Annotated in this window: 50 protein-coding genes, 1 pseudogene and 1 riboswitch (2 of these 52 only partly in view); of the genes and pseudogenes, 25 read left to right on the top strand and 26 right to left on the bottom strand. The window is 66.6% G+C overall.

Annotated elements, in window-relative coordinates; translation table 11 throughout:
- The 3 genes from htrA to sigE form a co-directional block, all read right to left on the bottom strand.
- Positions 1–1,239 carry the 5' portion of a serine protease HtrA gene (gene htrA, locus H7K34_RS05980; RefSeq protein WP_264060879.1) on the bottom strand. It extends 276 nt beyond the left edge of the window, so 1,239 of the gene's 1,515 nt are visible here — the first part of the coding sequence; the start codon lies at positions 1,237–1,239; its stop codon lies beyond the left edge, outside the window.
- 158 nt (positions 1,240–1,397) lie between these two features.
- Positions 1,398–1,793, bottom strand: coding sequence for an anti-sigma E factor RseA (gene rseA, locus H7K34_RS05975; protein ID WP_108921721.1), 396 nt, complete (start codon positions 1,791–1,793; stop codon positions 1,398–1,400).
- A 119-nt stretch (positions 1,794–1,912) separates the two neighbouring features.
- The gene (gene sigE / locus H7K34_RS05970) at positions 1,913–2,668 is read right to left on the bottom strand and encodes an RNA polymerase sigma factor SigE (protein ID WP_264060878.1); all 756 of its coding nucleotides are present in this window, start codon (positions 2,666–2,668) and stop codon (positions 1,913–1,915) included.
- A 202-nt stretch (positions 2,669–2,870) separates the two neighbouring features.
- Between sigE and H7K34_RS05965 the strand changes: the two genes are divergently transcribed.
- The 5 genes from H7K34_RS05965 (at position 2,871) to H7K34_RS05945 (ending at position 7,528) form a co-directional block, all read left to right on the top strand.
- Positions 2,871–3,539: an O-methyltransferase gene (locus H7K34_RS05965; protein WP_108921746.1), complete on the top strand. Its 669-nt coding sequence runs from the start codon at positions 2,871–2,873 to the stop codon at positions 3,537–3,539.
- A 141-nt stretch (positions 3,540–3,680) separates the two neighbouring features.
- Positions 3,681–4,319, top strand: a complete 639-nt coding sequence (locus H7K34_RS05960) for a TetR/AcrR family transcriptional regulator (RefSeq protein ID WP_264060877.1) — start codon at positions 3,681–3,683, stop codon at positions 4,317–4,319.
- Positions 4,309–5,226 carry an ABC transporter ATP-binding protein gene (locus H7K34_RS05955; protein WP_264060876.1) on the top strand — a complete coding sequence of 306 codons (918 nt, stop codon included), beginning with the start codon at positions 4,309–4,311 and terminating at the stop codon, positions 5,224–5,226. The genes H7K34_RS05960 and H7K34_RS05955 overlap by 11 nt, the downstream gene beginning before the upstream one ends.
- Positions 5,226–6,857, top strand: coding sequence for an ABC transporter permease (locus tag H7K34_RS05950; protein ID WP_264060875.1), 1,632 nt, complete (start codon positions 5,226–5,228; stop codon positions 6,855–6,857). The genes H7K34_RS05955 and H7K34_RS05950 overlap by 1 nt, the downstream gene beginning before the upstream one ends.
- The gene (locus H7K34_RS05945; protein WP_264060873.1) at positions 6,854–7,528 is read left to right on the top strand and encodes a methyltransferase family protein; all 675 of its coding nucleotides are present in this window, start codon (positions 6,854–6,856) and stop codon (positions 7,526–7,528) included. Before H7K34_RS05950 ends, H7K34_RS05945 begins: the two co-directional genes overlap by 4 nt.
- Positions 7,529–7,533: 5 nt before the next feature.
- On the opposite strand, the gene glgC is transcribed toward H7K34_RS05945, so the two are convergent.
- Entirely contained in the window at positions 7,534–8,748 is a 1,215-nt protein-coding gene (glgC, locus tag H7K34_RS05940) for a glucose-1-phosphate adenylyltransferase (RefSeq protein ID WP_108921715.1), read from the bottom strand.
- 212 nt (positions 8,749–8,960) lie between these two features.
- On the opposite strand from glgC, the gene glgA reads away from it, so the two are divergent.
- The gene (gene glgA / locus H7K34_RS05935) at positions 8,961–10,124 is read left to right on the top strand and encodes a glycogen synthase (protein WP_264060872.1); all 1,164 of its coding nucleotides are present in this window, start codon (positions 8,961–8,963) and stop codon (positions 10,122–10,124) included.
- A gap of 26 nt (positions 10,125–10,150) precedes the next feature.
- Here the strand turns inward: glgA and H7K34_RS05930 are convergent, their stop codons facing one another.
- From H7K34_RS05930 to H7K34_RS05900, 7 genes and pseudogenes are all read right to left on the bottom strand, one after another.
- Entirely contained in the window at positions 10,151–10,318 is a 168-nt protein-coding gene (locus H7K34_RS05930; RefSeq protein WP_003406247.1) for a DUF3117 domain-containing protein, read from the bottom strand.
- Between the two features lie 213 nt (positions 10,319–10,531).
- Positions 10,532–11,110 (bottom strand): DNA-3-methyladenine glycosylase I, encoded by a 579-nt coding sequence (locus H7K34_RS05925; RefSeq protein ID WP_264060871.1) that lies wholly within the window; start codon positions 11,108–11,110, stop codon positions 10,532–10,534.
- On the bottom strand, positions 11,107–11,469 hold the full coding sequence (locus tag H7K34_RS05920; RefSeq protein ID WP_264060870.1) for a DivIVA domain-containing protein: 363 nt from the start codon (positions 11,467–11,469) through the stop codon (positions 11,107–11,109). Before H7K34_RS05920 ends, H7K34_RS05925 begins: the two co-directional genes overlap by 4 nt.
- Positions 11,470–11,516: 47 nt before the next feature.
- Entirely contained in the window at positions 11,517–12,500 is a 984-nt protein-coding gene (locus tag H7K34_RS05915) for a glucosyl-3-phosphoglycerate synthase (RefSeq protein ID WP_264060869.1), read from the bottom strand.
- Positions 12,497–13,372 carry a dihydropteroate synthase gene (gene folP, locus H7K34_RS05910; protein WP_372510692.1) on the bottom strand — a complete coding sequence of 292 codons (876 nt, stop codon included), beginning with the start codon at positions 13,370–13,372 and terminating at the stop codon, positions 12,497–12,499. Before folP ends, H7K34_RS05915 begins: the two co-directional genes overlap by 4 nt.
- A 90-nt stretch (positions 13,373–13,462) precedes the next feature.
- Positions 13,463–15,247: pseudogene (gene fadD6, locus H7K34_RS05905) on the bottom strand (long-chain-acyl-CoA synthetase FadD6).
- 33 nt (positions 15,248–15,280) lie between these two features.
- On the bottom strand, positions 15,281–15,844 hold the full coding sequence (locus H7K34_RS05900; protein WP_264060868.1) for a TIGR00730 family Rossman fold protein: 564 nt from the start codon (positions 15,842–15,844) through the stop codon (positions 15,281–15,283).
- A 100-nt stretch (positions 15,845–15,944) separates the two neighbouring features.
- Here H7K34_RS05900 and H7K34_RS05895 point away from each other — a divergent pair, with 100 nt between their 5' ends.
- On the top strand, positions 15,945–18,071 hold the full coding sequence (locus tag H7K34_RS05895) for a tetratricopeptide repeat protein (protein ID WP_264060867.1): 2,127 nt from the start codon (positions 15,945–15,947) through the stop codon (positions 18,069–18,071).
- Here H7K34_RS05895 and dapE read toward each other — a convergent pair.
- Complete coding sequence (gene dapE, locus H7K34_RS05890) at positions 18,068–19,144, bottom strand: succinyl-diaminopimelate desuccinylase (protein WP_264060866.1); 1,077 nt, start codon at positions 19,142–19,144, stop codon at positions 18,068–18,070. The genes H7K34_RS05895 and dapE overlap by 4 nt on opposite strands.
- A gap of 117 nt (positions 19,145–19,261) precedes the next feature.
- Between dapE and dapD the strand changes: the two genes are divergently transcribed.
- Positions 19,262–20,215, top strand: coding sequence for a 2,3,4,5-tetrahydropyridine-2,6-dicarboxylate N-succinyltransferase (dapD, locus tag H7K34_RS05885; RefSeq protein ID WP_264060983.1), 954 nt, complete (start codon positions 19,262–19,264; stop codon positions 20,213–20,215).
- 8 nt (positions 20,216–20,223) lie between these two features.
- On the opposite strand, the gene H7K34_RS05880 is transcribed toward dapD, so the two are convergent.
- From H7K34_RS05880 to H7K34_RS05860, 5 genes are all read right to left on the bottom strand, one after another.
- Positions 20,224–21,480: an MFS transporter gene (locus H7K34_RS05880; RefSeq protein ID WP_264060982.1), complete on the bottom strand. Its 1,257-nt coding sequence runs from the start codon at positions 21,478–21,480 to the stop codon at positions 20,224–20,226.
- Between the two features lie 271 nt (positions 21,481–21,751).
- Positions 21,752–23,173 (bottom strand): acyl-CoA synthetase, encoded by a 1,422-nt coding sequence (locus H7K34_RS05875; RefSeq protein WP_264060865.1) that lies wholly within the window; start codon positions 23,171–23,173, stop codon positions 21,752–21,754.
- A 36-nt stretch (positions 23,174–23,209) separates the two neighbouring features.
- Positions 23,210–24,118, bottom strand: a complete 909-nt coding sequence (locus H7K34_RS05870; protein ID WP_264060862.1) for an alpha/beta fold hydrolase — start codon at positions 24,116–24,118, stop codon at positions 23,210–23,212.
- 56 nt (positions 24,119–24,174) lie between these two features.
- Entirely contained in the window at positions 24,175–26,397 is a 2,223-nt protein-coding gene (locus H7K34_RS05865) for a CaiB/BaiF CoA transferase family protein (RefSeq protein WP_264060861.1), read from the bottom strand.
- The gene (locus H7K34_RS05860; RefSeq protein ID WP_264060859.1) at positions 26,394–27,863 is read right to left on the bottom strand and encodes an aldehyde dehydrogenase family protein; all 1,470 of its coding nucleotides are present in this window, start codon (positions 27,861–27,863) and stop codon (positions 26,394–26,396) included. Before H7K34_RS05860 ends, H7K34_RS05865 begins: the two co-directional genes overlap by 4 nt.
- Before the next feature lie 207 nt (positions 27,864–28,070).
- Between H7K34_RS05860 and H7K34_RS05855 the strand changes: the two genes are divergently transcribed.
- The 8 genes from H7K34_RS05855 to H7K34_RS05820 are packed head-to-tail and all read left to right on the top strand — an operon-like array spanning position 28,071 to position 34,793.
- Complete coding sequence (locus tag H7K34_RS05855; RefSeq protein WP_264060857.1) at positions 28,071–29,258, top strand: cytochrome P450; 1,188 nt, start codon at positions 28,071–28,073, stop codon at positions 29,256–29,258.
- A gap of 3 nt (positions 29,259–29,261) precedes the next feature.
- Positions 29,262–30,467, top strand: a complete 1,206-nt coding sequence (locus tag H7K34_RS05850) for an acyl-CoA dehydrogenase family protein (RefSeq protein WP_264060853.1) — start codon at positions 29,262–29,264, stop codon at positions 30,465–30,467.
- Positions 30,464–31,015: a MaoC family dehydratase gene (locus H7K34_RS05845; RefSeq protein ID WP_264060851.1), complete on the top strand. Its 552-nt coding sequence runs from the start codon at positions 30,464–30,466 to the stop codon at positions 31,013–31,015. Before H7K34_RS05850 ends, H7K34_RS05845 begins: the two co-directional genes overlap by 4 nt.
- A complete protein-coding gene (locus H7K34_RS05840) occupies positions 31,012–31,410 on the top strand; it encodes a Zn-ribbon domain-containing OB-fold protein (RefSeq protein ID WP_264060850.1) in 399 nt (132 codons plus the stop codon). Before H7K34_RS05845 ends, H7K34_RS05840 begins: the two co-directional genes overlap by 4 nt.
- Positions 31,411–31,420: 10 nt before the next feature.
- On the top strand, positions 31,421–32,527 hold the full coding sequence (locus H7K34_RS05835) for an acyl-CoA dehydrogenase family protein (RefSeq protein ID WP_264060848.1): 1,107 nt from the start codon (positions 31,421–31,423) through the stop codon (positions 32,525–32,527).
- Positions 32,524–32,991 carry a MaoC family dehydratase gene (locus tag H7K34_RS05830; protein WP_264060846.1) on the top strand — a complete coding sequence of 156 codons (468 nt, stop codon included), beginning with the start codon at positions 32,524–32,526 and terminating at the stop codon, positions 32,989–32,991. Before H7K34_RS05835 ends, H7K34_RS05830 begins: the two co-directional genes overlap by 4 nt.
- Complete coding sequence (locus tag H7K34_RS05825; protein WP_264060845.1) at positions 32,988–34,154, top strand: lipid-transfer protein; 1,167 nt, start codon at positions 32,988–32,990, stop codon at positions 34,152–34,154. The genes H7K34_RS05830 and H7K34_RS05825 overlap by 4 nt, the downstream gene beginning before the upstream one ends.
- A gap of 24 nt (positions 34,155–34,178) precedes the next feature.
- On the top strand, positions 34,179–34,793 hold the full coding sequence (locus H7K34_RS05820; protein WP_264060843.1) for a TetR/AcrR family transcriptional regulator: 615 nt from the start codon (positions 34,179–34,181) through the stop codon (positions 34,791–34,793).
- 125 nt (positions 34,794–34,918) lie between these two features.
- Here the strand turns inward: H7K34_RS05820 and H7K34_RS05815 are convergent, their stop codons facing one another.
- Positions 34,919–35,881 carry a proline dehydrogenase family protein gene (locus H7K34_RS05815; protein ID WP_264060842.1) on the bottom strand — a complete coding sequence of 321 codons (963 nt, stop codon included), beginning with the start codon at positions 35,879–35,881 and terminating at the stop codon, positions 34,919–34,921.
- Positions 35,881–37,512, bottom strand: coding sequence for an L-glutamate gamma-semialdehyde dehydrogenase (pruA, locus tag H7K34_RS05810; RefSeq protein ID WP_264060840.1), 1,632 nt, complete (start codon positions 37,510–37,512; stop codon positions 35,881–35,883). The genes H7K34_RS05815 and pruA overlap by 1 nt, the downstream gene beginning before the upstream one ends.
- An 83-nt stretch (positions 37,513–37,595) precedes the next feature.
- Between pruA and H7K34_RS05805 the strand changes: the two genes are divergently transcribed.
- The 3 genes from H7K34_RS05805 (at position 37,596) to H7K34_RS05795 (ending at position 41,787) form a co-directional block, all read left to right on the top strand.
- Positions 37,596–39,194 carry a PucR family transcriptional regulator gene (locus H7K34_RS05805; RefSeq protein WP_264060839.1) on the top strand — a complete coding sequence of 533 codons (1,599 nt, stop codon included), beginning with the start codon at positions 37,596–37,598 and terminating at the stop codon, positions 39,192–39,194.
- Positions 39,195–39,235: 41 nt separating this feature from the next.
- A riboswitch (cobalamin riboswitch) is annotated at positions 39,236–39,416 on the top strand.
- 129 nt (positions 39,417–39,545) lie between these two features.
- On the top strand, positions 39,546–41,186 hold the full coding sequence (locus tag H7K34_RS05800) for a PPE family protein (protein ID WP_264060838.1): 1,641 nt from the start codon (positions 39,546–39,548) through the stop codon (positions 41,184–41,186).
- A gap of 142 nt (positions 41,187–41,328) precedes the next feature.
- Positions 41,329–41,787 carry a hypothetical protein gene (locus tag H7K34_RS05795; protein ID WP_264060835.1) on the top strand — a complete coding sequence of 153 codons (459 nt, stop codon included), beginning with the start codon at positions 41,329–41,331 and terminating at the stop codon, positions 41,785–41,787.
- Between the two features lie 57 nt (positions 41,788–41,844).
- Here H7K34_RS05795 and H7K34_RS05790 read toward each other — a convergent pair whose 3' ends face one another.
- Complete coding sequence (locus H7K34_RS05790; protein WP_264060834.1) at positions 41,845–42,684, bottom strand: SDR family NAD(P)-dependent oxidoreductase; 840 nt, start codon at positions 42,682–42,684, stop codon at positions 41,845–41,847.
- Between the two features lie 123 nt (positions 42,685–42,807).
- Between H7K34_RS05790 and stf0 the strand changes: the two genes are divergently transcribed.
- The 5 genes from stf0 to H7K34_RS05765 all read left to right on the top strand — a co-directional run bounded on the left by stf0 (position 42,808) and on the right by H7K34_RS05765 (position 48,562).
- A complete protein-coding gene (stf0, locus tag H7K34_RS05785) occupies positions 42,808–43,611 on the top strand; it encodes a trehalose 2-sulfotransferase (RefSeq protein ID WP_264060833.1) in 804 nt (267 codons plus the stop codon).
- Positions 43,608–44,522, top strand: a complete 915-nt coding sequence (cysD, locus tag H7K34_RS05780; RefSeq protein WP_264060831.1) for a sulfate adenylyltransferase subunit CysD — start codon at positions 43,608–43,610, stop codon at positions 44,520–44,522. Before stf0 ends, cysD begins: the two co-directional genes overlap by 4 nt.
- Positions 44,522–46,441: an adenylyl-sulfate kinase gene (cysC, locus tag H7K34_RS05775; RefSeq protein ID WP_264060830.1), complete on the top strand. Its 1,920-nt coding sequence runs from the start codon at positions 44,522–44,524 to the stop codon at positions 46,439–46,441. The genes cysD and cysC overlap by 1 nt, the downstream gene beginning before the upstream one ends.
- 176 nt (positions 46,442–46,617) lie before the next feature.
- Complete coding sequence (locus H7K34_RS05770) at positions 46,618–47,736, top strand: YeiH family protein (protein WP_264060828.1); 1,119 nt, start codon at positions 46,618–46,620, stop codon at positions 47,734–47,736.
- 133 nt (positions 47,737–47,869) lie between these two features.
- On the top strand, positions 47,870–48,562 hold the full coding sequence (locus tag H7K34_RS05765) for a GAP family protein (RefSeq protein WP_264060827.1): 693 nt from the start codon (positions 47,870–47,872) through the stop codon (positions 48,560–48,562).
- On the opposite strand, the gene H7K34_RS05760 is transcribed toward H7K34_RS05765, so the two are convergent.
- From H7K34_RS05760 to fdxA, 4 genes are all read right to left on the bottom strand, one after another.
- Positions 48,559–49,824 (bottom strand): alpha/beta hydrolase, encoded by a 1,266-nt coding sequence (locus H7K34_RS05760; RefSeq protein ID WP_264060826.1) that lies wholly within the window; start codon positions 49,822–49,824, stop codon positions 48,559–48,561. The two genes, H7K34_RS05765 and H7K34_RS05760, sit on opposite strands and share 4 nt — an antisense overlap.
- Positions 49,825–49,872: 48 nt before the next feature.
- Complete coding sequence (locus H7K34_RS05755) at positions 49,873–52,233, bottom strand: amino acid permease (RefSeq protein ID WP_264060825.1); 2,361 nt, start codon at positions 52,231–52,233, stop codon at positions 49,873–49,875.
- A gap of 96 nt (positions 52,234–52,329) precedes the next feature.
- Positions 52,330–53,430, bottom strand: a complete 1,101-nt coding sequence (gene dapC, locus H7K34_RS05750) for a succinyldiaminopimelate transaminase (RefSeq protein WP_264060823.1) — start codon at positions 53,428–53,430, stop codon at positions 52,330–52,332.
- A 42-nt stretch (positions 53,431–53,472) separates the two neighbouring features.
- A complete protein-coding gene (gene fdxA, locus H7K34_RS05745) occupies positions 53,473–53,799 on the bottom strand; it encodes a ferredoxin (RefSeq protein WP_066814753.1) in 327 nt (108 codons plus the stop codon).
- A gap of 438 nt (positions 53,800–54,237) precedes the next feature.
- Here fdxA and H7K34_RS05740 point away from each other — a divergent pair, with 438 nt between their 5' ends.
- Positions 54,238–54,570, top strand: coding sequence for a hemophore-related protein (locus H7K34_RS05740; protein ID WP_108924603.1), 333 nt, complete (start codon positions 54,238–54,240; stop codon positions 54,568–54,570).
- A gap of 99 nt (positions 54,571–54,669) precedes the next feature.
- Here H7K34_RS05740 and H7K34_RS05735 read toward each other — a convergent pair whose 3' ends face one another.
- Together H7K34_RS05735 and H7K34_RS05730 are read right to left on the bottom strand one after the other, a co-directional pair.
- Entirely contained in the window at positions 54,670–57,240 is a 2,571-nt protein-coding gene (locus tag H7K34_RS05735) for a bifunctional FO biosynthesis protein CofGH (protein ID WP_264060980.1), read from the bottom strand.
- A 109-nt stretch (positions 57,241–57,349) separates the two neighbouring features.
- Positions 57,350–57,671, bottom strand: the 3' portion of a protein-coding gene (locus tag H7K34_RS05730; RefSeq protein ID WP_264060822.1) for a hypothetical protein. The gene runs 143 nt beyond the window's last position; only the last 322 of its 465 coding nucleotides appear in the window; the start codon falls outside the window, past its right edge — the gene reads right to left on this strand; its stop codon occupies positions 57,350–57,352.

The raw sequence follows: 57,671 nt of genomic DNA, 5'->3' as shown, positions 1-57,671 counted from the left end.
GATCTTTCCGTCTTTGATCAGCGTCTGCGCCACCGACTTGACCTCGTTGACCGGGATCGCGAAACCTAGCCCACTTGCACTGTCGGACAACGACTTTCCTGCGGTGTCGATGCCGATCACCTGAGAATCCATGTCGATCAACGGACCACCGGAGTTGCCGTGGTTGATCGAGGCGTCCGTCTGCAGGGCGTCGATGACGGTGTCGGTGTCGGACCCCTCCCCCGACAGCGGGACCGGGCGGTGCAGCGCGCTGATGATGCCGTGCGTCACGGTGCTGCGCAGGCCCAGCGGCGCACCCGCCGCGATCACCTCGTCGCCGACGCGCACCTTGTCGGAGTCGCCGAGCCGCGCCACGCTCAGGTTGTCGACGTTGTCGACCTTGAGCACGGCCAGGTCGGTCTTGGGGTCGCGGCCAACCAGGTTGGCGGGCACTTCCTTACCGTCGTTGAACACCACGGTCGTCTTGAACTGACTGGGGTTGTTTGCGGCCTCGGAGATCACGTGGTTGTTGGTGACGATGTAGCCGCGGCCGTCGATGACGACGCCGGAACCCTGCATGCCTTCCTGGTCACTCTTCGATTCGATGGTCACCACCGAATTGGCAGTCGCGGCAGCCACTTTGGCGAAGCGGCCGGCCGGTTCTTCGGTATTGCCGTTGGTCGACAGCGTCACCTTCGAGGTGGTGAACGCGTCGACGACCTCGGCCGTCTTGCGACCGATCAGCCCGCCGATGGCACCGACGGCCAGCGCGATGGCGAGCAGTACCGCCAGCGCGCGGTAGGAGACCTTGCTGCCGAACAGGACGTCGCGCACACCGAGCTTGCCGCCATATCCCGACGGAGCGTGCGACGCGGCCCGGGCGACGGCCGGAGTCCCCAGCGCCGCCGCGGCACCGGGGTCCCGCCACGGGTCGTCGGGCTCGTCTTCGTCGAAGCCGTTCTGCTCGGCGGCCAGCGCGCTGGCGTCGACGGGATGGCGCTGCAGTGACTCGCCGCCGCCGACCGGCTTGCTGAACGCCTCTTCTAACACCGGGTCGCGGCGTTGATCGTGCGGACTGAACTCGGTCTGTTCCTGGTACTTCGAGGGACGCACTCGCTCGGCGACAAAGGATCCCTGCAGCCCGTCCGGGCGGCTGAACGCTTGACGCGAGGCGGGGTCGACCGGTGGCCGGGAAATCGGGCGCGGCGCCAGGCGGTTGCCTCCGTTGTTGCCGCTGTCGTTGCCTTGGTCGGAGGTCACGTTACCCCTTTTGAATCCTCTACTTGAATGCTCGAAACAGGCCTCGCACAGGGCCCCGGTCCAGGGCAAGCACCAGGCACGGCGTTATTCGTGTCCACCCTAGTATCCACGGTTGCTGATCGGCCGCCCTGAACGCACGAACTGGGGCACCCCGGGTGCTACCGGCGCTTGCGCTGGTCGCGGATATTGCGCTCAGCGAAACCGTCGGGTGCCTGCGATGGCGTGTCGTCGGGCGGGTAGTGCGGAATCTCCGACAGCATTCCGAGCAGTGTGCTGGGGATGCGGATCGGATGGGAGTCACGCAGCGCGCTGCGCGCCCGGCTCTGATCCTCGACTTCGGCCGCGCATTGCGGGCACAGCGAGAGGTGGTGGGCAGCCCGCAAGTGCGCGTTCATCCGAAGCTCACCGTCTACAAACGCGGCGATCGCCTCGACGGACAGATGTTCGGTCGAACCGAATTGGCGGGGAGCGCCGACCGGGGCATCACTTTGGGAGGCGAACTGCGCGGGGAGCCAGGAGAACGCACGACGGAACACATGTCCCCGGTCGGCCATCACCAGTTCCTTTCGCTGCCACGTACCCCTCGAATGTAGCGCGACAACGTGCCGAGCACCGCTATGCATCCCGCGAAATCGCATGATTATCGGCCCGTGAGCCGCGGTGCAAAACCGGCCTAAGCCGATTTGGCGTGAACTTCCGGCTCGGAGTGTGCGGCCAGGTAGTCGCGCAGCGCCTGACGTCCGCGGTGTATCCGGCTGCGGACGGTGCCCAGCTTGACGCCCAGCGTGGCGCCGATCTCCTCGTAGGACAGGCCTTCGATGTCGCACAGCACCACCGCGGCACGAAACTCCGGCGGCAGCGAATCGAGCGCGGCCTGCAGGTCGGGCCCCAGGCGCGCGTCGTGGTAGATCTGCTCGGGGTTGGGCTCGTCGGCCGGCACCCGGTCGTAGTCGTCCGGCAGCGCTTCCATCCGGATGCGCGCGCGCCGGCGCACCATGTCAAGGAACAGATTCGTGGTGATGCGGTGTAGCCAGCCCTCGAAGGTGCCGGGCTGGTAGTTCTGCACCGACCGAAAGACCCGGATGAAGGTCTCCTGGGTCAGGTCCTCGGCGTCTTGCTGGTTACCCGACAGCCGGTAGGCCAACCGGTAGACCCGGTCGGCGTGCTGACGCACCAACTCGTCCCAGGACGGCATCGTCGTCTTGTCCCCGGTCGCGTCGAATACGGCCGTCCCCTGCGGCCCTTCCGCCGGCTCGACCCATTCGTCGTCGCGACATTCCTGAGCGTGAGACATAGTGCTCGGGCTTAAGAGAGTGGTGTTGATCGAATCCTCCGAAGTATTTGCCCTGCCGAGTAGCGGCAGTTCGTCATCGCCGGCAACGCGAAGTTGCCAATCCGTATTCCCCATCCAACGTCCTCCACGTTCCATACCGACACCGTCGCGTATCGGCGTATGCGCGGTATAGGAGCAATCTGAGGTTTGGCTGAGAAACCATATCGTTACCTGGCATACGCAGGGCGGATCGGTAGTGGAGTGACTTAGGCCGCGCCGGCCTTCCCGGGCGTGTCGGAAACGGGCCGGCTCAGGCGCGCCTGCCGGACCGCGCCCCGGCATGGAATACGCTGCGGGCATGGACGGCAGCGACGAAGAAACCCCCGGCCAGGCGGCCCCCAGTCGGGCCGAATCGCTCTCCGCGCATGCGGAGGGATCGATATCAGAGGACGCAATCCTGGCGGCTGCCCGCGAACGCTCCGTCGACATCGGTGCCCGGGCGGTCACACCCGCAGTCGGCGCGCTGCTGAGTCTGCTGACCAAGCTCAGCGGCGGCAAAGCGGTCGCGGAGGTCGGAACCGGTGCCGGGGTCAGCGGCCTGTGGTTGCTGTCGGGGATGAGTGACGACGGCGTACTGACCACGATCGACATCGAGCCCGAATATCTGCGGATGGCCAAGCAAGCCTTTTCCGAGGCCGGCATCGGCCCGTCGCGCACCCGGCTGATCAGCGGGCGCGCTCAAGAAGTGCTCACCCGCCTCGCCGACGAGTCCTATGACCTGGTGTTCGTCGACGCCGACCCGATCGACCAGCCCGATTACGTCGTCGAGGGCGTGCGGCTGCTTCGATCCGGCGGGATCATCGTCGTGCACGGCTCGGCGCTGGGCGGTCGGGCCGGTGATCCCGCGGCGCGCGACACCGAGGTGGTTGCGGTCCGCGAGGCCGCCCGTCTGATCGCCGAGGATGAGCGCCTAACCCCCGCGCTGGTGCCGCTCGGCGACGGCGTGTTGGCCGCGGTGCGCGACTAGCCGACCAGGCACGCTCGGCGCCGCCGTGCGGTGCTGGCGTGGCCGGACGCGCCAACTGATCCCTCGCGCTGATTTCATTTCCATACCCCTTCCCGGGTGTCCCCTTGACCTTCGGCTGAACGCGCGTTTAGTCTCCTAAACATGCGTTCAGCCGACCTGACCGCCGCCGCCCGAATTCGCGAAGCGGCGATCGAGCAGTTCGCCCAGCACGGGTTCGCCGTCGGGCTGCGCACCATCGCCGAGGCCGCGGGCGTCAGCGCGGCACTGGTCATTCATCACTTCGGCTCCAAGGAAGGCCTGCGCAAGGCGTGCGACGACTTCGTCGCCGAGGAGATCCGCGACAGCAAGTCGGAGGCGCTCACATCCAACGACCCGGCCAGTTGGCTGGGGCAGATGGCGGAGATCGAGTCCTATGCGGCGCTGACGGGCTACGTGGTGCGCAGCCTGCAGACCGGCGGAGAGCTGGCGATGATGTTGTGGCAGAGAATGATTGACAATGCCGAGGAATACTTTGCCGACGGCGTGCGCGCCGGAACGATCAAGCCGAGCCGCGATCCGAAGGCCAGGGCCAAATTTCTGGCCATCACTTCAGGCGGCGGCCTGCTGCTCTATATCCAAATGCATCCAACCCCAACAGATTTGCGGGCAGTCCTTCGCGACTACGCCCGCGATATGGTGCTGCCCGCGCTGGAAATCTACACCGACGGATTGATGGCGGACAGCAACATGTACGACGCGTTCCTGGCCGCAGAAGATCAAGGAGGATCACATGCCAGCTGATATCGCACCCATCGAAATCCGGAACCTCACCAAGACCTTCGGTGCGGTGCGGGCGTTGGACGGCCTCGAGCTGACGGTGCGTCAAGGTGAAGTACACGGCTTTCTGGGCCCCAACGGCGCCGGCAAGTCCACCACCATCCGCGTGCTGTTGGGCCTGGTGAAAGCCGACAGCGGAAGCGCGCGGCTGCTGGGTGGCGACCCGTGGACCGATGCCGTCGAATTACACCGCCAAATTGCTTATGTTCCAGGAGATGTGACACTCTGGCCGTCACTGTCCGGCGGCGAGACGATCGATCTGCTGGCCCGCATGCGCGGCGGTATCGACGACACGCGTCGCGCGGAGCTGATCGAGCGCTTCGACCTCGACCCGACCAAGAAGTCGCGCACCTACTCCAAGGGCAACCGGCAAAAGGTCTCGCTGATTTCCGCGTTCTCGTCGCAGGCCAGCCTGTTGCTGCTGGACGAGCCCAGCAGCGGACTGGACCCGTTGATGGAGAACGTCTTTCAGCAGTGTGTCGCCGAGGCTCGCGACCGTGGCGTGACGGTGCTGCTGTCCAGCCACATCTTGGCCGAAACGGAAGCGCTCTGCCAAACGGTGACCATCATCCGGGCCGGCAAAACCATCGAGAGCGGTTCGCTGGACTCGATGCGGCATCTGAGCCGAACCTCCATCAAGGCCGAAATGACTGGTGATCCGGGCGATCTCACCCGAATCAAGGGAGTCGAGGACATCAGCGTGGAGGGCAACACGCTGCGGGCCCAGGTCGACAGCGATAGCCTCGGGGAACTCATCCGGGTGCTGGGCGACGCCGGCGTGCGCAGCCTGATCAGCCAGCCACCGACGCTCGAGGAGCTTTTCCTGCGTCACTACGACACCGGGCGGACCGACAAGAAGGTCTCGGCATAATGAGCACCGCAATCATGGATCGACCGGGACACTTTGCCCCGCAACGTAGTTCGAATTTCACCGCAACGCTGGGGATGTTGCGGCTCTATCTGCGCCGCGATCGGGTCTCGCTGCCGTTATGGGTCCTGCTGCTGTCGCTGCCGTTGGCGACGGTCTACGTCGGATCGATCGAGAAGGTCTACCCCACCCAAGCCGCCCGCGCCGGGTTCGCGGCGTCGATCATGGCCAGCCCGGCCCAACGCGCGCTCTACGGACAGGTCTACAACGACAGCCTTGGCGCGGTGGGTATTTGGAAGGCCGGGATGTTCCACGTGCTGATCGCGGTCGCCGTCATTCTCACGGTGATCCGGCATACCCGCGCCGACGAGGAGAGCGGCCGGACCGAACTGGTGGACTCGACCGGGGTCGGACGGTACGCCAGTCTCACCGCGGCGCTGATCCTGTCGTTCGGGGCCTCGATTGCCACCGGCGCGATCGGCGCGACGGGATTGTTCGCCACCAACGTCGCCCAGGGCGGATCGCTGGCGTTCGGCGCCGCACTGGCCGGCACCGGCATGGTGTTCACAGCGGTGACCGCGGTGACCGCGCAGCTGTCGGCGAGCGCACGGTTCGCCCGGGGCACCGCCTTCTCCGTGCTGGGGGCCGCGTTCACGCTGCGCGCCATCGGTGATGCCAGCTCCGGCACGCTGTCCTGGCTTTCGCCGCTGGGGTGGTCGCTGCAGGTGCGGCCGTACGCGGGTGATCACTGGTGGGTGCTGCTGCTGCACCTGGTCACCGCGGCCGTACTCACCGTTATGGCATACCGGCTGCTCGCCGGGCGCGACGTCGGCGCCGGGCTGGTCGCCGAGCGTGCCGGCCCACCCACCGCGTCGCCGGGACTGCGCAACGTCTTCGGGCTGGCGTGGCGGCTGGATCGCGGCGCACTGCTGCTGTGGACGGTGGGTCTGAGCCTGTATGGCCTGGTGATGGGCAGCGTGGCGCAAGGCATCGGTGACGAGATCGGCGACGGTGTGGCGCGCGACATCGTCGCGCGGATGGGCGGCACCACTGCTTTGGAGGAGGCCTTCCTCGCGGTGGCATTCGCGATGATGGGCATGGTGGCTTCCGCCTTCGCCATCTCGCTCACGCTGCGACTGCACCAGGAAGAAGCCGGCCTGCGAGCCGAGACGACGCTGGCCGGAGCGGTCTCGAAAATGCATTGGCTAGCAAGCCATTTGGTGTTCGCCCTGCTCGGCTCCGCGGTGGCAATGCTGCTCGCCGGGGCGACCGGCGGGCTCGTCTACGGCGTCGCGGCCGGCGACGTCGGCGGCAAGTTGGCGATCGTTGTCGGCACCGCGGCCGTCCAGTTGCCGGCCGTCTGGTTGGCAACGGCCGTGACGGTCGGATTGTTCGGTCTCGCGCCACGGTTCGCCCCGGTGGCGTGGGGCGTGCTGATCGGGTTCATCGCCTTGTATCTGATCGGTTCGTTGGCGGGTTTCCCGCAGTGGGTGCTTGATCTCGAGCCCTTCGCGCATGTTCCGCGGGTCGGCGGCAGCTTCACCGCAGTGCCCCTCCTGTGGCTGCTGGCCGTCGATGCGGCATTGATCACGTTGGGCGCCATGGCATTCCGGTGGCGGGATCTGCGCTCATGAACACCGCTGTTCGCGCGACCGCGTCATCGGTCATCGGGATGGCCATAATCTGCTTGCTGCTGTTCCTCCCGGCCGGCACGCTCGACTATTGGCAGGCATGGCTTTTCGTCGCCACTTTCGTCGCGGTGACGGTCTTCCCGACTGTCTACCTGGCCCGGACGAACCCCGCTGCGCTGCAGCGCCGCATGCACGGCGGTCCACTCGCCGAAGGCAGGACCCTGCAGAAGGTGGTCATCACTGGCGCGTTTGCGAGTCTGACCGCGATGCTGGTCTTCAGTGCCTACGACCACCGGATGCACTGGTCGTCAGTGCCCGGCTGGGTGTCGGTGCTCGGTGATGTCCTAGTCGCGATCGGCCTCGGTATCGCCATGGTGGTGGTCATCCAGAATTCCTACGCGGCAGCCACGGTCACGGTGGAATCGGGCCAGACGCTGGTATCCGCCGGGGTCTACAAGCTGGTGCGACACCCGATGTACGCCGGCAACTTCGTCATGATGATCGGCATCCCGCTTGCGCTCGGCTCGTATTGGGGACTTTTATTCGTCATCCCGGGGCAGGCGGTGATCGTCTTGCGCATCCTCGACGAAGAGAAACTGCTGACCGAACAATTGCCCGGCTACCGCGAGTATGCGCAGCAGGTGCGATACCGACTGCTGCCCTACGTCTGGTAGCGCGATTACAACCAGACACCCTTGCCCACCGCGACCACGCCGCCCGCACTGATCGCGAAGCGTTCCCGGTCCTTTTCCAGATCCACCCCGACCATTTCGCCGGGTCCGATCACGACGTTTTTGTCCAAGATCGCGTGGCGTACCACGGCGCCTCGGCCGACCCGGGTGCCCGGCATGATCACGCTGCCCTCGACGATCGCCCCGTCGTCGACCACCACGTTCGACGACAGCACCGAGTTGCGCACCGAGGCTGCCGAGATGATGCTGCCCGCGCCGACCACCGACTCCTGGGCCGAGCCGCCGTTGACGAACTTCGCCGGCGCCAGGTTCTCGGTCGCGCCGCGAATCGGCCAGCGCCGGTTGTACAGGTTGAAGACCGGGTGCACCGACACCAGGTCCATGTGCGCGTCGTAGAACGCGTCCAGCGTCCCGACGTCGCGCCAGTAGGCCCGGTCGCGGTCGGTGGCACCGGGCACCTCGTTGTCGTTGAAGTCGTAGACAGCGGCCAGCCCGTCGTCCACCAAACGCGGAATGATGTCGCCACCCATGTCGTGATCGGAGTGGTCGTCGTCAGCGTCGGCACGAATCGCGTCGACGAGCACCTTGGTGGTGAAGATGTAGTTGCCCATCGAGACGAATGTGGTATCCGGGTCGTCGGGTGTGCCCGGCGGCTCCAGCGGCTTCTCGACGAAGCTGTGGATCTGGCCGGACTCGTCGCAGTCGATACAGCCGAATGCGGAGGCCTCGGCCCGCGGAACCCGGATGCCGGCCACCGTCGCGCCGGCTCCGCTGTCGATGTGGAAGCGGACCATCTGCTCTGGGTCCATCCGGTACACGTGGTCGGCACCGAAAACCACTATGTAGTCGGGATCTTCGTCGTAGATCAGGTTGAGCGACTGATAAATCGCGTCGGCGGAGCCGGTGTACCAGCGCGGGCCGAGGCGCTGCTGCGCGGGCACCGGGGTGATGTACTCCCCGGCCAGACCCGACAACCGCCAGTTCTGCGAAATGTGACGGTCGAGTGAATGCGACTTGTATTGCGTGAGAACGCAGATCCGCAGATAGCGGGCATTGACCAGGTTGGAAAGCACAAAGTCGATCAGCCGATAGGCGCCGCCGAAGGGAACTGCGGGCTTGGCCCGGTCCGCGGTCAGCGGATACAGCCGCTTGCCCTCACCGCCGGCCAGGACGATGCCCAGCACGTGTGGTGCTTCCCTCATGGCTCCAAACCTATCGGCCGTCGCGAACCGCTGCCAGGGGGAATCCCCCCGGCCGGTGTTCTGACGGGCTGTCCGTCAAGGTATTTGGCAAACGTGATGCGCCGCTCACCGTAATCGATCGTGGTGCCCGGCGCGCGGCGGCGTCGCCGAATCACCAGCCGCTTTCCCATCCGACTCGCGGGCGGTGTCACGCGCGAACTACGGTGCGGTGTATGCGGGTGGCGATGATGACTCGGGAGTACCCACCAGACGTGTACGGGGGAGCAGGCGTCCACGTCACCGAGCTCGTCGCCCAGCTGCGCCGACTGTGCACGGTCGACGTGCACTGCATGGGTGCACCCCGCCCGGGCGCCATTGCGCACGAGCCCGACCCCCGCTTGCTCGATGCCAACGCCGCGCTGTCCACCCTGTCCGCGGACCTGGTGATGGCCGAAGCCGCGGCGCAGGCCACGGTCGTGCATTCGCACACCTGGTACTCCGGCATGGCCGGGCACCTGACCGCGATGCTCTACGACATTCCCCACATTCTGACCGCGCACTCGCTGGAACCGCTGCGGCCGTGGAAGGCCGAACAACTCGGCGGTGGCTACCGGGTGTCGACGTGGGTGGAGCGCACCGCGGTGCTGGCGGCCGACGCCGTCATCGCGGTGAGCGCCGGAATGCGCGAGGACGTGCTGCGGGTCTACCCCACTCTGGATCCAAGCCAGGTGCACGTCGTCCGCAATGGCGTCGACAGCGACGTCTGGTTCCCGGCCGGGCCGGCGCAGACCGGCTCGGTGCTCGCCGAGCTCGGCGTCGACCCGAATCGGCCGATGGTGGCATTCGTCGGGCGGATCACCCGGCAGAAGGGCGTTGGCCACCTGGTGGCCGCCGCACACCAGTTCAGCCCGGATGTGCAACTGGTGCTGTGCGCGGGCGCCCCCGACACCCCGGAGATCGCCGACGAAGTACGTACCGCGGTCGAAGAACTCGCCCGTACCCGCACCGGAGTGTTCTGGATTCGGGAAATGCTTCCCGTCGGGGAGCTACGCGAAATACTCTCGGCGGCGACAGTTTTCGTGTGCTCGTCGGTATACGAGCCGCTGGGAATCGTGAACCTGGAGGCGATGGCCTGTGCCACCGCGGTGGTGGCCTCCGATGTCGGCGGGATACCGGAGGTGGTCGTCGACGGAGTCACCGGCTCGCTGGTGCACTACAACGCCGACGACCCGATCGGATATCAGACGGGATTGGCAAATGCAGTCAATGAACTCGTCGCGGACCCGGCGAAAGCCGAGCGCTACGGGGACGCCGGACGCCGGCGGTGCATAGAGGAATTCTCCTGGGCGCACGTCGCCGAGCAGACCCTGGAGATCTACCGGAAGGTGTGTTCGTAGTTGCCGACACCTTCGGTGTGGCGGACTTAGCTGGTGACGCCCTTGAGTTCGTCGCCCAGAGCAGCGGCTTCGTCGGGTGTTAACTCGACGACGAGACGGCCACCACCTTCAAGTGGTACCCGCATTACGATGCCGCGCCCCTCCTTAGTTGCTTCCAGAGGACCGTCTCCGGTCCGGGGCTTCATCGCCGCCATCGAGTGCTCCCTCCAGATTCGAGTTGGCTCGTCCACGCGAGCCTGGACGGCGGCGAGCTAGCCCCGCCAGCAGACTTCCAGCCATACCCGACATTGAACTGCCAATTCACCCCTCCATTGTTCACTATTAGGGTCACTAAATGCACAAGACCCGTCCCTAGCGCCTTCTCGAGCGCTGCCGCCCTGGTTTGCCGGGCCGGATCGCCCGGGCCCTCACCTGGGCGAGGGGACCCAGCAATCGCGGATGTGGTCGTCGACCATTCCGGTCGCCTGCATCAGCGCGTAGGCGGTGGTCGGGCCGACGAAGCGGAATCCGCGCTGTTTGAGTTCCTTAGCCATGGCCTTGGATTCGGCTGTGGTGGAAGGAATTTGGGATAGGTCGGCCGGACGGGGCCGCGCCGGCGGCGCGAACGACCACAGCAGGTCGGACAGGTCTTCCGATGTTCCCAACTCGGCCACCGCGCGTGCGTTGGCTATCGTCGCGTCAATCTTCGCCCGGTTGCGGACGATGCCCGCGTCGGCCATCAGCCGTTGCACATCAGCGTCGCTAAAGCGAGCAACTTTCTCGATGTCGAACCCGCAGAAGGCGCTCCGGAAATTCTCCCTTTTGCGCAGGATCGTCAACCACGACAGGCCGCTCTGAAACGCCTCCAGGCTCATCCGCTCGAACAGCGCCACCCGGCCGCGCAACGGGCGGCCCCACTCCTCATCGTGATAGTCGCGGTACAGGTCGAAGTCGGGTCCGGGCTTACCCACCGCCCAGCTGCAGCGAATCCGCCCGTCATCGGTCACGCCAGATCCTCGCTATGGGCCGCATCCTCGCTTTTCACCGCGTCGACGACATCGCCTGCTTCGTGGGCGGCCGGGGCGGCGTCGACCGCCGCAAGCTGACCCCGCAGCGCCTCGAGCTCGCGGGCCAGCCGGTCCAGCACCCAGTCCACCTCGCTGGTCTTGTAGCCGCGCAGCACCTGGGTGAACTTGACCGCGTCGACGTCGGTGCCCGTGACGCCGTATGCGGGCAGCACCGTCGCCGTCGTTCCCCGCGGCAAGGGCGGCAACTGCTCGCCGCGTCCGAACAGCAGGCTTGCCGCACCGAACAGCACGATCGCCACCAGCACCAACACCACGAGGTAGAGCAAAACCAACGCCACGGAATCGATAGTGCCCTATGCCGCCGACAGGACAGCGAGCGTGGGTCCTATCGGGGCCTAACCCCGTTCATCGGCGGCCGGTCGGCCAGCGACACCGGCGAGGTGTGCGATGTGTACCCGTCGGCATCGGCGACGAACTGGGTCAGTCCGACGCCGGAGTCGGGAATTCCGCACCGCGACAGCAGGGTCGCGATGACCTGGCGGCTCATCGCGCCCAGCTCGCCCAGCGGCCGGTTGCGGTGCGCCCGCACGCCGAGATTGACCTGGGCGATCGCGTCCAGGCCCAACCGGTCAAAGGTGTCGACCAGCAGCCCGATCTCCACGCCGTAGCCCGGCGCGAACGGCAGCGAGGTCAGCAGTTCGCGGCTGGCCGCGTATTCGCCGCCCAGTGGCTGCAGCACGCAGCCGAGTTCCGGTCGCAGCGCCGCCAGCAACGGCCGGGCCACCAGCTCGGTGACCCGCCCGCCGCCGGTCGGTGCCACGCCGCTGCCCGCATCGCAGCCGTCGCCGACCTCGCTGACCTTCAGGGGCCGCCGGTAGAAGCTCTTGACGAGGTGAATACCGTCGCCAAGCAGCAGCGGGCCGACCAGCCAGGGCACGAACATCGGGTGCGGGTCAACCAGGTCGGAGTCGACGAACACCACGATGTCGCCGCTGGTAACCGCCAGCGAGCGCCACAGCGCCTCGCCCTTGCCGGGCCGGGTCGGCACCTCGGGCAGGGCCTGTTCCCGGCTGACCACCCGGGCCCCGGCCGCGATGGCCCGGATCTCGGTGTCGTCGGTGGAGCCAGAGTCCAGCACGACCAGCTCGTCGACCAACCCGTCAACCAGCGGTGAAATGCTGTTCACCACCGACGCGACGGTCTCTTCCTCGTCGAGTGCCGGCAGCACCACCGAAATGGTGCGACCCGCCTTGGCTTCCGCTAGCTGTGCCAGGGTCGCGCCGGGACGACTCGAGCTGCAGTCTGATAGCCAAATGTCACCGGGCCGGGCCGCGATGGCACCGCGGGCGAGCAGCTCCGACGCCGTCATGCGAGTCCTCTCACGGTGCGCGTCGGCGGGCGGGTGCCCTGGATCGAGGCCACCATCTCCAGCACCCGCCGGGTGGCCGCGACCTGGTGTACCCGGAACATCCGCACGCCGGCGGCGGCCGCCAGCGCGGTGGCAGCCAGGGTTCCCTCGAGACGTTCGGTCAATTCCACCCCCAGAGTCTCCCCGACGAAGTCCTTGTTGCTCAAAGCCATCAGCACGGGCCACCCGGTATTAACAAGTTCGCTCACGTGGCGCAACAGGACCAGCCCGTGAAAGGTGTTCTTGCCGAAATCGTGCGCCGGGTCGATCAGTATCCCCTCGGCTGCCACCCCGGCCGCGACCGCCCGCTCGGCAGCACCGGTGACCTGGCGAATCACGTCGTCAACCACGCCACGGGTGGTGGTGCCGAAGCTCACCCGGAACGGGCGCGTGCGCGGCTGCGCGCCGCCGGTGTGCGAACACACCAGGCCGACGCCCAGCTCCGCGGCGACCTCTGGCAAGGCCGGGTCGACGCCGGCCCAGGTGTCGTTGATCAAGTCGGCGCCGGCCGCGCAGGCCAGTCTGGCCACCTCGGAGCGCCACGTGTCGACGCTGATCAGCTGGTCCGGATAGGCGCCGCGCAGCCATTCGATGAACGGCACCAGCCGGGCAATCTCCATGTTCGCGTCGACATTGTCGCCCGGGCCCGCCTTGACGCCGCCCAAGTCGATGACGTCGGCGCCATCCTCGACGGCCTTATGCACCGCGGCCCGGGCGGCGTCATCGCTGAAGGTCGCACCCTTGTCGTAGAACGAGTCGGGTGTGCGGTTGACGATCGCCATGACCAACGCGCGATCCGCGGCGACGGGTCGGCCGCACAGAGTTGACTGCACCCGTCCATAGTGCCCGGTCACCGCGGGGGCTTCAGCCTTGCGGTCGCTTACCGGCTCGAGCTAGATTGGCCGGCGCGCTCCCCCAAGGCCTCAGCCTTGAGGTCGCTTACCGGCCGCCACCTCATCGGGGTATCCGTTGTAGAACGGCACATAGCCCTCGTCACGCCCGGCCAGCACGTACAACGGGTCCTTCACGTCCGGGCCGTAGGCCTGCTCGCGCAGCTCCACCTTGCGGCTCTTGAACGTCGTGGTGTGCTCCAGCGTCTTGACCACCCGCACGAACAGCGGCAGCGCGTAGGCGGGCAGCTGGGAGTACACCGCGCGGCCCAGCGCCTTGCCGTCGAACTGAGCGCCTTCGCGCAACTGAACCGCGGCCATCCCGGCGCGTCCGCCGGTGCGGGGCACCTCGACGCCGAACACCGTGCACTCCTCGACGGCCTTGTCCGACGCCAGCGCCGCCTCGACCTGGGTGGTGGCGACGTTCTCCCCCTTCCACCGGAAGGTGTCGCCGAGCCGGTCGACGAACGCGGCGTGCCGCATGCCCTGCGGGCTCATCACGTCGCCGGAATTGAAATAGCAGTCGCCGTCACGAAAAGCGTTGCGCACCAACTTCTTTTCGCTCGACGATTTGTCGGTGTAGCCGTCGAACGGCTACAGCCGGTTGACCGGGCTGAGCAGCAGACCGGGTTGACCGGCCGGCACCCGGCGCACCCGGCCGTTGTCGTCGCGCCGCGGAGCACCGGTGTCGGGGTCGTATTCCACGTACACCAGCGGCATCGGCGCGATACCCGTCGACCCGGGCACGTTGAAGATGTTGATAAAGGCCGTGTTGCCCTCGCTGGAGGCATAGAACTCGCACACCCGCGTGATGCCGAACCGCTTGGTGAATTCCTTCCAGATCTCCGGACGCAATCCGTTGCCGGCGATCACACGCACCTGGTGCTTGCGGTCGGTGTCCTTGGCCGGCTGGTTGAGCAGATAGCGGCAGATCTCGCCGATGTAGATGAAGGCCGTGGCCCGGCTCTCGATGACTTCGTCCCAGAACCGGGACGCCGAAAACGACTTGCCCAGCGCCAGCGTCGCCCCGGAGTTGATCACCGACGACAGCGCGACCGTCAGCGCGTTGTTGTGGTACAGCGGCAGGCAGCTGTACAGGGTGTCGGAGCTCTTCAGTCGCAGCCCCAGCCCGCCGAACGCCGCGAGCGCTTTGAGCCAGCGCAGATGCGTCATCACGCTGGCCTTGGGGAAGCCGGTGGTGCCCGACGTGAAGATATAGAAGGCAGTGTCTCGGGCCTGGACGGCCGCCACCGAATCCGGGTTGGTGGCCGGCGCGCCCGCCGCGAAGCGATCCAGATCTTCGATGGTCAGGGTGCTGGCGGTGCCCACCGAACCGGACTCGGCGACGGCGCTGACCAAGTCGGTCTCTGCGATCAGCACCTTGGCGTCGAGCAGGCCCAGGCTGTGCGCCAGCACCTCGCCGCGCTGGTGGTAATTGAGCATGCCGGCGACAGCGCCGCACTTGACGGTGGCCAGCATCGCCAGCACGGTCTGGGGCGAGTTGCGCAGCATGATCGCGACGACGTCGCCGTGGCCGACGCCGCGCGCGGCCAGTACTGCGGCGTACCGGTTGGCGGCCGCGTTGGCCTCGCGGTAGGTCAGCTGCTGGTCGCTGAACTTGAGGAAAGCCTTGTCGCCGTAGCGAGCAGCCCGCTCCTGGAAGACGCTGCCGATCGACTTGTTGGAGTTGGGCTGGGCGAACAGCCCGGTCAGCGTGCCACGCACTATCACCGGCAGGTCGGCCAGTACGCCCGGCAGCCCGGACGCGATATCGGTCAGGCCGATCCGTCTACGTGTTCCCCTGGCGTGGTCGGACACGTGCTCCCTCGATTCCCCTAGACGCAGCCAACCTCAGTCAGGGGCGCACGCCTCGATTGCGGCACCCACCTTATCGACCAGCACCAGCCGGTCCATCGCTACCTGCGAGATGTAGCGGCTATCGAGCAATCCGTTCAACCACAGCCACAGGCCCTCGTAATGCCCCCACGAGTCCAGCATCACCACGGGCTTGTCGTGCATACCCAGATAGCCCGTCGTCCACGCCTCGAACAGCTCGTCGAGGGTGCCGATACCGCCAGGCAGCACGATGAACGCGTCGGCGCGGTCCTCCATGATCCGCTTCCGTTCGCGCATCGTGTCAGTGACGATCAGCTCGTCGGCATTTTTGTCGGCGAGCTCGCGCCGGACCAACTGTTCGGGGATCGCGCCGACAGTCCGGCCGCCGCGTGCGCGCGCCGCACTGGCCACCGCTCCCATCGCCGAAACGTGGCCGCCACCCCACACCAAAGTCCAGCCCCGCTCGGCTATCGCTTCGCCGAGTTCGCCAGCCAGGTCAAGCAATTCGGGATGCGTCGGTCCCGACGCGCAGTACACACAAACCGCCCAATCGGTCGGGGACTTGCCTTGCCGCCGCATAACCGCCAAAGGTAGACCAAAGCCCCCCGGGTCGGGCACGTATCGGGCATTCGTGCTAGCTAGTCACCAGCGGGCCACCGCGCCGCAATAAAATTCGGCGATGCCGATTCGATGGAACGTCCCGCAGCACGCGTCCACCCTGGAACAGCTGGATGCAGCCCTGGGTGACGGGACGCTGCGCGGCGCCGTGGTGCTCGGTCCCGACGGTGTCGGTAAGTCCACGCTGGCGCGGTTGGCCGCCGAGCATTTCGGTAGCCGGCACCCGGACACTTTCATCCGATGGGTCACCGGAACCCCAACCGAACGGGTGGTCCCGTTCGGGGCTTTCAGCCACGTCGTCGATATCGCCGACATCGGAAAGCCGGCCGCGTTGTTGCGGGCGGCTCGGGCGTCGCTGAGCCGCGACCGGCAGGGCGATCTGCTGCTGATCGTGGACGACGCCCACGACCTGGACATCCTGTCGGCAACGCTCGTCTACCAGCTGGCGCTGGCCGGCACCGCCCGAATGATCGTCACCGCCCGTGCGGACGCGGCACCCGAAGCCATCGCCGCGCTGTGGACCGACGGTCTGCTCGACCGCATCGACGTCGACGCGCCCGGCGAGGCCACCAGCCCCGCGGAGGTGGACACCTTCATCACCGAGTTGCCTGCCGCGGCGCGGGCGGTGCTCGACTACCTCGCCGTCGAGGAGCCGCTGTCGCTGGCCGATCTCACCATGCTGGCCGGCGACGGCGCGGTCGCCGAGGCCCAGGAGTGGGGCGCGGCGGAAACCCGGGTGCGCGATGAGCGAGCAAACGATCCGGTGGTGTACACCGCTCACCCGCTGTTCTCCGAACGCGCGCGTGCCGCGCTGGGCGCCGACGGTGCCCGACAGCGGCGTACCGAGTTGGTCACGCTGCAGTCCCAGCAGCCAATGGATCACCTCAGCGACCGGCTGCGGCTGGCGTCCCTGGCCCTGGACAGCGATGCCCCGCAGCCGGTGGCCGACGTCGTCGACGCCGCACAACAGGCGCTGCGGCTCGGCGATCTCACCCTCGGCGAGCGACTGGCGCGCTCCGCGACGGATCGCTCCGACGCACTGGCGGCGCGGCTGCCGCTGGCGAATTCCCTGGCGTTCCAGGGCCGCGGCAGGGAGGCGGAGGCGCTGCTGGCCGCGGTCGACTCCGCGGCGTTGTCCGAAGCAGAGCTGATGAGCTGGACGCTGCTGCGGGCGGCCAATCAGTTCTTCATGCTCAGCGAGCCGGAGCGGGCCACCGCGTTCCTGCAGACCATCCGCAATCGCGTCCCCGATGTCGGCCCGCGCCTCACGCTCGACGCGCTGAGCTCAACCTTCGCGATGAACGCGGGCAACATCGAGCGGGCGGTCGAGATCGCGCATGCCGTGCTGGCCTCGCCGGCCGCCGACGACCAGGCGGTGGCCTGGGCGGCCAGTGCGGCCACGCTGTGCTCGGCACGCCAGGGCCGGTTCGCCGACGTCGAGCCGGCCGCGCAGCGCGCGCTGGGCGCCGAGCACCCGGGGCTGCTGCGGTTCACGGTCGGCCTGGGCGAGACCACGACCCTGCTGATGGCGGGTCGGCTCGATACCGCGACCGAACTCGCCCAGCAGTTCACCGATTTCGCCGAACTGCAGCAGCCGGGCCGCGCGATCGGCGAGGTGCTGCTAGCGCACGTGCTGATCGCCGCCGGCAGATTCGGTGAAGCCACCGCCCTGCTGGGCCCGGCGGCGACCGCGCTGGAACGCACCGGCTATTCGTGGGGTCCGCTGTCGCTGATGCTGCTGGCCACCGCGCTGGCCCAGCAGGGCGATATCGCTGGTGCGGCAAAAGCCTTGAGCAGGGCGGAATCTCGGCATGGAACCAAGTCGGCGCTGTTCAGTCCCGAGCTGGGTGTGGCGCGGGCCTGGCGGCTGGCCGCCGAGCGCGACTCGCACGGGGCGATCGCCGCGGTCCGCGACGCGGCGCGGATGGCCGAACGCCGCGGGCAGTCGGCGGTGGCGCTGCGCGTCTGGCACGAGGCCGTCCGCCTGGGCGACATCCGCGCGGTGGATCCGCTGGCCCGGCTCTGCGACGAGGTGGACTGCGCGCTGGGACGGCTTGCCCTGGCTCATGCCAAAGCGTTGGCGACCGGCGACGGGGCGGCACTGGGCGCGGTGGCCGAGGAGCTGACGGCGGCGGGTTTGCATGCCGCGGCCGTCACTGCGGCCGCGCAGGCGCAGCAGGGCGGTTAGCCGCCCAGGTAGGGCCGCAGCATGTCCACCGCGGCGGTGATCGCGGCGACGGGTACCCGCTCGTCGCGGGCGTGGGCCAGGTTGGGGTCACCGGGTCCGAAGTTAACCGCCGGGATGCCCAATGCGGCGAACCGGGCTACGTCGGTCCAGCCGTATTTCGCCCGAACCTGTCCACCGGCCGCCTCGACCAGAGCCTTGGCGGCGGGCTGCGACAGGCCGGGTAGCGCGCCGGCCGCGCCGTCCGTCTGCTCGATGCGCACGTCGATCCCGTCGAACACCTCGTGCACGTGCCGCAGCGCCTGGGCCGGCGACCGGTCGGGCGCAAACCGGTAGTTGACCGTGAGGCAGGCGGCGTCGGGAATGACGTTGCCCGCGACCCCGCCGTCGACGCGCACTGCCGACAGGCCTTCGCGGTACTCACAGCCGTCGATGTCGACGGTGCGAGCCTGGTATCGGGCCAACCGGTCGAGCACCTCACCGAGCTTGTGAATTGCGTTGTCGCCCAACCAGGAGCGAGCCGAGTGTGCGCGAGTTCCACTGGCGCTGAGCATGACTCGCAGCGTGCCCTGGCAGCCGGCTTCGATGAAGCCTCCGGTAGGCTCGCCCAGGATCGCGACGTCGGCGGCCAGCCAGTCCGGCAGCTCGCGCTCAATGCGGCCCAAACCGTTTGCGGCAGCGTCGATTTCCTCGCAGTCGTACATCACCAGCGTCAGGTCGTGCACCGGTTCGGTCACGGTGGCGGCCAGATGCAGGAAGACGGCGTCGCCGGACTTCATGTCGGAGGTGCCGCAGCCGTACAGCACGTCGCCCTCGGGGCCGCTCGAGCGGCGGCTGGGCAGGTTTTCGGCTACCGGGACGGTGTCGAGATGACCCGCCAGCAGCACCCGCGACGGCAGGTTGCGCCGGGTACGCGCCAGCACGGCGTCGCCGTTGCGGATGATCTCGAAACCGGAAGTCTGGGCCCGCAGCGCGGCCTCCACCTCGTCGGCGATGCGCGCTTCGTGCCTCGACTCGCTAGGGATGTCGACCAGCGCCGCGGTCAACATGATCGGATCCCCATGCAAGTCCAGCACGCAACCAGCGTAGTGGTCGGCGAGCTGGGGGCACCTCCCGCTTGCCGGGGGAACGCAGAATCACGCTTGCGGCCACGTTGGGGTGCGATTCTGCGTCTGCTCGGCGTAGGAAGTAACCTGACCGCCGTGACTGGAGCTGCAGGTATCGGGTTGGCGACGCTGGCCTCCGACGGATCGATCCTCGACACTTGGTTTCCCTCACCGGAACTGACGGAATCGGACGCCAGCGCCACGTCGCGCCTGGCGCTGTCCGACGTTCCGCCGGAACTGGCCGCACTGGTGGGACGAGACGACGATCGCAACACCGAGACCGTCGCCGTTCGCACGGTCATCGGCTCACTCGACGAGGTGGCCGCCGACGCCTACGACGCCTACCTGCGGCTGCACTTACTGTCTCACCGACTGGTCGCGCCGCAGGGGCTGAACGCCGGCGGCTTGTTCGGGGTATTGACCAATGTGGTGTGGACTAATCACGGACCGTGCGCGGTCGAGGGCTTCGAGGCGGTTCGGGCACGGCTGCGCCGCAAGGGACAGGTGAGTGTTTACGGCGTCGACAAGTTCCCGCGGATGGTCGACTACGTGATGCCGACCGGGGTCCGCATCGCCGACGCCGACCGGGTGCGCCTCGGCGCGCACCTGGCGGCCGGCACCACCGTGATGCATGAGGGTTTCGTCAACTACAACGCCGGCACCTTGGGCACCTCGATGGTGGAAGGGCGCATCTCGGCCGGGGTGGTGGTCGGCGACGGCTCCGACATCGGCGGCGGTGCCTCGATCATGGGCACGCTGTCCGGCGGCGGCACCGAAGTCATATCGATCGGCAAGCGGTGTCTGCTCGGCGCCAATGCCGGCTTGGGCATCTCGCTGGGTGACGACTGCGTCGTCGAGGCCGGCCTGTATATCACCGCGGGTACCAAAGTCCTCACGCCCGAGAGCAAAACGATGAAGGCACTCGAACTCTCCGGCGGCAATAACCTGTTGTTCCGCCGCAATTCGGTGAGCGGGGCCGTGGAAGTGGTGGCCCGCGGCGGTCAGGGCATCGCCCTCAACCAGGAGCTGCACGCCAACTGAGCCAGTGCCTACAGCTGGGTGCCGTGGGTTTCGGGCAGCAGGTAGGTGCAGACCAGGCTGGTCAGCGCGAGCGCGCCGAGCATTGCACCGATCGACCAACTGCCGTAGGTCGTCAGCAGGGTTCCGGCGATCAGCGGCGGCAGGGCCCCACCGAGGACGCCGGCCAGGTTGATCGAAAGCGCCGAGCCGCTGTAGCGGTAGCGGGTGGCGAAAAGCTCCGGAATGAAGGCTGCCGTCGGCCCGCTGCCGAACCCGGTGACCGCGAAGGTGCCGGCGATCGCGACCGCGTACAGCGACCGATTGCCGGTGTCGATCAGCGGAATCACCACGAACGCCCACGGCACCGAGGCCGCCCAGCCCATCAACATGATCCGGCGCCGGCCGAGCCGATCGCACATGCTGGCCGAGATCACCACGGACACGATGCTCATCACGCCGCTGAGCACGCCGACCGACCAGATGAAGCTGCGGGTGTAGCCCAAGTGGGTGTGGGCGTACATCGCCAGATAGGTGTTGCCCATGTAGCAGAACGCCATGGTGCCCAGCACGCTGCCAGCAGCGAGAAAAATCTCCCGCCCCTGCAGGCGAAACACCTCGGTCAGCGGCGCTTTGGGCACCAGGTTGCGGGATTTCTCCTCGGCGAACACCGGAGTCTCGTCAATGTTGAGTCGCACGTACAGGGCCAGCGCGATCAAGACCGAGCTGATCAGAAACGGCACCCGCCATCCCCACTGCAGGAACTCGGGGCTGTATTCGCCGATGGTGACGTTCACGCCCAGAAAGGTCAGGCTGCTCAGCACTCCGGCGATGCCGCCGCCGAGCAGGGTGAACATGCCGTACAGGCCACGGCGGCCACCGGGTGCGTACTCGGCGCTCAGCAACGCCGACCCGGCCCATTCGCCGCCCACCGCGAACCCCTGCAGCAGCCGCAGTCCCATTAGGAGCAACGGCGCGGCCATCCCGATGGATGCGGTGGTGGGAACCAGGCCCACGCCCACAGTGGCCACGGCCATGACCATCAGCGTGGAAACCAGCGTCTTCTTGCGGCCCAGCCGGTCACCGAAGTAGCCGAAAACGGCCGCACCGATGGGCCGGGACAAAAACGCTGTGGCGAATGTCCCCATCGAGGCGACCATCGCGACGCCGGGAGTGAGGCTCGGGAAGAACACGGCGGGAAACACCAGCGCTGCCGCGGTGCCGTAGATCAGGAAGTCGTAGAACTCGATTGCCGAGCCGACCAGGCACGAGACCGCAACACGCGTCATCGGTGTGGCGCGCGGTTTGTCAGCGATCGTCGTCACAAGGTCCGCTGGGCGGATCGACTCACCCATGGCACATTCCTAACTGTCCCCTTGGTGTGTTTGCCTGCATGTCACAAACGAAATTAGGCGAAGGGGTGGACTCTTGCTCGTCCGAAAGCCTGTCAATATCCTGCGTGTCACTCAAAGTTCCAGCTGACAAGCCATTCTGTGACCGGTTTGTTACCCGGCCGGTATGACGCCCCCTAAACCTGCTTACCAGAAATGGCTCGGTGTCTCATCCCTCGGACAGCAGCTGCTTTTTGACGACCTTGCCCATCGCATTGCGTGGCAACGCCTCCACCAGGCGGACCTCACGCGGTCGCTTGTGTATCGAAAGGTCTTGGGCGACAAAGTTAATCAGTTCGTCGGTGTTGAGATCGGACGAGCCGACCACGAATGCGACGATCCGTTGGCCCAGGTCGTCGTCGGGCATGCCGACAACGGCCGCTTCCTGCACACCCGGATGCCCGAGCAGCGACGTTTCGATTTCCCCCGCGCCTATCCGATATCCGCCCGACTTGATCAGGTCAACCGATTCGCGGCCCACGATGCGATGCATGCCGTCGGCACCGATGACCGCGACGTCGCCGGTGCGGTACCAACCATCGGCATCGAAGGACTCGGCGGTGGCGTCCGGCCGATTCAGGTAGCCGTCGAACATCGTCGCGCCACGAACCTGAAGCTTTCCGACGGTCTCCCCGTCGTGCGCGACGAGTTCGCCGGCGTCGTCGAGCAATCTGGTCTCGATGCCGGCCAGTGGCAGGCCGACCCAGCCGGGGCGGCGCTCGCCGTCGGCTCGCGTCGACACCGTGATCAACGACTCCGAGGCGCCGTAGCGCTCGATGGGCCGGTGCCCGGTGAGTTGTTCCAGCCGGTCGAACACCGGCACCGGCAGCGCGGCGCTCCCGGACACCAATAGCCGCGCTCCTCGTAGCGTCTCGGCGGCCGCCTGATCGGCGACCACGCGCGACCACACCGTCGGCACCGCGAAATACAGCGTGCCACCGAATTCCGAACGGGCCTGGGCGTAGCCCGCCGGTGTCGGTTTTCCGGTGTGCACGAAGCGATTTCCGACCCGCAACGACCCGAGCAGGCCGAGCACCAACCCGTGGATGTGGAACAGCGGCAAGCCGTGCACCAGCACGTCGTCTGGTGTCCACTGCCACGCCTGCGCCAGTGCGTCCAGATCGGCGGCGATCGCGGAGCGGCTCACCACCACACCCTTGGGCAGACCCGTGGTGCCCGAGGTGTAGATGACCATGGCGGTGGCCTCGGGCGGCGGCTCGGGATAGCGGTGCCAGGAGCGGGCGTGCGATCGGACCGGGATGTGCCCCAGACCCTCTAGGTCGTCCGGCTCCGGTCCCAACCAGGCGTGCGCGCCGGAGTCGGTCAGCATGTGCCGGCGTTCGGCCACCCCGACGTCGGAGGGCACCGGGACGAACGGGACGCCGGCGATCAAGCAGCCGGTGACCGCCAGCACGGTCGAGACGGTTGGGGTGGCCAGGATCGCAACCAGGCCCGCGCCGCCGACGCGTTCCGCCACCGACGTCGCACCACCGACCAGGTCGCTGCGACTCAATACAGCGCCGTCGATCCTGACCGCATCAGGGATGTCGGTCGCGGTAACAGCGGCGGGGTTCAGCGATGCCAGCAGCACGTCAGCACACTACCTAGACAATCCGGCAACGCGGCGTCAGGCCTGCTCGTCCCAGATTTTCGTCAGTGTGGAGAGGATCTCTTCGCCGCGGCCCAACCCGGCGAGATGGCTTTCACCCGGCAGCACGAACAGCTCGCAGTCGGGCAGCAGGGACACCACGTGCTCGCCGTGCGCGAAGGGCACGATGTGGTCGTGGTCGCCGTGCCACCAGCGGACCGGGACCCTGACCTCGTCGAGCCGGAATCCCCAGTCGCGGGTGAACAGGATGACGTCGTTGAAGGGGGCCGCCAGCTGCTTGCGGCTGCCGTTGAGCAGGTCGTCGAGGAACATGGCGCCGAACTCGGGCCGGGTGAGCAGGCGCCGATCAGCTTCGGGCGAGATCGCGGCATACAGAGACAGGGCGGTGTTCGCGACCGGGCGGATCGAGCGGACCAGCAGGCTGGCGCCGATCCGCAACGGATCACCGCCCAGCTGCAGCAGCGGTGCCACCCGCTTGCCCAGGTTCATCAGGCCGCTGGTGATGCCTTCGTCACCGAGGAACGGCGCGACGCCGCCGAGAATCCCGGCCGCCACCACCCGATCGGGCAGCCGCGCGGCTGACGCGAGAGCGTACGGACCGCCGCCGGACAGGCCGATGACGGCCATTTTGTCGATGCCCAGAATGTCCGCAATCGTGCGCAGGTCGTCGGCGAAGGCGGCGATGTTCTGGTACCGGTGCGGCGTCGACGAGCCGATCCCGGGGCGGTCCAGGCCGATCAGCCGGATGCCGTGCTCTTCGGCGTAGACGCGGGCCTCGGTCGGAATCTGACGGCGGGCGCCCGGAGTGCCGTGCAGCCAGAACACCGCTCGCCCCTGCGGGTCACCGAATTTGGCGAACCCGATTTGGCGGTCTACGCCGACCGCGACGTTTCCTTCTAGTTTGGGGCGGGCGATTTCGAAGGCCATGCCAGCAGCTTGGCACGTCAGGTGTCGCCCACGGAAGGCGCATCGGCCCGGGCGGGCTAGGCGCCCAGCACCCGCTCGCCAATAACCCGTTCGTTCCGCAGGGTCGCCAGCTCGTCGTCGGAAAGGCCGAGACCGCGCAGCACCTCGTCGTTGTGCTGCCCGAGGGTGGGCGGGGCGCTGCGGTGGTGGCGGTCCGGCCCGGGGGTGATGCGAAACGGCCAGCCGGGATAGCGGTGGCCGCCGGTGATCGGGTGTTCGAACTCTTCGTAGTATCCGCGCGCGTCGAGCTGGCCGCCGATCAGCCCGGGGTCATACATCTGCTCGCCGGTGATCACCTGCTCAGCCGGAATGCCTTGTGCTCGAAGGGTTTCGACGATAGTGCCCGGCTGCTGGGTGCTGGTCCAGCCGGCGACCAGCTCGTCGAAGACGTCGTGGTCGAGCGTCGCATCGTCGGGGATGGACAATGCGACCCACACACCGTCCTCGGCGGTCGGATACACCCCCTGCAGGTAACCGCGCCGCCGATTCCCTTCGCGTTGCTGCACAACACCGTTCATCGAATACTCGATCACCGGCTCGGCGGTCACGCACGCGGCGACCTCGATCTGGGCGACCTCGACCAGCTGACCCTCACCGGTACGGCGCCGGTGCTCGAGTGCGGCCAACAGCGCGACGCCGGCGTGCACACCGACGACGGGATCGGCGGGCCCTTGCGGGTTGCAGGGCGGCCCGTCTGGGTATCCGGTGACCGCCGACATCCCGGCTGTCTGCTCGAAGTTCAACGCCCACCCGACGTAGTCGCGCCAAGGGCCGTGCAAGCCGAAACCCGGCATCCGGACGAAGATCACGTCGGGCTTCAGCGCCGCCAGGGATTCGTAGTCCAGACCGAACTGCTCCACCACTCGCGGTGAGAAGTTCTCCAAGACGACGTCAGCCTGCGCGGCCAGCCGCTTGGCGATCTCTAGGCCGCGCACCGACGTCAGGTCCAGGGTCAGGTCTTTCTTGTTGAGGTTGGTGGCCTGCCATAGCCCGCTGCGCTCGTACCAGTCGTCGCCCTCGAAGGGAAACGCGCCCGAGTAGCGGAATCCGTCGGGCCGCTGCATGGACTCCACCTTGACGATGTCGGCCCCGAACGCACCCAGGTAACAGGTCAGATAGGCTCCCGCCCAGAAGGTAGTCAGGTCAAGGACTTTCAGTCCCGCGAACGGAAGGGTTCCCGACGTCCGAGGGGGCACCGGATGCTGCCGTACCACCGGGCCTTTAGTGAACCGGAACGGCGCCCCGGGGCGTTGGAATCCCCCGCCATCAACGAAGAACTCGCGCTTGGCGTATTGCGGACATTCCAGCACGGTGGCGCCGTCGTTGACCGGAGCGGCCGGAATGCGTAACGCCTGGCTCAGGTCGACGATCTGCGCGACGGTTTGCTGCGCGAGCAACGGCTCTGCGCGAGCGTAGAATTCGGCGCGCTCGGGGCCGCCCATCATGATCGCGATCTGCTGCTCGGCGAACTCCGACAGGCCGAGCATCGCGCACACGTCGAGCCAATGCTGGCCCGTCAGACAGTTGATCCCCACCCAGCCGTCGGCGGCGCGAACGACGCCCAGCATCGGGGCCCCGCGAGCGTTGGTGGGCAAGCCGAGACTTCGCATCTTCTGCGCCATCAGCATTGGATACGGCAGCGTCGACAGCAGCGACTCGAGTTCGGAAACGTCGACTTCCCGAACCCGGCCCGCGGGCTGCAGTCGCAGCGCGGTCAAAGCGCCCAACGCGCCATAGGCGCCCGCGACGTATTCGGCGATGCGGGCGCCCACCTGCACCGGCGGCCGGTCGGGGTCGCGGGCGCTGACCCAGCCCGACGCCGCCTGCAGGGTCAGCGACGTGGCCGGCCGGCCCCGCCACGGCCCAGACTGCCCGAATGCGGATATGCGGAGCAACAACAGGTTCGGGTTGATCTTGCCCAGGGTGTCGTTGTCGAATCCCCAACCTTCCAGCGTTCCGGGTCCGAGATTCTCGACCAGCAGGTCCGCATGCGCGATCAGCTCACTGGCATCGTCCAGAGTCGTGACGCGCTTGCCGGCATTCAGGTACTCGAACAAGCCGCCGCATTGTCGGTCGGCAACGCCGCCGGAGAAGGGCCCCCAATGCCGCAGCGGATCCCCTTCGGGCGGCTCGATTTTGGTGACCTCGGCGCCCAGGTCGGCAAGTTGCTTGGTGGCGTAGGGGCCTGAGATTTCGGTGGCGATTTCGACGACGGGCAGCCCCGCGAGGGGTCCCGTCACCCGGGAACCCCGATGGCCATCGGTTCCATGTACTGGTGTAACCCGACGATGCCACCGCCCTCACGCCCCAGCCCGCTGAGTTTGAAGCCGCCGAACGGCGCGCCGCCCGGACTGATGCCGTTGACCGCGACCTGGCCGCTACGGATGCGGCGCGCGATCCCGACAGCACGGTCCACGTCGCCGCCCCACACCGCACCGGAAAGCCCGTACTGCGAGTTGTTCGCGATCGCGACCGCGTCGTCGTCGTCGCGGTAGCGCAGCACCGTCAACACCGGACCGAATACTTCTTCCTGGGCGATGGCCGAATCCTGTTGCACGTCAGTCAGAATCGTCGGCTCGAAGTAGAAGCCGGCATCGAGGCCGGGCGGGCGGCGGCCACCGGTCGCCAGTTTCGCTCCGTCGCCCAGCGCCCGCGAGACGTGGTCCTCGACGCGATTGCGCTGCGCCCAACTGATCAGCGGTCCCATCTGCACGTCCGGATCGGTGGGGTCGCCGACCTTGACGTTGCGGGCCAGCGCCACCAGCCGGTCGACGACATCGTCGTGCAGCGAATCGGGAAGCAGCAGCCGGCTGTGCAGGATGCACGCCTGACCAGCGTGCAGCGAACAGCAGTCGAACAGCATCTTTTCCAGCATTTCGTCGGTGACTTGCGTGTCGTCGAGGACGATGCTCGCCGACTTGCCGCCCAACTCCAGCAGGATCCGCTTCATCGTGTCCGCGGCGGCGGACATCACCTCGCGACCGACGACCGAGCTGCCGGTGAAGCTCACCATGTCGATGCGCTGGTCGGTGGTCAGCAACTTGGCCGCCTCGACGCCCGACGGCGTGACCACGTTGACCACCCCGGGCGGGATGTCGGTGTGCTCGTCGATGAGTCGCGCCAGCGCCAAACCGGCCAGCGGTGTCAACGGCGAGGGCTTGAGTACGACGGTATTGCCTGCCGCCAGAGCATGATTGAGCTTCATCACGTTCAAACAGTGCGGGAAGTTCCACGGTGTCAACACCGATACCACACCCAACGGCGCGTGCCGCAGCAACGTGGTTCCGGCGCTGATACCAGTGACCTCTTGGTCGGTCAGCTGGGTAGCGAGCTGGGCGGCATGCATGGACATGAACCCGGCGCCGTCGATCTGCATCATCCGCTCATTGGCGATGCAGCCCCATTCCAGCTGGGATAGCGCGAAGAACTCGTCGGCATGCTTGGTCAGCGCCTCGCCCAACTGGTTCAGGCACCCGGCGCGCTGCTCGGCGCTCATGGTTCCCCACGGTCCGCTGTCGAAAGCCCGGCGCGCGGCCGCGATCGCGTCGCCAACCTGGCTGACGCTCGCGTCGGGAGCGGTAGCGATGGTCTGCTCACTGGCCGGCGAGATGTCGTCGAAGCGACCATCGTCCGGCGCTACCCAGTGGCCATCGATGTAGAGCTGGTAAGTGTCGACAAGAGTTCCCGGAGTTGGTAGCTCGGTCATCTGCATCCTCACCCGAAAGTCGGTCACCTAAACACCTGGTGTACACGCCAGCACCTATGGCGTCAATCACCGATCCCCTGAATTCCGGGCTATTGCACCGCGTTGCGTGCGTATTGACAGGGTTGGGCAGCCCAGAGTAGACACGACCTCGCAGGACACATTAAGGCAATCTGTCGGATGGCGATCCTGCCGAAGCCCTAGGGAGGCATGGCCGTGCAGACCACCTTTGAACTGCACTCCCCCGACTTCTATGCGGGCGATCCCTACCCGGCGTACCGGGAACTGCGTGCGACGTCGCCGGTGTGCTGGAACGACGTCACCAACTTCTGGGCGCTGCTCAAGTACGAGGACATCCGCTTCGTGTCGAGTAACCCGGCCCTGTTCACCTCCACGCAGGGCGTCACCATCCCCGATCCGCATCTACCCAACCCGGTGCAGCAAGGCAGTCTCATCTTCACCGATCCGCCGCGCCACCGGCAGATGCGCAAGCTGATCAACTCGGGATTCACCAGGCGCCGGGTATCGGTGCTCGAGCCGAAGATCCGCGAGATCGTGGCGGGCATCCTCGACGGCATCGAGCCGGGTTCGGTGCACGAGTTCGCCGAACAGATCGCGGCTCCGCTGCCCACCCGCCTGATCGCCGAACTCATCGGCGCCCTGCCGGACGACTGGGAGCAATTCCGGGCCTGGTCGGATGCGGCCACCGGAACGGCCGATCCGGAGATCGAGCTCGACCCGTTGGTCGCGGCCGGGCAGCTCTACGAGTACTTCCAGCAGCTGATCGCCGCCCGGCGCATCCAACCACGCGACGACTTGCTGTCGGTGCTGGCCGGCGCCGAGATCGATGACCAGCGGCTCACCGACGAAGACCTGCTCAACTTCGCGTTCCTGCTGCTGGTCGCCGGAAACGAAACCACCCGCAATCTGATCGCGCTGGGCACGCTGGCGCTGATCGCACATCCCGACCAGCGCCGGTTACTCGTCGAGGACCCGGCGCTGATCCCACTCGCCGTCGAAGAGATGCTGCGGTGGAACAGTCCGATGGTCCACATGGCCCGCACCGCCACTGCCGACGTCGAGATTCGTGGTCGGCGGATCGCCGCAGGCGAGGTGGTGGTGATGTTGTACGGATCGGCCAACCGGGACGAGGACGTATTCGGTTCCGACTCAGAGGAATTCAAAGTGACCCGGCATCCGAATCCGCACATCGCGTTCGGCTGCGGCGAACATTCGTGCATCGGTGCGCAATTGGCGCGCCTGGAGGCGACGGTGATGTTCGACGAGTTGCTGCGGCGCTTCCCCGCCATCGAACTGGTGGGTGAGGTCGACCGAATGCGCGCCACGATGGTGCCCGGAGTGAAACGCATGCCGGTGCGGCTTGGGACGGGCGGCTGAGCGATGCAACTCGAGTACACCCCCGAGCAGGAGCAGTTGCGCACCGAGTTCCGCAGCAAGCTGGAACAGGTGATGACACCCGAGCGCACCGACGCGATCAAGGACCGCATCGAGGGCGGTCCCCAGGTGCGGGAGTGCGTCCGCGCTCTGGCCGCGGCCGACCTGCTCGGCGTCGGCTGGCCCAAAGAATATGGCGGACGGGGTTTCTCGGCGATCGAGCAATTCATCTTCTCCGAAGAGGCGCGCCGGGTCGACGCTCCGATCCCGCTGGTGACGCTCGGCACCGTCGGGCCGACCCTGATGCAGTGCGGCACCGAGGTGCAGAAGCAGAAGTTTCTGCCGTCAATTCTCGACGGCAGCGTCGAGTTCGCGATCGGCTATTCCGAGCCCGGCGCCGGAAGCGACCTGGCGTCGGTACGCACCACCGCGGTTCGCAACGGCGACGAGTACGTGATCAACGGGCAGAAGATGTTCACCAGCGGCGCCGCCTACGCCGACTACATCTGGCTCGCCGCACGTACCGATCCGAATGCCAAGAAGCACAAGGGGATTTCCATCCTCATCGTGCCCACCTCGTCGCCCGGCTTCTCTTGGCAGCCGCTGCACACCATGCCGGGCATCTCCACCTTCTACACGTTCTACGACGACGTGCGAGTCCCGGCGAGCGCCCTGGTGGGCGGCGAGAATCAGGGCTGGCAACTGATCACCACGCAGCTGAACTTCGAACGCGCGGCGCTGGGCAATCTCGGTGCGCTCGAGCCGCTGTTCGAAAAGACATTGGAGTGGGCACGTCGCACTCCGCTCGACGACGGGCGCGTCATCGACCAGCCGTGGGTTCAGCAGGTGCTGGCCCGGGTCGAGGCGCAGGTCGCCGCGTACAAGTTGATCAATCTGCGGGTCAATGCGGCGATGACCAAGGGCGTGCTCAATATGGGCGAAGCCTCGGCCGCGAAGGTGTTCGGGACCGAACTCACCCAGCAGGTCGCCCGTCAATTGCTGGAAGTGCTCGACCACAACGGATTACGCCGCGGCAACGATGCGCCACTGCGGGGGGCGTGCGAATCCGCGTACCGGTTCGCGGTCATCAATACGTTCGGCGGGGGCGCCAACGAAATTCAACGTGACATCATCGCCATGGCGGGATTGGGCATGCCACGGGCACCTCGTGACCTTCGGGCCACGGAAAAGTCAGGAGGATCCATCCAGTGACCGACCAAGATCCCGAGTTCCGCACCAAGTTGCGGTGGCTCGTCAACCAGCCCACCGGGGGCAGCGGAAAGCCAACCCTTGCACCGGATCCGGTGAATCAGCCGATGATCCGGCATTGGGCTTACGCGCTCGACGACATGAACCCGGTCTACCTCGACCCGGAGTTCGCGGCCGCGTCGCGGTTCGGCGGCATCGTGTCACCGCCGGTCATGCTTCAAACGTGGACGATGCCGTCACCTAAGCTGGAGGGCATCGGCGAGCGCGGCGGCGCCCCGATGGAGATCAAGGACAACCCCACGGCCTTCCTGGACGAAGCCGGCTACAGCAGCACGGTGGCGACCAACTCGGAGTTCGAGATCGAACGCTATCCCGCACTCGGCGACGTGATCAGCGCGACGTCGGTGTTCGAGGAAGTCTCCGACGAGAAGAAGACGGCGAAGGGATCCGGATTCTTCTTGACCTGGGTGATCACCTACACCGACCAGAACGGCGAAGTGCTGGGCCGCCAGCGATTCCGGGTGCTGCGCTTCAAGCCGGAGAACTCATGACCGCCAGACTGGCACCGGCGATCAGTCCGGACACCGAGTTCTTCTGGAACGGGCTGCGCGAGCACAAGCTGCTGATCCAGCGCTGCAAGGGGTGCGCAACGCTGCGCAATCCGGCGCGGCCGATGTGTCCGGGCTGCCGTTCCCTGGATTGGGAGCCCATCGAGTCCTGCGGCCGCGGCACCGTCTACAGCTACGTAATGCCGCACGAACCCAAGTTTCCGTTCTTCGAGTATCCCTACATCGTGGTGCTGGTGGAGCTTGCCGAGGGGGTGCGGTTGGTGTCGAACCTGTGCGAAATCGACCCGGCGGACGTCACGGTCGGGATGCCGGTCGAGGTTATTTACCAAGCCTTCGACAACGACCTTGTGCTGCATCAGTTCCGGCCGAGCAGCTAGGTAATGCCGCATGGACTTCACCTTCACCGAAGAGCAAGAGACCATCAGCAAGCTGGCCCGCGATCTCTTTGACCGCCGCGCCACCCCTGAGCGGCTCACCGAACTCGAAGCCGGCCAGACCCGTTACGACGCCGCACTCTGGAAAGAACTCGCGTCCGTCGACCTGCTCGGCACCGGGTTGCCGGAATCGTCGGGCGGCAATGGCGGCGGCTTCGTGGAACTCGGCGTGCTGCTGGCCGAGGTCGGATGGAGCGTCGCGCCGGTGCCGGCCTACGCGACCCTGGTGCTGGGCGCGGATCCCATTGCCCGGCACGGAACTCGCGAGCAGCAACAACGATTCCTGCCCGACGTCATCGCCGGAACCCGCATCCTGACCGCGGGGCTACAAGAACCCGGCCGCTCCAACCCGATGAGCCCCGTCACCAAGGCCCGCCGCGACGGCCAGAACTGGCGGCTCGAGGGGATCAAGGAACTGGTGCCGGCCGCCCAGCTCGCCGATACCGTCGTGGTGCCCGCCAGCACCGACGACGGCCAGGCGAGCCTGTTCCTGCTGCCATGTGACGCATCCGGTGTTGAGGTCCGGCCGGTGGCGACCACCAACCGCGAACCGCACGCCGACGTATTCCTCGATGGTGCAACTGTTTCCGCGGCCGACCGGCTCGACGGCGGAATAGAATCGCTCTACACCCGCGCGTTGGTCGGGCTGTGCGCGATCCAGCTCGGTGTGGCCGAGCGGGCTTTGCGATTCGCCGCGGAATACACCAGCGGACGTGAGCAATTCGGCCGTCCGATCGGCAGCTTCCAGGCCGTGCAACAGCGACTGGCCGACGCCTTCATCGACGTCGAAGCGATCCGATGGACCACCTGGCATGCGGCCTGGCTGATCGCCAACGGACGTCCCGCGCAGCGGGCTGCGCGCATCGCGAAGTTCTGGGCCGCCGACGCCGGCGCGCGCGTTGCCTCCACTACTCAACATGTGCACGGCGGGATCGGGATCGACGTCACCTATCCCCTGCACCGCTATTTCCTCTGGGCCAAGCACAACGAGCTCACTCAAGGCTGCGCCACCGCGCAGCTGGCCGCTATCGGCAGCACCTATCAAGAAGGAAACCGATGACGACGACCGCAAACCGCACCACCACCCTGAAGTGGGCCGACATCAATGTCGGTGACGAGGCCACCCCGCTCGAAATCCCGATCACCACAACGATGATCGTTGCCGGCGCGATCGCGTCGCGTGACTTCATGCCGGTGCACCACGATGTTGAATACGCCAAGAAGCAGGGATCGCCCAACCTGTTCATGAACATCCTGACCACCAACGGATATTGCGTGCGCTTCCTGACCGACTGGGCCGGCCCCGAAGCGATGGTCAAGAATCTCTCGATCCGGCTTGGCGTGCCGTGTTTTCCCGATGATCCGCTGCGCTTCACCGGGAGCGTGACCGGCAAGACCGAAGGGACGGGCGGCGAGAACTTCGTCGAGGTCACCTTCAGGGGCTCCAACAGCCTTGGCGACCATGTCTCGGGTACCGCGATCCTCAGCCTGCTCGACGGAGCCTTGGAAAGGGGTGGAGCGTGAGCGCCCTACCCGGCAGCTGCGCGATCGCCGGAATTGGTCAGACCGAGTTCTCCAAGGAATCCGGGCGCAGTGAACTGCAATTGGCGTGCGAAGCGGTCAGCGCCGCGCTCGACGATGCCGGCCTGGCCCCCAGTGACGTCGACGGCATGGTCACCTTCACGATGGACTCCAGCGACGAGATCGATATCGCCCGCAACGTGGGCATCGGCGATCTCAGCTTCTTCTCCCGGGTGCATCACGGCGGCGGCGCGGCGTCCGGCACGGTCGTGCACGCGGCCATGGCCGTCGCGAGTGGCGTCGCCGATGTGGTGGTGTGCTGGCGGGCCTTTAACGAACGCTCCGGGTTCCGGTTCGGCGGCAGCGGACGCACCAGTGCGGAGACCCCGTTGTTCATGGCGCACTACGCGCCATTCGGATTGCTCACTCCCGCAGCGTGGGTCGCGATGCACGCGCAGCGCTACATGTCGACCTATGGCGTCACCAACGAGGACTTCGGCCGCATCGCGGTCGTCGACCGCAAGCACGCCGCTACCAACCCCGACGCGTGGTTCTACCAGCGGCCGATCACGTTGGAAGACCATCAGAATTCCCGCTGGATCGTCGAACCCGTACTGCGACTGCTGGATTGCTGTCAGGAGAGCGACGGCGGAGTCGCGCTGGTGGTGACCAGCGCCGAACGCGCTCGCGACCTGAGGCAGCCGCCGGCGATCATCAGTGCGGCCGCCCAGGGCGCGGCGGCCAACGGCGAAATGATGACCAGCTATTACCGCAACGACATCACCGGGCTCCCGGAGATGGGCGTGGTCGCCGACCGGCTGTGGCGTGACTCCGGCCTCAAGCCCCAAGACATCCAAACCGCCTTCATCTATGACCATTTCACGCCTTTCGTATTCACCCAGCTCGAAGAACTCGGGTTCTGCGGACGTGGCGAAGCCAAAGACTTCGCCACCGTCGAACGGCTCTCGCTAGGCGGGGAATTCCCGATCAACACCAATGGCGGACTGCTCGGCGAGGCCTACATCCACGGGATGAACGGCATCACCGAAGGCGTGCGCCAGATTCGCGGAACGTCACATAACCAGGTCGACAATGTCGAACACGTGTTGGTCACCTCCGGAACCGGAGTGCCGACCAGTGGCCTGATTCTCGCGCCGGCCGGGTAAGCGCGTCGTAGAAGGGAGGACACCATGACGGCTTCCGAGTTGACTCACGCGGCCGATACCCGCGAGCTCATCGTCGAGTCCGCGTTCTGGTGTTTCGGCAAGCAGGGTTTGCAGAAGGCGACGATCGTCGACATCGCCAAGCGGGCCGGGGTGTCCCGCAGCACCATCTACGAGTACTTTTCCGACAAGGCCGCCATCGTCGAGGCGTGCGCCGAGCATGCGTCCGAGTGGTTCTATCGCGAGATGTCCATGGCGATGGATAGGGGCGGCACGCTTGAGGACAAGCTTTGTGCAGCAGCGGTATTCGTGATGCAGGCGCGACGGGTGATGGCCTCCGAGGAGTACTTCGACGAAGACGCGATCAGTCTGCTGCTGACCAAGGATGCGGCCGTACTGCTGCGCGAATGCGTGGACTTTCTGGCGCCCTATCTGTCCGCCGCGAAGCTGACCGGTGAGGTCCGCAAGGACCTGGACGTCGAAGCCGCGGGTGAATGGTTCGCGCGAATCCTGTTCTCGCTGTTCAGCACACCGTCGCCGATCCGGGACATGGACAACCCCGACGTCGTCACCGAATTCGTGTGCGCGCACGTGGTGCGCGGGTTCGCCAGCGAACGTCCGCGGCCGCGACGCGCTCAGTAGCGTTGGGCCGGTCGCCGTTCACCCGCCGCGTCCAGTGTGCGTTAACGGCTTTTAGTGTGCGTCTACGGCGGCGTCACGCCGACAACCGGCACCCTGAACGCACACTCAACGCCGACGGCGCACACTCAGTGGCCCGCCAGCGCCCGCAGGAAGAAGGTCAGGTTGGCGGGGCGTTCGGCCAGCCTGCGCATGAAGTATCCGTACCACTGCGTGCCGAAGGGCACATACGTCCGCACCTGATTGCCGGCGTCGGCCAGTCGGCGCTGTTCGTCGTCGCGGATGCCGTACAGCATCTGGTACTCGAAACCGTCAGTGCAGCGCCCTGATTGACTGACCATGGCCGGTACCGCCTCGATGATCGCGGGGTCGTGCGAGGCGATCATCGGATAACCCGTCCCTGCCATCAACGCCCGAAGGCAGGTCAGATACGACTCGGTGACCTCGTCGCGGTCCCGGTAGGCCACTGAGGCCGGCTCGTCGTACGCACCTTTGCACAGCCGGATCCGGGCTCCCGAGGCGGCGAATTCCTCGCAGTCGCCCAGCGTGCGCCTCAGATAGGCCTGCAAAACGGTTCCTAGCCAAGGAAATTCGGCCCGCAGATCGCGCACGATGGACAGCGTCGAATCGGTCGTGGTGTGGTTCTCGGCGTCCACCGTTACCCACACGCCGGCCCGCCCGGCGGCATCGCAGATGGACCACGCGTTTTCCCGGGCGATCTTCTCGCCGTCGCGCTCCAGCGATTGCCCCAGCGCCGACAACTTGACCGACACCTCCAGCGGCCGGACATCTCCGCCGACGGCATCGCCGAGACGGCCCAGGTTCTCGATCAGTTCCAGGTAGGTCTGCGCGGCAGCATCGGCGTCGTCGGCATCACAGACGTCCTCGCCCAGATAGTCCACGCTGACCAGGCGGCTCGACGCACGCAGGGCCACAACACTATTGAGCGCGCAGTCGATCGTTTCGCCCGGGACGAAGCGGCGCACCACCCTACGGGTGACCGGCAGCCCTTCGGCGGCGCGGCGCAATCCGTGGCGCCGGCTGGCGGCCATTATGGCCGGCCGAAGCGTGTTGGCGAACACGCCGGCCATCAGTCGGACCCCATGTGCGGATAGGTGTACCGCGCGGCCGGGACGAACGTCTCCTTGATGGTGCGTGCCGAGGTCCAGCGAAGCAGATTCAGCACCGAACCGGCCTTATCGTTGGTCCCCGAACCGCGGGAACCGCCGAACGGCTGGCGCCCGACGACCGCCCCGGTCGGCTTGTCGTTGACGTAGAAGTTCCCGGCCGCGAATCGCAACCGGTCCTGCGCGGTGAGTACGGCCCGGCGGTCGTCGGCGATCACCGCGCCGGTCAACGCGTAACGCGACCCGGTGTCGATCACGTCGAGGATGCGTTCGTAGGAATCGTCGGGGTAGACGTGCACCGACAGCAGCGGGCCGAAGTACTCGGTCGAGAAAGACTCGTCGGTAGGGTCGTCGGACAGCAGAACGGTTGGGCGGACGAAATAGCCGACGCTGTCGTCGTATTCGCCGCCGGCCGCGATGGTGACGCCGCGTGCGCCCTTGGCCCGCTCGATGGCGTGGACGTTCTTGGTGAACGCCCGGCGGTCGATCAGTGCGCCGCCGTAGTTGGTCAGGTCGGTGATGTCGCCGTAGCTCAGCGCGGCCGCCGCGCCCAGGAAGTCGTCACCCATGTGCTGCCAGACCGAATGCGGGATGAATGCCCGCGAAGCCGCCGAGCACTTCTGGCCCTGGTAGTCGAACGCCCCGCGAATCAGCGCCGTGCACAACACATCCGGGCGCGCCGAGGCGTGTGCGACCACGAAGTCCTTGCCACCGGTCTCGCCGACCAGCCGCGGATAGCTATGGTAGCGGCCGATGTTGGTGCCCACCTGCTGCCACAGATGCTGGAAGGTGGCCGTCGATCCGGTGAAGTGGATGCCGGCCAGCCGCGGATCGGCCAGTGCCACATCGGAAACCGCGAGGCCGTCGCCGGTGACCAGGTTAATCACGCCGGGCGGAAGGCCGGCGGCCTCGAGCAGCTGCAGGGTCAGGTATGCCGACAGGGTCTGGGTGATCGACGGCTTCCACACCACGGTGTTGCCCATCAGCGCGGGTGCCGTCGGCAGGTTGCCGGCGATCGAGGTGAAGTTGAACGGCGTGATCGCGTAGACGAAGCCGTCCAGCGGGCGGTACTCGCTGCGGTTCCATTCGCCCGGCCCGCTGACTGGCTGTTGCGCCATGATCTGACGGGCGAAGGCCACGTTGAACCGCCAGAAATCGATCTGCTCGCACGGGGAATCGATCTCGGCCTGGTAAACGGACTTGGACTGGCCGAGCATCGTCGCGGCGGCGATCTTCTCCCGCCACGGACCCGCCAGCAGGTCGGCGGCCCGCAGGAACACGGCGGCGCGCTCGTCGAAAGGCATTGCCGACCAGTCCTTCTTCGCGGCCATCGCGGCTTCGATGGCCGCGACCGCGTCGGCGTGCCCGGCGTTGGTCAGGGTGCCCAGCGTGGCGGCGTGCCGGTGCGGCTGGACGACATCGATGCGTTCACCGTCCCCCATTCGGTGCGAACCGGCGATGACATGCGGGAGGTCGATCGGATGATCCGCCAGCTCGGCCAGTTCGACGTGCAGGCGGGCGCGTTCGGGAGAGTGCGAGGCGTAGTCGTGGACCGGCTCGTTGACCGGTGTCGGCACCTGGGTGATCGCATCCATGCTGCCAGGATCCTCGGCACCGCCCCTCATACTGTTAGCTGATCGGATAAGATCATCCGGGCTTTGTAGTAGAATCGGACAACATGCGGGTGCCTGGGGTTGGACTGGGCCAGCTGCTGTTGGCGCTGGATGCGACGCTGGTCAGCCTGGTGGACGCCCCGCGCGGCCTGGACCTGCCGGTGGGGTCGGCGGCGCTGATCGATTCCGACGACGTCCGTCTGGGCCTGGCGGCGGCCGCCGGGTTGGCCGACGTGTTCTTTCTGCTCGGCGTCAGCGACGACGAGGCGCTGCGATGGATCGACAAGCAGGCTCGCGAGCGCGCCCCGGTGGCGATCTTCGCCAAGGAGCCGTCGACCGCACTGGTGATCAAGGCCGTCGCGGTGGGGTCGGCGGTGGTGGCCGTGGAACCGCAGGCCCGCTGGGAGCGGATCTATCAATTGGTCAACCACGTCTTGGAGCACCACGGCGATCGGGCCGATCCGATGGACGACTCCGGCACCGACCTGTTCGGCTTGGCGCAGTCACTGGCTGACCGCATCCACGGCATGGTCAGCATCGAAAACGCGCAGTCGCACGTGCTCGCCTACTCGGCCTCCAACGACGAGGCCGACGAGCTGCGCCGGCTGTCCATCCTGGGCCGGGCCGGGCCGCCCGAACATCTCGAGTGGATCGGCCAGTGGGGCATCTTCGACGCGCTGCGGGCCAGCGGCGAGGTGGTCCGCGTCGACGAACGTCCGGAGTTGCGCCTGCGGCCGAGGCTGGCGATCGGCATCTATCAGCCGCCGGCCGGGCCGCGGCGACCGCCGGTGTTCGCCGGCACTATCTGGGTGCAGCAGGGGTCGGCGCCGCTGGCCGACGACGCCGAGGAGATATTGCGCGGCGCGGCGGTGCTGGCCGCCCGGATCATGTTCCGGCTGGCGGCCCGGCCATCGACGCATGCGCGACGGGTGCAGCAACTGCTCGGCCTCACCGACGGCGAACCGGCCGACGTGGCGGGGATCGCCCGCGAACTGGGCCTGGCCACTGACGGTACCGCCGCGCTGATCGCCTGGGACGCGAAGGACGCCGGTCCCCGTCACCCGCGGCTGACCGACGTTTTAGCGTTGAGCGCCAGCGCTTTTCGCCGAGACTCCCAGGTAGCCTCGGATGGCGCGCGCATCTATGTGTTGCTGCCCCAGACCTCGGCGGCCCGGTCGGTCACCTCGTGGGTCCGCGGCACGATCAACGCATTGCGCACCGAACTCGGAGTTGAGCTGCGGGCCGCCATCGCCGCGCCGGTCGCCGGTTTGGCCGGCGTTGCCGCGGCGCGCAGCGAGGTCGATCGCGTGCTCGATAGCGCTGAGCGACACCCGATTTCGATCGGACAAGTGACCTCGCTGGCCGAGGCACGCACTACCGTCCTGCTCGACGAGATCGTCACGTTGGTCGGATCCGACGAGCGGTTGGTCGATCCCCGGATACGCGACCTGCGGACCCGCGACCCGGTGCTGGCCGAGACTCTTCGGGTCTACCTGGATAGCTTCGGCGACTTCGCGGCGGCCGCGCAGTGGCTGCAGGTCCATCCCAACACGGTTCGCTATCGCGTGCGCCGGATCGAGAAGCGGCTGTCGACCTCACTGGGTGATCCCGAGGTGCGGCTGCTGTTTTCCCTGGGGCTGCGGCTGCTGGAACGCTCGGCGTGATCCGCGCTTCCTCTCGCCCGATTCGGCCCTCGTTCGCTTGGGCGCAACGGATGCGACAATGTCACCCGTAAGGTGATGACGATGTAGGAAGCCGGTGCGAATCCGGCGCGGTCCCGCCACTGTCATCGGGGAGCGACCCTCAACTGCCACGACCAGCAGGCCGGAAGGCGAGGCGAGCAGCGATCCGAGAGCCAGGACACTCGCGTCATTGCGTCCTGCTACCCGGGGCGGAGTACCCCGAGAGAGCTGTCAAACGTAGATGTCACGTTCTGCATGGGTGGACTTTGTCGTCCCCACCCGCCATTTGATCATTCCCGCAAGGGTTTTCGTTATAACGCAGGGCGCCGACCGATGACCGCGCCGATCTGGATGGCCGAACCTCCGGAGGTGCATTCGGCGCTGCTCAGCAGCGGGCCAGGGCCCGGCCCCTTGCTGGCCGTCGCGTTGACGTGGGGCGCATTGAGCGTCGAATATGCGCAGACGGCGGCCGAGCTGACCGCACTGTTGGGCGCTGTGCAGGCCGGAACCTGGGACGGCCCGACGGCCGCGACATACGTGGACGCGCACGCACCCTATCTGGCCTGGTTGGAACAGGCCAGCGCCGTCAGCGCGGCAATCGCGGCCGAGCACGAACTCACGGCCACCGCCTACACGGCGGCATTGGCGACGATGCCGTCCCTGCCGGAGCTGGCCGCCAACCACGCGACCCACGGCGCCCTGACGGCAACCAACTTCTTCGGCCTCAACACCATTCCGATCGCGCTGAACGAAGCCGACTATGCGCGCATGTGGGTCCAGGCCGCCACCGTAATGAGCACCTACCAGGGTGTTGCGACAGCAGCGGTGGCCGCCGCACCGGAAATCGAACCGGCGCCACAGGTCATGGCGGCCGACACGCCGGCGGCCGCGTCGTCCCTACCGCCCAATCGGCAGAGCCAGATCCTGGAATGGTTGGACCGGATCGGGTTCGGCGACTTCTACAGGAAGTTCATCCAGCCGCTCATAGATTTGCTGAAGGACAACCCGTTCTTTCGGGCCCTGTTCTCCGGATTCAACCCGTGGCGGCCCGTCCTCGGCAATCCGCTGAGCTTCCTCAGCCCTTTCAACATCGCGTTTGCGCTCGGCTATCCGATGGATTTCGGATCGTACTTCGCCTTTCTGGCGCAGACCTTTTCGTTCATCGCGGCCGACCTGGCGGCGGCGTTCGCGTCGGGCAATCCGGCGACCATCTTCTGGACTCTGTTGTTCGCCGCCATCGAAGCCATCGGCACGATCATCACCGACACCATCGCATTGCTCAAGACGTTGCTCGAACAGACGCTGGTGCTGATCCCGATCATCCTGCCGCTCCTGACTGTGTCCATGGTGCCGTTGGCGCTCCCCGCGCTGGCGGGCGGCTTGGCGGCCTTGACGGGTTTGGCAGGGCTGCCCGCCATCCCGGTGGTGCCGATCGTCGTGGCCCCCGCATTCGTCCCGGCGGCACTGGCACCCACCCCGCCTCCGCCGCCGGCTCCGGCTCCGGCCCCCGCGTCCGCCCCAGCTCCGGCGCCTGCGGCGGCCCCCGCGCCCCCGACCCCGGGCGCCCCGCCATCGGCACCACCCGTCACCACCATCGAAGGGCTGTCCTACCTGCTCGGTGGCCTGACCGCGGACGCCAAGCGGGCGGCAACCGCCGACGCCAGTGCGAGGAAGGCGGCCAAGCCGGGCATCGTGGCGGCAGTTGTGGTGGCACAGCCCGACGAACGGACTCCGGATCGGCGCCGTCGCCGGGCGAAGGCCAAACAACTCGGCCGCGGCTATGAATACCTGGACCTGGAGTCAGGGCCGTCGCCGGTGGCTGCGGATCGCGCCCTCCGGAACCCGGGCTTCTCCGGCACCAGGCCCACCGAGACCGCCACGGCGCCAGCCGGATTAACGGTGCTGGAAGACGATGCGTTCGGCGGCGGCCCGCGCATGCCGATGATGCCGGGCACGTGGGACCCCGACTCCTAGAACCGCACCGGCCGTCGGGCGCCCGTCGATTGCCATAACTCGTCGGATACCGGGTCTTGACCTGCGCTTTGCGGAGTGCGATTGTCCAACATTGACGGTAATGAAGAGTCGGCTGTGGGGGGCCTGGCTAAAAGGGGGGATCATGAGCCGTTCCATCATTGTGGGCATCTGCACGGCGATCACGAATGTATCTGCAGCCGTTGCCATTACGGCAGCAATACCCACCGAAGCGCCGGTGAACGCAGCGCCGGGTACGCCGATGTCGCTCAACCGGTTTGCGACCGATCTGCCCACCGGTCCAGACGACCCCCGATGCCTGCAGAATCCCGGGTACGCCGCGTGTATGGGCGGTCCGTATTGGGTGGGGCCACCCGCACCTCCCGCACCGCCCGGACCTCCCACCGGCCCACTGGATCCGCAATGCATGTCCATGCCCGCGGATGCGGCGTGCGTGGGAAGCCCGTACCTTCCGCCGCCACCCATCGCTGCGCCGCCGCCACCGCCGGTAGTCGAGCCGCCACTAGAACCCATCGCGCCGCCACCGATCGCACCGCCGATGGAACCGATTGCCCCTCCCCCGGAATCGCCGGGGCACATCTAGTTTTGGCCAATCCCCAAGTGCACGTGGCGTTTTCGCTGTGGCCCGGAAGTACGTCGCTCAGGACGCGTCACGCGACATGTCGCGTAGGCGCTCGAGCGTGAGTAGCGACATGCGCGTCGACAGGGCCGGCAACAGCCGGTCCAGATACCACAACGCCCGCCACCAGGCGGGCAGAATGATGATCGCGTCGCCGCGTAACACGGCGCGAAGCGCGCGCTCGGCGAACTTATCGGGCGCCATCGGCCGGGCCAGCTCCCAGAATTTGAGGAGTTCCTCGTCGCTGACACCGTGATACCGCCCGTACTGGCCGCCGGTGAGGATCGGAGTCCGAATCGCGCCCGGACACAGCACCGACACCCGCACGCCGTGGCGGGCAGCCTCCACCCGCAGCGCCTTCGAAAGCCCGACGACGGCGTGTTTGGTCGCGGTGTAGCTTCCGGTGCCGGGAGCGGCGAGCAGACCGGCCATCGAGGCGGTGTTCACGATATGGCCCGAGCGCTGCCGGATCATTACCGGATACACCGCTTGGATGCCATAGGCGACGCCGCGCAGGTTGACGTCGAAAACGTCGTTCCAGTCATCCAGGGTGTACGAGTCGATCTCACCGCCAACGCCGATGCCGGCGTTGTTGAACAGGTAGTCGATCTGCCCGGATTCCCGCGCCGCCTCCGCCACGGCGCGTTCGAACGCCGGGTAACTGCGGACATCGAGCTCGATCGCGTGCGCCTTGCCGCCGTCCCGGCGCAGGACCTGCGCCAACTCCTGCGCCGCGCCCAGCTGGCGATCGGCGATCCACACCTCCGCGCCCCCGTCGACCAACTTGGTGGCCAGCGCGGCGCCGATGCCGGAGGCGCCGCCGGTGACGAACGCGATCTTCCCGGACACGCTCGATGCCATTGCGCCAGGATAGTGCTCCCCAGCAAACTTCACGAGCACCAGGCGAATTCGGTTTGTAGTTATGCTCAGCGTGAACGTAAATCTGCGTGTTGCAGCGGATTTCCCTCCGGCTAGGCTTTGCTGGTGGCAGTGAATTCGTCGTCATATTTGGTGCTGGCATCCCAGCGCAGCGGTAGCACGCTGCTCGTCGAATCGCTGCGCGCGACCGGCGTGGCCGGCGAGCCGCAGGAATTCTTTCAGTATCTGCCCACCACCAGCCAGGCACCGCAGCCGCGCGAGTGGTTTGACGGCCTGCAGGACGAGTCGGTGCTGCGGTTGCTCGATCCGCTAGATGTCGGAAAGCCGGACCTCGCGCCGCCGGAGATCTGGCGAGACTACATCCGCACCGTCGGCAGGACACCGAACGGCATCTGGGGCGGCAAGCTGATGTGGAATCAGACGCCGCTGCTGCTGGAGCGCGCCGGCGGGCTGCCGAATCGGTCGGGCGACGGCCTGCTGTCCGCGATCCGCGACGTCGTCGGCGAGGAGCCACTGCTGGTCTACGTCTATCGGCCCGATGTGGTCTCGCAGGCGGTCTCGTTCTGGCGCGCGGTGCAGACCCGGGTCTGGCGCGGGCGGCCCGACCCGGTCCGCGATGCGCGTGCCACCTATCACGCGGGAGCCATCGCGCACGTCATCACCATGCTGCGTGCCCAGGAACAAGGCTGGCGAAACTGGTTTGCCGAAGAGGACGTAAAGCCGATGGAGATTCCGTATCCGGTGTTGTGGCGCAACCTGACTCAGGTGGTGGGCACCATCCTCGAAGCACTCGGCCTCGACCCGCAGCTGGCGCCCCAACCGGTGCTCGAGCGTCAAGCCGACCAGCGTTCCGATGACTGGGTGGACCGCTACCGGACCGAGGCGCAACGAGAGGGGCTACCGACATGACCACCACGACCGAAACCCGGGTCGACGAATTGCGGGTGCTGGAAGCAGAAGCGGTACACATCATCCGCGAGGTCGTCGCCGAACTCGAGCGGCCCGTCCTGTTGTTCTCGGCCGGCAAGGACTCGATCGTGCTACTCCGATTGGCGGAGAAGGCTTTTCGACCACTACCGCTGCCGTTTCCGGTGATGCATGTCGACACTGGTCACAACTTCGACGAGGTCATCGAGTTTCGTGACCGCCGGGTCACCGGCGAAGGACACAAGCTGATCGTCGCGTCGGTTCAGGAGTCCATCGACAATGGCCGGGTCCCCGATCCCGGACCTGGCGCCTCGCGCAACCGGGCACAGACACGCACCCTGCTCGACGCGCTGGAGGCCGGTGAATTCGACGCCGCCTTCGGCGGTGCCCGCCGCGACGAGGAGCGGGCCCGCGCCAAAGAACGCATCCTCAGCTTCCGCGATGAATTCGGTCAGTGGGATCCCCGCGCGCAGCGCCCAGAGCCCTGGTCGCTGTACAACGGCCGGATCAAGAAGGGCGAACAGGTGCGGGTGTTCCCGCTGAGCAACTGGACCGAACTGGACGTCTGGCGCTACATCGAGTTGGAAGACCTTGAGATACCGTCGATTTACTACGCCCACGAGCGCGAGGTGTTCGAGCGCGACGGCATCCTGCTGGCGGTGTCGGAGTACGCCAACCCGGTCGACGACGAATCGGCCGCCTTGGAATGGGTGCGCTACCGCACGGTCGGTGACCTGACCATTACCGGGGCGGTGCGTTCGCGGGCGACCGACATCGCCCGGGTGATCACCGAGATCTCGGCCGCGACAGTGTCAGAGCGTGGCGAAACGCGGGCCGACGACCGCACGTCGGCCGCCGCGATGGAAGACCGCAAGCGAGAGGGCTACTTCTGATGACAGCCACCGAGAATGCCTCAAAGACCTTGCCCGCCAAGGGCATCACGCGTCAGCTGCTGCGCATCGCCACCGCGGGGTCGGTCGACGACGGCAAGAGCACCCTGATCGGGAGGCTGCTGCACGACACCGACAGCTTGCCGCTGGATCACCTGGAAGCCGTGACCGACGAGGAGGGCATCGCCGATCTCGCGGCCCTGTCGGACGGCCTGCGCGCCGAGCGTGAACAGGGCATCACGATCGACGTCGCATACCGGTTCTTCTCCACCGCCGCCCGCAGCTACATCCTGGCCGATACTCCCGGCCACGAGCGCTACACCCGCAACATGTTCACCGGCGCCTCCAACGCCCACGTGGCCATCCTGCTGGTCGACGCGCGCGCCGGGGTGCTGCGGCAAACCCGCCGCCACGCCCGTATCGCAAAGTTATTAGGCATCAAGCACTTTGTCGCGACGGTCAACAAGATCGACCTGATCGACTTCGACCAGGCCGGGTTCGCCGACGTAGCGGACCAGCTGCGGCAGTTGGCGGCGCGCCTGGGCGAGGTGGACATCACCGTGATCCCGCTCGCGGCCAAGCACGGCGACAACGTCGTGCACCGCTCCGATCGCACGCCGTGGTACCGCGGCCCGACCCTGCTGGAGTATCTGGAGAGCATCGAACTGGCCGCGCCGAACGCCGAGCCGTCGCGACTGCGCCTGCCGGTGCAATGGGTGTCGCGTCCGACCGCCGACGTGCGACGGCGCTACACCGGGCGGCTGGCGGCGGGCACGCTGTCCGTGGGGGACCCGGTGATCTCGTTGCCCGCCGGCACCCGCTCGACGGTGACCGCGCTGGACACCCTCGACGACGAGCGCACCACAGGTGTTGCACCGCTGTCGGTTTCGATAGAGCTGTCCGACGACATCGACGTGGGCCGCGGTGACGTCCTGGTCAGCGGCGCCGACGACGCCGTCCTGCCGGTGGCCGCCCGGGAACTGGACGCGACCGTGTGCTGGTTCGTCGACACCCCACTGCGGGCCGGCGACCGGCTGGCGCTCAAACAAACCAGCAAGACCGTGCGGGCCACCGTGCAAGAACTGCAATCGCGGCTGGACCCCGAGACGCTCGACGAGCTCGATCAGCCAGTTGAGCTGGTACTCAACGACATCGGCACCGTGACCCTGCGGACCAGCTCAGTCGTCATCGCCGACAGCTACACCGACAATCGCGACAGTGGCGCATTCATCCTGATCGACGAGACCACCAACGACACCGTCGGCGCCGGCACCATCATCGAGGCTCGAGAGGTCAAGCCGGGCAGCCACCCGCGCACCGACATCCGCTGGCATCCCTCGGCGCTCGACCGCAGCCATCGTTGGCATGCCACCGGACAGGCCGGGGCGACGATCTGGTTCACCGGCCTGCCCGCATCCGGCAAGTCGACCGTCGCGGTCGCCGTGGAGCGGGCACTCGTCGAATCCGGGCGAGTGGCCTATCTGCTGGACGGCGACAACCTGCGCCATGGCCTGTCGGACGATTTGGGCTTCTCCCCCGGTGACCGAACCGAAAACATCAGGCGCGTTGGCCATTTGACTCGACTGCTGGCCGACGCGGGCGTGGTCGCGTTGGCCTCGCTGGTGTCACCGCTGAAGTCGGACCGCGAGACCGCCCGGGCACTCAACGACGCCGCCAAGCTTCCGTTCATCGAGGTGCACGTCGCCACCTCACTGGCCGAGTGCGAAAAGCGTGACCCCAAAGGCCTTTACGCACGGGCGCGCAGGGGGGAGCTCAAGGGCCTGACCGGTGTCGACGCGCCTTACGAACCGCCGGAAAGCCCGGACCTGGTGCTCGACACCTCCGGCGCCGACATCGACGATCTGGCCGCCGCGGTCATCGCGTTACTCGACGAGCGCAGCCCACAACGGCCCGCTAGCTAGATTCAGCGCGATCCAATCACTTGGCCTGCGGCGCCGCTCAGGCAAACATGCGTGCGTGAGTGATTGGCGCGAGCGGGTCGGCTCGATATCGGTGGACTGGTGGGCGACGCTTGTCGCCGGTGTGGTCGCCGCTTTGGCGGTGGCCAGTGCGCTCCCGAAGATTCCGTGGTGATCGCATGAGCACCACTGGAATCCAGCCGCATGAAGCGCTGGACGAACCGACTTTTACCAGCAGGCAACCACTGGACTACGTGCCGGGTGTTTTGCTGCTGATCGCCGTAGGCCTGCTGGGCAAATACGCCCAGGTCTGGTCGAACACGCTGGCCAAACACGAACACTGGCGGGTGCCCGACATCGAATACGTGTTGTGGGCCATCGTGATTGGGCTGCTGATCACCAACACGGTCGACCTGCACCCGATATTTCGGCCAGGCGTACAGACCTACGAATTCTGGCTGAAGATCGGCATCGTGGTGCTGGGCGCGCGTTTCGTGGTCGGCGATATCGCGAAACTCGGTGCGATCAGCCTGGTCCAGATCCTGGTGGACATGACGGTCGCGGGAACCGTGATCATCGTCGTTGCGCGGGCTTTCGGGTTATCCGGCAAGCTTGGCTCGCTGCTGGCGATAGGCACCTCGGTTTGCGGTGTGTCGGCGATCGTGGCTGCCAAGGGCGCGATCCGGGCCCGCAACTCCGATGTCAGCTACGCGATCGCGGCCATCCTGGCGTTGGGCGCGGTGTCGCTGTTCGTACTGCCACCGCTGGGACATGCGATAGGGCTGACCGATCACGAATTCGGGCTGTGGGCAGGTCTTTCCGTGGACAACACCGCCGAGACCACCGCCACCGGTTACCTGTATTCCGAGCATGCCGGCAAGATCGCGGTGCTGGTCAAGTCGACCCGCAATGCGCTGATCGGATTTGTCGTCCTGGGTTTCGCGCTGTATTGGGCCGCGCGCGGACAGGCCGATGAGATCGCCCCCGGCGCAACAGCCAAGGCGGCGTTCATCTGGCAGAAGTTCCCGAAGTTCGTGCTCGGCTTCCTGGCGGTGTCGGCGATCGCGACCGCAGGCGGGCTGACGCTGGGGCAGACCGCAAACCTGGCGAACGTGTCGAAGTGGGCGTTTCTGCTCACCTTCGCCGGCGTCGGACTCAACACCGATTTCCGCCAGATCGCACGCACCGGATGGCGCCCACTCGTCGTGGCTGTGATAGGACTCACAGTCGTCGCGACGGTCTCGCTGGGCATCGTCACGCTGACGTCGCGCGTATTCCATTGGGGTGTAAGCATCTAGCGGGAGCATCTCGCGAGGCGCAACGCGCCGGCCTGCAGGGCAGACGGTAACGTGACGCTCATGCAGAACTCGTCCGTCGCTATCCTGCTGAGCGAATTCACCCGGTCGGACGCCTAGGCAGCCGAACCCTGACATGTGGATCACCCTGCTGGTAATGGCCTTCGCGATGAGCGTCGAGCCGTTCCGGATCGGCATGACGGTGCTGATGCTGAACCGGCCAAGACCGATGCTGCAATTGTTCGCGTTCTTGTGCGGCGGCTTCGCGATGGGCATGAGCGTGGGCCTGTCCGTCGTGTTCGGACTTCAACGCAGGCTGCTTAGCTCGTCGCACATCACGTTGCCGAAACTTCAGATACTGATCGGCGGGACGGCGATGCTCGTCGCCCTGGCCCTGAGCGCACAGGTCGTGCTCAGGGACAAGGTCGGGCGCTTCAAACCCCGAGCGACCGACGAGTTCGACGTCCGCGACCATCACGGCTTGGGTCGGTTTTCCCGACGGCTACTGCACGGCCGTTCACTGTGGGTGGCCGGGGTGGCCGGGCTTGGGATCGCGCTCCCATCGGTGGATTATCTGGCGGCGCTGGCCGCGATCGTGGCCTCCGGGACCGCCGCCATGACACAGTTCAGCGCGCTGCTGATGTTTCATGTGGTGGCGTTCGCGCTCGTGGAGATCCCGTTGCTGGCCTACCTGCTGGCCCCCCAGCAGACGCGCGCCTGGATGGTCGCACTGCAAATCTGGATCCGGTCGCGCCGGCGCGTCGAAGTCGCCAGCCTGCTGGCCGCGGCGGGCTGTGTGCTGGTGTTCATCGGCATGCGAAGTCTTTAAGCGCCCGCCGACGCCGTTGAACTCTGCCGGTCGCGGCGCACATACATTTCGGCGAGGAACTGCTCGACTGCCACCGCGGCGTGCGCCGCGCGGGCCGAGCCGAAAATATCGAACGCGTGCTGCGCCCACGGCAACTCGGCGTAGACCACCGGCTCGCGGCTGACCTCGCGAAGCCGGGCCGTGAAGCTACGGGCCTGGTCGATGGGGACCAATGAGTCGTTGATGCCGTGCAGCACGAAAAACGGTGGGGCATCCTGATGCACGTGGGCGATCGGCGAAGCCAACCGGAACGGCTCGGCGATATCCGTGCGGCTGAGCTTGAACACGTTCTTGGCCACCATCGCCGCCATCATCGGATGTATCGCGTCGCCGGTCGCGGTGAAGTCGTAGACGCCGTAGAACGGCACCGCCACATCCACCCGGGTGTCGGCGTCTTCAAAGCCAGGCTGGAACCGCGGGTCATTTCCGGTGAGCGCGGCCAGCGCGGTCAGGTGTCCGCCGGCCGAACCCCCGGTGACCGCAATCCAGTCCGGGTCGCCGCCGTAGCCGGCGATGTGCTCCTTCGTCCACGCGATCGCGCGCTTGACATCGACGATCTGGTCGGGCCAGGTGGAGCGCGGGCTGAGTCGGTAGTTGATTGCCACGCAGATCCAGCCCAATTCGGCCAAATGGCTCATCAACGGATGTGCCTGTCCGCGTTTGTTTCCCGTCATCCAGGCACCGCCGGGGATCTGCAGCAACACCGGGGCGCGCCCGTTGCGGTCGAGGTCGGGCCGTCGCCAGATGTCGAGATGGTTGCGCGATCCGCACTCGCCGTAGCTGATATCGCCGTCGTGCGTGTAGTCGCGGTAGATCCGTAGCATCCGGGCGGCGCCGGGCCTCTTCGCCGTCGCGCCGCCGGGCGCGGGCCGCTCCCACAGATCACCCGACTCGGTGCGGCGGTCGGTACCCAGTCCGGCGTCCAGCGCGGCGGTCAGCGGCTCGTTGGCTTGCTGCCCCAGATGACGCAACCCGAGAAGGCCAACGGCCGACACCGCCGACAGCAACCAGCTCAATCGCAGTGTGCGCGCGGGCAACCGGCGCGACAGCGCAGCCAGCGTGGTGAACTGGACACCGAGCATCGGCAGCGGTAACTCGGAGGCGAATACGCCGTAGGCGAACGCGAAAACGGAACCGTACCCGCCCTTGCTCAACGGCCGATATCCGTTGGCGGTGAATGCGACACTCACTATCGACGCCAATATGGCTCGCAGTCGTTTCACTGTCGTCCTTTCCGTGCAACGCCGGGGTGGCCGTCCACACGTTAATGCTCAGCTGGTGTTGGATTGCGGTGGCCCGGCCCGGCCGGCCTGTGCCGGGTCCTCCACGATGTGGTACATCGGGTCGACCATCGACATCGGCCGGTTGCCGCTCTGCCTGGGTTTGCCGGTGACGCGCAACAGCTGGCCCGGTTGAATGTCGGCTCCCCCGCGGCCGGATTGGAAGACCACGCTGATCTCGCCGCTGTGGTCGCCCACCACGATCGACCGAATGGTGCGCCTGCCTTTGCTGGTGTCCTCGACCTCGTTGACCCGCCCTTCGAAGGTGGCGCTACGCCCGGGAATCAGGCCCGCGACGGTAATCACCGAACGCGACGGGTCGGGATGCTCGTAGGCTTCGACCTTCTGGTCTTCGTCACGGGTGACCCATTCGCCGAATTTTTCGAGTTCGCGCGCGATCCTTTGCTCGAAGCGTTCCGGGTACGCTTCCTCGATCCGCGTTTGGACGTCGTAAGGGACGATCGTCGCCGCCGCATCCGGGATCATGCTGACCGCCCGGGAGATCTTGTCCGCGGTGCGGTCGTGAAGTAGTCGGCCCACCAACGGGTTATACGTGCGGCGTGGCAACAGCGCCGTCACATTGGTATCCCGGTGTTCGTCACGAGCCTTCGCGATAAACAGCTGTGCGGCCCGAATGACCCGCCGGTCCGGGCAGTCCACGACTCGCAACCTGGTGTCGAGTTCGAAGTGATCCCAGCGCTTTCGTATTTGCGCGGCATAGGCGGCGTCGACCATGAAGTGCACCGCGATCATTTCGTCGGCCCGCAGTCCCTTGCCGTAGCGCAGCGCTTCGATTACCGCGAGGTCGACCGAGTTCACGAACACGAACACCTTGTGCCGCGCGTACTTCACCAAATCGGGCCGGTCGGTGCGGAACATCTCAAGAATTGCGGCCTCAGCCCGATATTCCTGATTCAGCCGCATCAGCAGGAACACCAGTATCGGGAAGACGACGACTACCAGCCACGCCCCCTCGGTGAACTTCGCCACCGCGAAGATGCCGACCACGATGGTGGACAGGATTCCCGCGGACAGGTTGATCACCAACCGGGTGCGCCAGCCGGGTTCCCGCTTGGTCAGATGGTGTTTGGTCATGCCGTAGCCGGCCATCGAAAATCCGGTGAACACGCCGATCGCGTAGAACGGGACCAGCGCGTTGACCGAACCGCCGGTCGTCACAAGCAGAATCACCGATAGTGCGGTGAGCGCGATGATGCCGTTCGAAAACACCAGGCGGTGACCGCGTTTCATCAATTGCCGGGGCAGGAAGCGGTCTTCGGCGACGAAACTCGCCAGCGCCGGGAACCCGTTGAAGCTGGTGTTTGCACCGGTGAACAGAATGGCTGCCGTTGCCGTCTGGACCAGGATGTAGAAGACGTTGCCAACCGTGCCACCACCGAACACCGCGCGGGCAATCTGCGAAAGAACCGAGGGGTATTCGCTCTGGTACGGCGTCGCGTGCGTGGCGTACGCGAGATAGGCGACACCGGCGAGCAAGATTCCCAGCACGGTCGCCATCGCGGTGAGCACGCGACGTGCGTTGCGGCCCTGCGGCTTTCGAAAGACGTCGACCGTGTTGGAGATCGCCTCGACCCCGGTTAGCGAAGAACCGCCGTTCGCGAACGAGCGCAGCAAGGTCAGGAGCGTCGCCCCCATCACCAGGCCGTCACCATGATGTACGGGCACCGTTCCGGGCATTTGCGATGGGTCGTAGACCGGCAGATCGCCGATGATGACCCGCGCGATGCCCACCACGATCATCAAGCCGACCATCAGGATGAAGAAGTAGGTGGCAAACGCGAACTGCCATCCCGCCTCCCTCAACCCGCGCAGGTTCAAGAAGCAGATGAGCAGCACCACACCGACCGTGATTTGCAGGCTGTGCGGCCCCAACGCCGGGATGGCCGACACCACCGCCACCGTCCCGGCCGCCGACTGCACGGCGACCGTGACCACATAGTCGATCAACAACGCCGCAGCGGCGACCTGAGCGACCCGCGGCCCGAAATTCTCCCGCGCCACGATGTAGGACCCGCCCGCGCGGGTGTAAGCCATCACGACCTGCCGATACGACGCGGTCACCAGCACCAGAATCAGCAGGATGACGCCGGTCAACGGAAGCAGTAAGGCAAACGCCGCCAGCCCCGCCGCCGGCAGCAGTTCGATCAAAATCTGCTCCGGACCATAGGCGGTCGACGAGATCGCGTCGGGCGAAAGCGCGCCCAGCGCAACCGGATTCGATAGTTTCTCGCCTGCGAGCTCCTCAGTGATCAGCGGCTTTCCGAGAAAGATGCGCTTGGCGATCTCCTCAACCGACAGCGGGAGGCGCAGTTTGCTAGCCGAAGTTGTCACGACAACATTCCTTACCCCGAGCGGTTGGGTAATGCCTTCGATGCATTGTGCCGGTTGCGCGGGTCGACGGTAGCGGCGATGCGCGATTTCTCGCGATCAGGCCGTCCGCGACGCGCTGAGCCTTTGCACCGCGGCCTCGATGCGCTCGTCGGTGGCGGTCAGGGCGACGCGCACATGGCGCCCACCGCGCGGGCCGTAGAACTCTCCCGGTGCCACCAGGATGCCCTGGTTGGCCAACCACCCGACGGTGTCGCGCGACGGCTCGCCACGGGTAGCCCACAGATACAGCCCGGCCTCGGAATCGTCGATGACGAAACCCGCGGTGCGCAGGGCCGGCGCCAGGGCGGCCCGGCGTCGGGCGTAGCACTCGCGCTGCACCTTTTCGTGGTCGTCGTCGTCCAGAGCGGCCACCATGGCGGCCTGCACCGGTGTCGGCACGATCATGCCGGCGTGCTTGCGCACCGCCAGCAGCTCGGCGACCAGGCCCGGATCACCGGCGACGAAGCCGGCCCGGTACCCCGCCAGCGACGAGCTCTTCGACAGCGAATGCACGGCCAGCAATCCGGTGTGGTCACCGTCGCAGACGGCGGGGTGCAGCACCGACAACGGCTCCGCCTCCCAGGCAAGCCCCAGGTAGCACTCGTCGGACGCCACCACGACGCGGCGTTCCCGCGCCCACCCGACGACCTTGCGCAGATGCTCGAGGCCCAGCACACGTCCGGTCGGGTTGCCCGGCGAATTGAGGTAGACCAGCGCCGGCGACTGCGGCCCCAGTTGGGTCAACGAGTCCGCGCGGACGACCTGCGCACCGGCCAGCCGGGCGCCGACGTCATAGGTGGGGTAGGCGAGCTCGGGAACCACCACCACATCGGCGGGACCGAGGCCCAACAGAGTCGGTAGCCAGGCGATGAGTTCCTTGGTGCCGATCACCGGCAACACGGCGGACTCGGCGAGCCCGGTGACGCCGAAGCGGCGACCCAGGGCCGCGACCACGGATCCACGCAGCTCGGCAGTGCCGGCGGTCGCGGGATACCCGGGTGCGGAGCTAGCGGCCGCCAGCGCCTCTTGAATCACCGGCGCGACGGGATCTACCGGGGTCCCGACGGATAGGTCGACGACACCGTCCGGATGGGTGCTGGCCAGCGCTTTCGCGTCGGCCAGGGTGTCCCAGGGAAATTCCGGCAGGGACGCCGACACGGCAGGCCGGCCCCCCCTGGGCTCCTGCAGCACTGGTCCCCCTTAGTCTCCTTCGCCCTGCGGCGGCAGATCCTTGACCGCTTGCGGGTCATTCTCGGTCATCCCGACCTTGGCCGCACCACCGGGCGAACCCAGCTCAACGAAAAAGTCGGCGTTGATCTGTGTGTATTGGCTCCACTGTTCGGGCACGTCGTCTTCGTAATAGATCGCCTCGACGGGGCAGACCGGCTCGCAGGCCCCACAGTCCACGCACTCGTCGGGGTGGATGAAAAGCATCCGAGCGCCCTCATAAATGCAGTCGACGGGGCATTCTTCAATACACGCCTTGTCTTTGATGTCGACGCAGGGTTCGGCGATCGTGTACGTCACGGACGACTCCTCAACGTTTACTCGATGTAGTGCTCGTGTGGGCTGCTGTTAACTTCGCCGCGACGCATCCGGCCGCCAAAGCAAAGCTTTCGGTTACTGATACTAGACGTTGCACATACACGTCAACCAGTTGGCACGCCACGATGATTGCCGAGTTTCCATACGGGCAGTCTCGCAGCCGTGCAGGTCGCCGCATCGACTATTCGAACGCGGCGACGAGATCGGCGAGCAGTAATCACCCAGACGATTTCCGCCGTGTGACCAACGTCACCCCGGTGTTGGTTCTGTGGATAGTTACGTTCGGGGCCGGGGCTACGAATAAACGTGAAACAAAAGAACGCCCGCAGCGGCTGGTAGCCTCGTCCGAGACGGCAGCCATTAGGGCAGATCAGATAGCCGTCGTTGGCTTTGTAAATCCGGGGAAGGTGTCCAAGCATGATGACGCTGTCGTTAAGCAAACTGGCAGCCGCGGTCGGTGGTGCGGCAGTGGCGTTGAGCGCCGCGGCGGGGGTTGCTTCGGCAGACCCGCTGGATCCGATCATCAACACAACCTGCAGCTATCCGCAGGTGATGGCGGCACTCAACGCCAACGATCCGGCGACCGCCCAGGAATTGAACAGTTCGCCGTTCGCGCAGAACTACATCCGGCAGTTCCTCGCCGCTCCGCCGCCCAAGCGCCAGCAGATGGCTGCGCAGATCCAGGGCATGCCGGCCGCCGCGAAGTACTTCAACACGATCCAGCAAGTCGCGGTCGTCTGTAACAACTACTGAGCCCAACCGCTGGCGCAGTAAGCCTTGAGCAGTAGCCGCAGTCGGCCAAGCGTTGCGGGCCGGCGCGGCTGCGAATTCGCCACTGGGAGGCGTCAACAACTATGCAGCCAGTGGGCTGTAGTCGGTGGTGCGCTGGCGCGCCGGGCGACCGATCCCTTCGGCGATAGCGGCCAACTCCGCCACCGTCTTCGCCGACCCGTGTTCGGAGCCGGCCATCCGAGAGATGGTTTCCTCCATCAGCGTGCCGCCCAGGTCGTTGGCGCCGCCGTTGAGCATCACCTGGGTGCGCTCGGTTCCGAGCTTGACCCAGCTGGTCTGAATCGAAGAGATGCGGCCGTGCAACATGATTCGCGCCAACGCGTGCACCGCCCGATTGTCGCGGTGGGTGGGGCCCGGGCGGGCCGCACCGGCTAGATACAACGGTGAACTTTGATGCACGAACGGTAGTGGCACGAATTCGGTGAAGCCACCGGTGCGGTCCTGAATTTCGCGCAGCACATTGAGGTGGCCGACCCAGTGCCGTGGGCTGTCGACGTGTCCGTACATCATCGTCGACGACGACCGCAGGCCCACCTCGTGCGCGGTGGACACGATGTCGATCCACATCGAGGTGGGCAACTTGCCTTTGGTGAGCACCCAGCGCACTTCGTCGTCGAGGATCTCGGCGGCGGTGCCCGGGATGGTTCCCAGCCCGGCCTCGCGCAGGCTGATCAGCCACTCGCGAACGCTCAACCCACTCTTGGTCACGCCGTTGGCGATCTCCATCGGGGAAAAGGCGTGCACGTGCATCGACGGGACCCGGGCCTTGACGGCGCGGACCAGGTCGGCGTAGCCGGTGACGGGCAGCTCGGGGTCGATCCCGCCCTGCATGCACACCTCGGTCGCACCTTCGACGTGCGCCTCCCAGGCGCGGTCGGCCACCTCCTGCGCGGACAGCGAATACGCGTCGGCATCGCCCTTGCGTTGCGCGAAAGCACAGAACCGGCACCCGGTGTAGCAGATGTTGGTGAAGTTGATGTTGCGGTTCACCACGAACGTCACGTCGTCGCCGACTGTGTCGCGGCGCAGCGAATCTGCCAGCGCGGCAACCGCTTCCAGCGCTGGGCCATCCGCTGTAGCCAGGGCCAGGTACTCGTCGTCGGTGCAGCCGGCGGGGTCGCGCTCGGCCGAGCGCAGCGCGGCGAGCACGTCGGTATCGATACGCTCGGGGGCGTTGGCAGCCAGCTCGTGCACCCGCGCGCGGATCGATTCCCAATCACCGAACGCACTGTCGAGATCGCTGCGCGCCTCGCTGTTGCGGCCCTCGGTATCGATCGCCGCATTGAGATCGACCCGTCCGGTCGACTGTGCTTCGTCGGGTTCCTGCCAGGGCATCCCGGTGGGGTTGACGTCGCGAGCCAGGCCGGTCTCCGGATCAGCCAGCGCCACAACATGTCCCCGCACCCGCGGGTCGATCCACGCGGCACCCGCCTGGACGTACTTGGGCTGCGCGGTCAATCGCTGCACCAAGTCGAATCCCGCCTCGGCGGTCACGGCGGCCAGCTCGTCCAGAGCGGGCCAGGGCCGTTCGGGGTTGACGTGGTCGGGCGTCAGAGGTGACACCCCGCCCCAGTCGTCGACTCCGGCGGCGACCAGCGCCAGGCACTCTTCGCGGGACACCAGATTGGGCGGTGCCTGGATACGCATGCCGGGACCGAGCACTAACCGCGCTACCGCGATAGTCGCCAGGTAGTCCTCGATGCCGGTATCGGGGACACCCGCCATAGCGGTGTGTTGCTTGGCCCGGAAATTCTGCACGATGACTTCTTGAACATGACCGAATTCCTTGTGCGACTTGCGAATCGCATGCAACGTATCGGCCCGCTCGTCCAGCGTCTCCCCGATGCCGACCAGCAGGCCGGTGGTGAACGGAATCGACAGCCGGCCCGCATCGGTAAGCGCGCGCAGCCGCACCGCGGGGTCTTTGTCCGGGCTGCCGTAGTGCGCAAGCCCTTTCGTCTCGAAGAGCCGCCGCGACGTCGTCTCGAGCATCATGCCCATCGACGGCGCTACCGGCTTGAGCAGCGACATCTCCGACCAGCTCATCACGCCCGGATTCAGGTGCGGCAACAGCCCGGTTTCCTCCAGCACGCGGATCGCCATCGCGCGCACATAGGACAGCGTCGAGTCGTAACCGCGTTCACCGAGCCATTCGCGAGCCTGCGGCCAGCGGTCCTCCGGGCGATCGCCGAGAGTGAATAGCGCTTCCTTGCAAGCTAGTTCGCCGCCACGCCGGGCAATGTCGAGGATCTCGTCGGGCTCCAGATACATGCCGGCGCCCTGGGCGCGAAGTTTGCCCGGCACGGTGACGAACGTGCAGTAGTGGCAGCTGTCCCGGCAAAGATGAGTGACGGGGATGAATACCTTGCGCGAATACGTGATCGGCAGCCGGCCGTCTACGCCGCGCCGGCCCGCCGATTCCAGCCCCGCGTCGCGCACCCGTGCCGCGCTCGCGCACAAGTCGGCGAGGTCGGCACCGCGCGCGGTCATCGCCACGGCCGCCTCGCCGGCGTTCAGCGCAACGCCGTCACGAGCCCGGCGCAACACCCGCCGTAGCGCAGACGCGCTGGCCTTCGGCGGAATAACGGGATTTCCCAGAGCGGTGGGCTCCTGGCCCGGAGTCAGCGGCACCTTGGTGTAACTTCCCAACGATCGAATTTCATCCGCGCGTCCCAGTATCTAAATTTCGGCAACCCTATCCGGTGCCATATGCGCAACATTAGCGCCAGGCCGGTACTTGTCAGCCGTAGTGGTGGCCGTGCCGGAACATCACGATCACCGGCGGTGTCACCCCGAGCACGATCAGCAGCAGGGCGCCGTAGGCCATCAGACCACTACCTCCCAAAATGAGGTCGTCGGCGGGACCGCCCATGCTGATCACCGCCACCGTCAGCAGCCACGTCCACAGCGGCAGCGCCGCCCCCCGCGCCGAGCGGGTCCATCGGCTGGCTGCCCAGACCAGTGCGGCGTTGACCAACCCACTGATCAAACCGCTGATCGGAAACGGGATGGTGCCGATATAGACAGGCAGCAGCAGGGCCCCGGCTAACGCGGATAGGACC

The sequence above is a fragment of the Mycobacterium montefiorense genome (assembly GCF_025823255.1).
Lineage (GTDB): Bacteria > Actinomycetota > Actinomycetes > Mycobacteriales > Mycobacteriaceae > Mycobacterium > Mycobacterium montefiorense.
The sequence above is the reverse complement of the archived record's forward strand: the minus strand, read 5'-3'. Positions and strand labels throughout refer to the sequence as shown.

Bases quoted from the DNA above. Each gene is read 5' to 3' on its own strand.
- rseA (WP_108921721.1), bottom strand. From the start codon at position 1,793: ATGGCCGACCGGGGACATGTGTTCCGTCGTGCGTTCTCCTGGCTCCCC.
- sigE (WP_264060878.1), bottom strand. From the start codon at position 2,668: ATGGAACGTGGAGGACGTTGGATGGGGAATACGGATTGGCAACTTCGC.
- H7K34_RS05965 (WP_108921746.1), top strand. From the start codon at position 2,871: ATGGACGGCAGCGACGAAGAAACCCCCGGCCAGGCGGCCCCCAGTCGG.
- H7K34_RS05960 (WP_264060877.1), top strand. From the start codon at position 3,681: ATGCGTTCAGCCGACCTGACCGCCGCCGCCCGAATTCGCGAAGCGGCG.
- H7K34_RS05955 (WP_264060876.1), top strand. From the start codon at position 4,309: ATGCCAGCTGATATCGCACCCATCGAAATCCGGAACCTCACCAAGACC.
- H7K34_RS05950 (WP_264060875.1), top strand. From the start codon at position 5,226: ATGAGCACCGCAATCATGGATCGACCGGGACACTTTGCCCCGCAACGT.
- H7K34_RS05945 (WP_264060873.1), top strand. From the start codon at position 6,854: ATGAACACCGCTGTTCGCGCGACCGCGTCATCGGTCATCGGGATGGCC.
- glgC (WP_108921715.1), bottom strand. From the start codon at position 8,748: ATGAGGGAAGCACCACACGTGCTGGGCATCGTCCTGGCCGGCGGTGAG.
- glgA (WP_264060872.1), top strand. From the start codon at position 8,961: ATGCGGGTGGCGATGATGACTCGGGAGTACCCACCAGACGTGTACGGG.
- H7K34_RS05930 (WP_003406247.1), bottom strand. From the start codon at position 10,318: ATGGCGGCGATGAAGCCCCGGACCGGAGACGGTCCTCTGGAAGCAACT.
- H7K34_RS05915 (WP_264060869.1), bottom strand. From the start codon at position 12,500: ATGACGGCGTCGGAGCTGCTCGCCCGCGGTGCCATCGCGGCCCGGCCC.
- H7K34_RS05900 (WP_264060868.1), bottom strand. From the start codon at position 15,844: ATGCGGCGGCAAGGCAAGTCCCCGACCGATTGGGCGGTTTGTGTGTAC.
- H7K34_RS05895 (WP_264060867.1), top strand. From the start codon at position 15,945: ATGCCGATTCGATGGAACGTCCCGCAGCACGCGTCCACCCTGGAACAG.
- H7K34_RS05880 (WP_264060982.1), bottom strand. From the start codon at position 21,480: ATGACGCGTGTTGCGGTCTCGTGCCTGGTCGGCTCGGCAATCGAGTTC.
- H7K34_RS05870 (WP_264060862.1), bottom strand. From the start codon at position 24,118: ATGGCCTTCGAAATCGCCCGCCCCAAACTAGAAGGAAACGTCGCGGTC.
- H7K34_RS05860 (WP_264060859.1), bottom strand. From the start codon at position 27,863: ATGACCGAGCTACCAACTCCGGGAACTCTTGTCGACACTTACCAGCTC.
- H7K34_RS05855 (WP_264060857.1), top strand. From the start codon at position 28,071: ATGGCCGTGCAGACCACCTTTGAACTGCACTCCCCCGACTTCTATGCG.
- H7K34_RS05850 (WP_264060853.1), top strand. From the start codon at position 29,262: ATGCAACTCGAGTACACCCCCGAGCAGGAGCAGTTGCGCACCGAGTTC.
- H7K34_RS05840 (WP_264060850.1), top strand. From the start codon at position 31,012: ATGACCGCCAGACTGGCACCGGCGATCAGTCCGGACACCGAGTTCTTC.
- H7K34_RS05835 (WP_264060848.1), top strand. From the start codon at position 31,421: ATGGACTTCACCTTCACCGAAGAGCAAGAGACCATCAGCAAGCTGGCC.
- H7K34_RS05830 (WP_264060846.1), top strand. From the start codon at position 32,524: ATGACGACGACCGCAAACCGCACCACCACCCTGAAGTGGGCCGACATC.
- H7K34_RS05820 (WP_264060843.1), top strand. From the start codon at position 34,179: ATGACGGCTTCCGAGTTGACTCACGCGGCCGATACCCGCGAGCTCATC.
- H7K34_RS05815 (WP_264060842.1), bottom strand. From the start codon at position 35,881: ATGGCCGGCGTGTTCGCCAACACGCTTCGGCCGGCCATAATGGCCGCC.
- pruA (WP_264060840.1), bottom strand. From the start codon at position 37,512: ATGGATGCGATCACCCAGGTGCCGACACCGGTCAACGAGCCGGTCCAC.
- H7K34_RS05805 (WP_264060839.1), top strand. From the start codon at position 37,596: ATGCGGGTGCCTGGGGTTGGACTGGGCCAGCTGCTGTTGGCGCTGGAT.
- H7K34_RS05800 (WP_264060838.1), top strand. From the start codon at position 39,546: ATGACCGCGCCGATCTGGATGGCCGAACCTCCGGAGGTGCATTCGGCG.
- H7K34_RS05795 (WP_264060835.1), top strand. From the start codon at position 41,329: ATGAGCCGTTCCATCATTGTGGGCATCTGCACGGCGATCACGAATGTA.
- H7K34_RS05790 (WP_264060834.1), bottom strand. From the start codon at position 42,684: ATGGCATCGAGCGTGTCCGGGAAGATCGCGTTCGTCACCGGCGGCGCC.
- cysD (WP_264060831.1), top strand. From the start codon at position 43,608: ATGACCACCACGACCGAAACCCGGGTCGACGAATTGCGGGTGCTGGAA.
- cysC (WP_264060830.1), top strand. From the start codon at position 44,522: ATGACAGCCACCGAGAATGCCTCAAAGACCTTGCCCGCCAAGGGCATC.
- H7K34_RS05770 (WP_264060828.1), top strand. From the start codon at position 46,618: ATGAGCACCACTGGAATCCAGCCGCATGAAGCGCTGGACGAACCGACT.
- H7K34_RS05765 (WP_264060827.1), top strand. From the start codon at position 47,870: ATGTGGATCACCCTGCTGGTAATGGCCTTCGCGATGAGCGTCGAGCCG.
- H7K34_RS05740 (WP_108924603.1), top strand. From the start codon at position 54,238: ATGACGCTGTCGTTAAGCAAACTGGCAGCCGCGGTCGGTGGTGCGGCA.